Raw genomic sequence first — 45,322 nt, 5'->3', positions numbered from 1 at the left:
TTCAGATTCCGGGGAGGAAGATCACAACAGATTCGCTGAAGCGGACCGGCTGGAAGCCGGTGGCTTCGATCCATTAGGTGGAAAGTGAATGCTTGCTGGACGCCCGGATGTCCAAACTTCGGCGTCGCAGCGCCATCGCAGGTCAACCAAGGTCGACCGAAAAAAGACGACACCTCACGCTGGGATGGTTGCCGAGCGAATGGGGATGATGGAAACACGGCCGACCAAAAGGTCTTCTGCAAGGCCTGCCGGAAATCCGCAAGCAAGCCACCACGCCGAACCAGAGCTGTCTTGGTATTCCCGGTAGCGTCAATTTTGACACTTAAAGTCGCTGTTTTATTAACAAAGTATCTATTTTGATACTTAGTGTTGAGTTCTTTGCAGATTTGCAATATCTTCTTGGACAAGATTTGCAGTGCGCTGAGGATGCTAATGGAGACATTGCCGGGGTTTCTGACCCCCGAAGACATCAAGGAGAAGATGCGCGATGCGGTGCGCAAGCGGCGCATCGGCATGGGCTTCACGCAAGAGGAGCTGGCCGCGCGCGCCGGGATCTCGCTCGCCACCATGAGACGATTCGAAAAGAGAGGTGACGGCACCCTTTCGACCGTGTTGGCGCTGGCCGAGACGCTTGACGCGCTGGATGGCTTCAGGAACCTCTTCCCACCGGTCGAGGCGCGCACGCTCGATGAGCTCGAGCGGCAGAAGTCCGAGAAAACCCCACAACGCGTGCGCAAAAGGAAGATCTCATGATCGACCGCCTCCATGTCACCATTGATTTCGGCGCCGGCACCAACGAGCGCCCGGTCGGACAGATGGGCTGGGACGGCCGCGCGCGCCACGCCGTGCTGGAATGGGATCGCACCTTTGCGGCCGCGCCACTGCCAATTTCCCCGATCCACATCAACTCCCAGGCCGGACTCCTGCGCCCCAAGAGCCGCGCCTTCGGCGATTTGCCTGCGGTGTTTGGCGACAGCTTGCCCGACGGCTGGGGTAAGCTGTTGGTCGACCGCGAACTGCAGGCGCGCGGCGTGCGGCTGGACGAAATCACCGACATGGACCGGCTCGCCATGGTTGGCACCGCCGGCATGGGCGCGCTGGCCTACCAACCGGCTCAGGATCCCGACCCGGAGGGTGATTTCGATCTTGACTGGTTCGAACGGCTAGTGCCCGAGGTTGATGGCGGCGCCACGGCCGGGGAACTGGAGCGGCTGCGCGCGGTGGCGGGCGGCTCCCAGGGCGCGCGGCCGAAGTTCGTGGCCCAGCTGGCGGCGGACGGTGCGCGGCTGCGCGATCACCGCGCGGCGCTGGAGAAGGGCTGGCGCCATGTCCTGGTGAAGCGGCGCGCGCTGCAAGACCCGGTGGGCACTGTCGAGGTCGAGGCGGCCTATGCGATGATGGCGCGGGCGGCCGGGATCGAGATGAGCTGGACGGGCGTGCTGCACGCGACCTCCGGCGAGCCCTTCTTTACCACGGAGAGGTTCGACCGACCCGACGGCGGGCGGCTCCACATGCAGACAGTCGCCGCACTGTTCGCGGTCGACTTCCGCGAAGCCTATCTGGACTACAAAGAGCTGCTGCGCCTCACCCGCTTCATGACCCGCGACGCGCGCGCCACCGAGCAGGTCTATCGCCGGATGGTCTTCAACGCGCGAACCTACAACCGCGACGATCACCTAAAGAACCACGCCTTCCTGATGGACGCTGCCGGCAGTTGGCGGCTGGCTCCGGCCTATGACGTGACCTACAGCTCCGGACCCGGCGGCGAACACACGCTCACCATCGCCGACGAGGGTCGGAAGCCGGGCCGCGAGTCCTTCGCCGCAGTGGCGCGGGAGAGCGGGATCTCCGCGCGGCGAGCGGCCGAGGTCGTCGACGAGGTGGATGGCGCCGCTGCGAACTGGTTGGAGTATGCCGACGCCACCGGCGTGCCCCCGCAGCTTCGTCGGGAAATTAGTGAACAGATGGAGCGCGCGGCGGGCTGGTGACCGCTCGACCCAGAGGCTCAAGGTCGGCACGGCGAAGATCTGCTCGCCGAAATGGACGAACCTTGTCGCCGTCATAATGCTGAGGATGGCCGTCGAGATCTTTGTGTTCTCCGCAGGATGTAATCGGACCCAGTGGCAGGAGAAAATCCCAGAAAAAGAATCCGGAAATCGCCAACTTCCCCGAAATCGCCGCAGATTAAATGAGTGCCACGCACAAACCCTTGAGGACGGCATCAATCTCTTTTCGAGATGTGGGCGTTATGTTCTCATAACGCCCACTCTAAAGTTAACGGCTGGGCGAAATACCCTGGGTGCTGCATTTGCAGTAGCTACATAATCTCCAACATATCATATTTGGAATTTTGGCAGTCCCAGATGCTTATGCTCAGCTGGGAATGCACGCCAAGACGAAACTGTCCGACTATTTCGTAACGCCTGCACAGACGGTCATTGGCCCACGCCCATTCATTATGCATGATAGCGCTTTTCCACAGGCATGATCTCTTTGGTTGTTCTACGCCTTCGGGGTTTGAGGCTTGAGCGCCGCCGGATGTGGCCCGCGATCAGGGCTGCGGACCGGAGCAATACCGGAAATCCGGGCAACCTGTTCTGCACGGCTTCCGGTCAAGCCTCGGGACGTATTGGTGCTTCCATAATGCGTTTGTGTTCGCGTGCTTTGATGACCCAATGCCGCAGCCACATCATCCTTGCCCCATATTCCGCCCATAGCTCTCAAATCAGACGACAACGCATGGCGAAACACATACGGTGTCAAACGCTGTTGCAGCCTCGGAAACGCCACCTTCCCGAGCCGTCCGATCAGCTTGCCAAGACTTCCGGTCACGCGCCGCCGGCGTTCGGTTGGCATAAGAGGCATACCGTTTTGACTGTGGGTTGGAGCCGGCATGCCCAAAAAGCACTGGCCGCCGTCTTGTTCCATGACATATGCAAATAGCCACTCAGACTCTGGCGTTTGACAGCGCACCTCAATATCCCGTCGCTCTTGCCCTTTTCCATGAACCTCGCCAGTCTCCTCGGCAAGCTTTGCACCGGCAATCTTGAACGCCAGATGAGCCAGACCTGCCCACTCAAGCGCCGAGACGCCAACGCCGAGATCGGCCGAAAGCTCAGAGGGCCTGCAGCCGGTCAGCATCAATGCTGCGATGCAAGCCCGTCTATCGTTGTCGAGATGTGAATCGGGCATGACCGCAACCCTCCAGAACTGGTCGCGCCAGTTATAGCCAGAATGTGATTTCGACTTGCGCCGCTGATGTTGATTGAGCGCGTAGAGCGCCTCTTTTTTCGAGGTGGCGGAACGGGGCTTTGAGGCCTGTCGGTCGGGTCCGGTCGCACCACTTCGAACCGCGGTATGATCAGGGTCCGGCGGCACCTGAATCAGGAACTCGACAGCGCGCTTCAGTTTTTTGATGTCGGACGGAGATGGCGCTTGGACAACCTTCCTAATCCGGGCGCGTGTTTCATCATCGACATGAGGTTCGAGTTGACGGATGAATTGACGGCGGGCCGCATCATCATCGGCCTCGGCAATCACCAATCTCCAATATCCCGGAGCCAGTTCAAGGACATCTCGAGCCGCCAATCGAACAAGCGCAGACCTGTAGCTCTGTCGGCTATTTGCTCCTGTCCAGCTTTGATGCTGATCGTTTGCGAGATATGCAATAAACGGATCGCGTGAGGGATGGTTGCGCGCTAGGGCTGCCGCCCGATATCCGTATTTTTGCCAGGTTCCGCTCTTGTAAAGATCAGCAAACGAGAAGTTTTTGTTGGAAAGGACCGCGAAATCATGCGCCTTTAGGCTCTCATGAAAAAGATCGGGCATGGGTCCATCAATGCCGCTACAGGCATTTACATGTGCGCTTGGGTCGTTGCCAGCAGGCTTGAAAAGGTTGCGATCATATTGCGTCATTTGAGACATCTTCTTGGCGTGGAAAAGTAGTGTTCGAAAAGCCAATGGGATTCGGACCTAGAATATTCAGGTTCAGCCGCAGGCCGTAGTGATCCCCCTCTGTATAAGGGGGAGGACGGTTATCGGGCTTTCGAGAAAGAGCGTGAAGACAGACCGTAACCGCGACGCAACGCAGCCAGAAACAGTAGCGTTTTATTTGAGACCGGTTACCAACATCCTTGGTAAGGTAACGGATTTGTTGAAAGCGCAGCATCATTCGTGGCACGCGGATTCTGCCGTCTCGCGCAGGACTTCCATGTGACAGAGATTGATGCGGCAGCCGTTTACGGCGGTGGTTGGCAGGACATTGATAATCAGGCATGCACCATGAAAATCTATGGTCCCGCTGTACTTATCCGCTATGCCGATGTCACGGGTCAGTTTGAAACGTTTTGTCTCAGAGGAAAGCGATAATCCCGATAGCAATCCTTCGAGATACCGCTGCCCGTCTTTATCGCGTTGGACGGTGGCTCTGATTTGCAGACTGCGCTCGAAACCATCAAGCTCGATCTCGGCCATAAAGGTCGCGGATACCGCCCCTTCCGTCTTTCTGAACACACCCGCATAGTGAGACCGCCGCAAACCAGCGAGGGCATAATCGGTGAGGTTCTTTCTGGCTTGTTCTGTGGCTGTCCGCCGTTTCATGGCTGCCGCCACATGAGATGTGTTCATATCAGTATCCTCCGTTTGGGAGAGATATGAGTCTTTCGCCTTGCGCAAACTTTAATGGCTCTAAGAGAACAATCCGCGGCCTTCCAACTTGGGGAAAAGGCGCTGCAGCTTCAGCTCTTGGACGGGGTTCAGGCCCTTTACGCTCATTTCGAGTTGGAGAACACGACAGCCGATCCGTTCGAGGTCGGGCACCGAGTCGTCGGGTAGTGCCAGCACCGTGACGCGATGCCCGTCCGCCAGGAGCGCTTCAACGACGGGTCGCCGGAAATTACAGATGTTCCAGGCAGCGTTCACTTTCATCATAATGTGCATCCAGATATCCACCTCACTCGTGCAAAATCAATTGCGGTCTATTTTGAACTCGAAGGAAATTCGCCATGTCCGACATCACATCCCCAAGAAACCTGACACCGGGTCTGTGCAAGAAAATCGAGGCCGAGATGTTGGAGGCCTGTGCAGAGGTGGCCGCTAGGCATGGGCTGGTCTCAGAAGGTTTGGGCACGCAAGCCATGGACCTGCGCTGGAACTTCGAGTTCGGCGTCCGCGTGTCCATCCCGCTGCCCGACGGGTCAGCGCTGGATCCGGAACGGATTCTGTTCGAGGCGCTCGCCGAGGAATACGGGCTGTCGCCAGACGATTTCGGGCGCGAGTTTTCGACAGGGCGGGAGCGGTTCCGCGTCACGGGCATTCATCCCCGGCGGCCCAAGTATCCGATCTCGGCCACGCGTGTGCCCGACGGCAAGGGCTACAAGTTCACCGCCGAGAACGTGGCGCTGCTGCTGCAGGCGGCGATGAGGGATGTGTCGCCGAGGGGCGGAGTCTGAAATCGGCGCCTCCGCATTCCTTGGAAAATATTGATATAACGGTAGAATTGGCGCTGGCTCTGGAGCTGGGCGTGTACTGACCTATCCGAAACTCAATGGTTGTCGCTTGACAACTGCCTTATGAGAGAATAAATGATGGATCGCAAGAAACACCCGTCCAAGGACATCGAAAGCGCTTTGCAGGAGCTGGAGGCCTTGGGTTGGAGTGTAGATGAAGCCAAGGGGCGCAGTGCGCATTCATGGGGATATGTGCTTTGCCCTGCAAATGAGGGAAACGCTTGCCGATCTGGCACGTTTTGTCGGATGTCAGTCTGGAGCACGCCCAGAAGTCCACGAAACCATGCGCGCGAACTCCTGAGAAAAGCTGCTGGATGTGTATTCAAGGAGAATGACGATGGCTGACAAAGTGGAATTCGAATTCGACATCGTAGTCTCGCTACCGAAGGGATCTGATGACGAGGATGTCATCCTGGACGCTCTTTTTGACGTCGGATGTGATGATGCGGTGGTTGGTCTCGGGGCATCTGGTCTCGTGGGCCTTGGCTTCACGCGTGTGGGGGTAGATGCAGAGCTTGTCATTTCAGAGGCTGTGAAACAAGTTTTGGCGGCGCTGCCGACGGGATCGCAACTCCGAGAAGTAAAGCCGGACCTCGTGAGTTTGGCGGACGTCGCCGCACGCCTTCAAGTGACTCGTCAGGCCTTGCAAAAGCGCGATATGCCGCCTCCATCACTGGGTGGTCTGTACCGCGCTTCGGAAATGCTGCCTGCTCTGGAGGATCAGCCCGGCAAAGTGCGTGATGCGCTGGACGCGGCACGTGGCTGGTTCGCGTCGGCGTCTGCTGCTCAAAAGATCAATGCACGTGCAAGCTTGGAGCAGAGTTGAGATTAAAGTCGACGCATGCCGACCCGATCCCTGCCACGCGCGTGCCCGACGGCAAGGGCTACAAGTTCATTGCCGAGAACGTTGCGCTGCTGCTGCAGGCGGAGACGAGGGATGTGTCGCCGGGCACTTGAATTGGACCACTGATTGGTCCATAATTTATGTGGGAATAAGGAGACACCCATGCAGCTTGCTATAACCGACGCAAAAGCGCGCTTGACCGATCTTGTCCGTAGGGCGGAGGCAGGTGAAGAAGTGGTATTGACCAGGCATGGACACGCGGTCGTGCGCTTGGTGGCAATACATGCCAAGGCTTCTGCAGAAAACCGTGCCAAACTGATTGACGCTGTTCGAGCCAAAGCTGCAGCTAAAGCTACTGCTGGACCGGCTGCGGCACAGAGCCAAGATTTCCTTTATGATCATCAAGGTCTGCCGAAGTGATTGTTCTCGATACGTCGGCACTGATGGCTCTTCTTTTGGGAGAGCCCGAGGCAGAGCAGATAGCGGAATTGTTGAAAAGTGAAGAGGATTTCAAGATCTCTGCAGGGACACTGGCTGAAGCGCTGATCGTGGCTGGGCGCCGGGGACTATCGGAAGAGATGTCGCAACTGCTTGAAGGGATTGTAGTCGAAATCGACACCCTGAGTGCAGCTGGCGCAATCGCAGTCGCAGAGGTTTACTCGGAATGGGGCAAAGGCGTTCATCCGGCTGGATTGAACTTTGGGGATTGCTTCTCCTATGTCACAGCTAAGGGCAGCGGTTCGCCGTTGCTCTACGTCGGTGACGATTTCTCCAAAACCGATCTTCATTCTGCGTTGTGATATTCCCTCCCGATTGATGCGCTGCCAGTTCCGCTAGAACCGGGTGGCTGTGCGGGTGTTGGTCTGCACGTCGGCGAGTTCGAAGAACTTGTGCCGTGCGTGCGACCAGGACAGCGCTGATGCCACCGGCCCGGGCTGTCGGGCGGCATCGTAGAGCTGGTTCTACCCGGCATAGGCATCCGCCTGCAGGATGCCCTGCCAGCCTGCCTGATGTTTCGTTTGATGCGCGCCAGCGCGATCAGGGGAGAAGCGGAACACGACAGCGGGCGGCGCGGTACCGTTAAAAGGGCGATCATCGCGCACATAGGTCCAGAGCCGCGCCGTCTTTGTAATCGCCGGACGTAATCTCCTCAAAACTGCCGTTTGAATTTTCCCAGTCGTGAGCGTCAGGGGTCATTCCGAACTTCAATTATTCGGATTTGTCGCTGGCGCGGAACACAAGGCCCGATGCCCTAAAATGAAGAGCGGACAGGGGTAAGCAGTTGAAGGGACTGAGCGAGATTGCTTTGATCCATGATTTGAAGAAGCAGGGCCTGAGCGTCTTTGCATTTGCGCAGAAGGTTGGCTGCGACCGCAAGACGGTTCGAAGAGCGTTATCAGCGCCGCTCTACCATCATCACTGAGCAGTTACCCGTCTCAGGTTGGCACGACATGATCGGCGAACCCACAATCGCCGATGCCATACTCGACCGGATCGTCCACAACGCCCACCGCATCAACCTCAAGAGAAACAGCAAGCCACGGCCGGACCAAAACGCAAACTCGACCCCCGGCAAAAATACCGAAACACTCCAACACGAAACATAATCGCAGTCAGATAATCAGCCGCGCCCGAACTGTACGGGCATTACTGAAACGGCGGTCCAAGATTTAGCGAAAGCGCTGTCCGGTAATTTTGAAATCCCCACATGTGAAACTTCAGCCCGCATTCACGCAACACGCGCATGCCGATGCTGGACATCGCAGCGTTGCCCGTCACCACGAAGTCTTCGTTCCTGACAAGCGGTGACGGGCAGTTTCAATATTAAAGACCGTATTGCTCGCGTGCGTAATCGCCCAGTCCAACCGCATCGAGTTTGACGAGCGGCGCGAGGAATGTAACTTGTATCACCCCTGGCGCGCGGCCAATTTCGATCGCGCCATTGACAGTGGCCCGATTGCGAATTTCTGCAACAGTTACGTCTAGCAATTTGGCCGCGCGGGCCAAGCCATTTTCGATCGCGTCGTTCAGGTTAGCTGCGGTACCGATAACCGAAATCGGTGCGAGCGGTTCGATCTGCGACACGCCCCACCGTTTTGCAAGGCGCTCTCCCTTGGCGGTTTCGACCTCGGTGAATGGTTTTGCAAGCGGCGGGAGATCCTCTTCCAGCGGAAACAGGACTGGCCCGTCCAACGGATAGTTCTTCACGACCTCGACCTGCAAGGTCACACTGCCCGAAACATCCATTGTATGCCCAGCGATTTCGCCGTCACCTTGCCCGGCATGCATATCACCCATGTAAACGCCCGCACCTGGAACCTTTACCGGTGCCACGAGGATTGATCCGGCACGCACGGCGTCGATGTCCATGTGGCCATCGGTCTTGTGCTCGATCAACTGCTCCGGCGTGATGCCATAGTCATGCGGCGCGCCCACCAAGAAAGCACCAAAGTCGCCAGCATTGTGACTGTCCGGCATGGGCATCGAAGGGCAAGTGCCCAACTGTCCCATAAAGGGGCGCATTCGGATCAAGGTTCCGGGCATGTCCGATGGAGCATAGTGCAAGATAGAATGCTGGCGGCTTTCATCCGGCAAAGCCGAATAATGGTCTGCGTCTCCAGCGATGGTTTCTGCCGCTTCTTTAGGCAAGGTCAGCCCAACCGTGCGGGTATCGTCAAAGGTCACTGTGTAGCCATGCACCACTTCGAAGGGCTTAACGGCGTTTCCGCAGGTGTCGCACTTTACCGAGTCCTGTCCGATGCCCTCGATATGTGTTTCAGGCCAGACTGTGTCACAGACAGGACAGCGTGCTGCGACGTAAGGATCACCAAGGCAAAAACCCTCGGGAGAGCTGTCGTGCCCGGACGCTGTGGCGATGGAGGTCACGGTGATATCGCGGATGCGGATCGCGACGCCATCCCCAATCTCTGCACCCTCCACGAAGATCGGCTTCGTGACCTCATGGCCGCCCCGCAGACGCGGAGTGATCATGGGGCCCCAGCATCCCGGCGCTGTATTTGCGATAATGGTGCCACCATCTTCAACCGGCCCTAGCATCGCTTCGTTGGGGTCGAGAACGCTATTGGTGAACTCTTGAACGACCACACTGCGTCTTGCAGCGGTTCCTGCATTTATTCCGTCCGGCATGATGAACTCCTTGAATTTCAGATTATTAATGCCAAAAATTAACCGGAAGCTTGCCAACATCAAGTCGCCACATGCGCATATCTGGCCCGCGTCATATGGCGGAATAATCCTTTCGCATTTTATAGACGTTACAACATAAAAGAATGTAGCGGCGGTTTTCTGCGCTTTCTAAGCAGTTTTGATGCGGCCAATCCCCTGAACCGCTCGGTACCCCGCTTCGTATCATCAAAGCGCATCGTGACACAGTAACGATGAAAGAGGACTAAGGACTAAGCCGACTCGCGGCGGTGTAGCCCTCAGTGATGGGTTGTCAGCGCCCCTTTGAAGTTGCCCCTATGACCAGAGACAGCCAAACCACGACATATGTATCAGGCGCATTGACTGCTCCGCTGCAAATGCGAAGCATTTGGACCATTTTTCCCGAAAGCCGCCAATCCGCAGGCGGTGGCGGCCCTGGCTGATGCTGCGGTAAGCATCAGAGACGGCGAAGCGCAGATAGCGATCTTTTCAAACTCGGCCTTTCTCTTTCTGAACAAGCGCCTTTGCGAACACAACAGCTTGAACAAGCAAAGATCAAAGAACGATCCGGCGACCTTTTTGAGAGTGCCACAAAAAATCTGGGACATACCAAGCGCTGAAAGCTAGGCGCATTTGTCGCCCTGCTTTGCTGGTGTGTCAGGAACCCCTTGCCCTATGACAGTTCCTCCAGGATGGGCACTGTCTTCATGTGAGCCTCAACGGCTGATCTGACTTCATCGCTCATCGGTAGATTTGTCGCTTCCGCCTCCCACTGCTCCCGAAAGCGCTGAACCGTCTCTTTGGCTGCGTCAATCGTCATTTTCTTCGGAATCGCAGCTTTCACGGCAAGGTGGGTCAGCTCATCCATTGAGAACGCCGAGAAGGCCTTGGCGCGGCTGATCTTCATGTTCGTCGCATCGCCCGGAAGATAGGGTACGGTCGCCACAAAATCATAGGTGGGCGCCAGCGAGACATTCCGCCTGTCCGGATAGATCAACGACCAGTTCTTCATATGCATGTCGGCATTACCGATCAGCATGTTGAAGGTCAGGCGCCGGACATATTCGATGATGTCGGCATCATTACCTTCGGCGGCGATTACCTGGGCGATATTCCGGAATGTGCCATTGCCGTACTTTTCCTCAGGATAGAGCCCGTAGACCTGCGCAAAATCTTCAATATGCACGCGCGATCCATCGGACAGACGATCAAAGCGTTCGATCACAAAGGCATGTTTGCCGATCTTATCGAGTCCTTCGGGCAGGTTCTTGATCGCATCAATCCCCACGAGATCAATGGCAGGCACGTTCATCCCGACCAGACCCGCCAGCTTCATCATCGAGAATTCATTTTCAGGGACGCCCGCGAATTCTCGTGAGGGCAGCTTGACGATCCAAGAGCCGCCGACACCTGAGGCAGGAATGGTCAGCCCGCCACTTGCCTCCGTCACGGCAGAAAACTTAAGCTGAACGCCTGCCAGCGAAAAGCGCAACGCGTTCTCACGATGATCGTCATCATGATCATCGCGTCCATCGGCGACATACGGCGGCCAGGCTTCGCCATCGGCAGGGGTGATCGTGATCGCGCCGGGTAGGTCATGGCCGAGTGCCCAGAGCAGATGGAACTCACGTTCGGAATTCACGCCCGCCTGTTCGGCCAGATATTTACGCAGACGACCTTCGGGTAGAAGGTTCGAAAAAAAGGGCATGACGCGCTTCTGGTAGGGGCGAAAATCCGTATTGAGCTCCCCGAATTCATCCTTGAAGGCAAGACCAAGCGTCGGCCTGTCAGGATCAGCAATATACTCATCAGTGAAGGCAAAGATGGTGCGATCACCGCCAAGATTGGTCAGCGTGCCAATGGGCTCTCCATACAGATTCACGTTGAGGACGGAGACACTATTCATCGTTATCTCCATCCAAGCGGTAAGCCGGACGCGGCGGGCGCGCCCGATCCTCATCGGCCATACCGTGGGCGAGGGCATTACGTAGACTGTTCATCTGCTTTGACGCGTCTTGGAGCGTTGGGATACCACCTGCATCCTCTACTGTTTTGAGCGCTTCACGGATACTGCGCAACGTGTCGGTGTTCCGGATCAGGTTCTCGAACTGACGGATCTCCCGAAACTGCCGCTGCAGGTTTTCGAAGGCAGAACTATCGATCTTGAGCGACTGGATGCGCTCAAGCTGTTTGGCGAGCCACGCAATCTCTTTGCGCGTTTCCGGCGTGGCCTTCGGCACGTCGTTTACGCTACGGGCTAGCGTTCTGACCGCTGGCGCCGCCTTGCGCGGCACAAGCGCCAACTCCAGATCAAGGGCGTTGGCAATGGCGGTCAGACTTGAAACAGTGAGATTAACCACGCCGCTCTCGATCTTGGAGATATGCGACTGCGGCACACCTGCACGGGCGCTTAGCGTTCGCTGGCTAAGCCCCTTCTTCTCACGCGCAGCTTTCAGTGTCGCTGCCAGTTTCTCGCTCTCATAGTTCAATTTGATATAATCCTGTATATCGAGCCAAGCGCCTGATGTACTTCAGTATATCATATAGAACTTCTATTTTCAATTTATGATCTATATTAACATATCATTCATGTGAAATGATCAACTTCAATAGATCGTAAATTAGTGCGCCTTTAGCCTAGCCAGAACGAGCTGGAGATACGGCTCATGATACGATCATAAATGTCTTCCTCGGTCTCTTCGGACGGCTCGAAGCGTGACGGCACATCACCACTGTCATCCCCTGTCACGGCGATACTGCCCCCTGCAAGCATCAGTTTGCGCCAACGATACAGCAGATTGGGGGCCACGCCATTACGACGGGCAACGGCAGAAATGCTCTCGCCGTCATAAAGCGTCTCTTCCAAGATCCGCAGTTTATTCGCCGCAGATCAGCGCCGACGACGACCTCCATTGGTGATGGTTTCTATCTCAGACATAAGCCCGTGCTTCAGCTTATCCTTAAGCCTCCTTGGTCAGGCCAAGGTGTCCGGTCGAAATGGGGGCCAGTTCAATATGCAGCGGAGCGGTCCGCGCATGGCGCCGGGCCCCGCATCGGAGGCCCGGCCGGTGTCACGGCGCGCGCTTGCGGCCGTCAATCATGGAACGCAGGAGGTTTTCGCGGTGGGCGAGGCTGGCCACCACGACGCCGGCGATGTGCAGAACGATTAGCACAAACGTGGCGTTCGTGGCGAACTCGTGAATCTCTTCGAAGGCCTCACCTGCACCATGCTCGCCGTAGTCATCATCGTCCTCTTTCTCTTCCATCGCCCATGCGGGCAGGCTTTGTGCGGTGACGACACCCGCCAGCAGACCCTCTCCCTCTTCTACGGCCAGGGTGGCCATTCCCGACAGTGCCGTCAGCGCCAGCGCGACTAGCAGCGCCACGGTCATAGCGCCGCCCGCTGGGCTATGGCCGAGGTGACGCTCGGCCCTGCCCGTGACGAGCCCGCGCAGATAATCCAGCACCCGCCGCGGCCCGGTGACAAAATCGGCAAACCGGGCATGCCGGGTGCCAATGACGCCCCAGACAAGGCGCAGGACCACCACCGCCATGACACCATAGCCCGCATAACTGTGGAGCCATTGCGGCTCACCCTCGGTGAGGTAGGCGGTGGCGAACCCCGCCACCAGCACCCAGTGGCCGATGCGGACCAATGGGTCCCAGACCCGCACCGTTCCGGTTTCAGCAGTCGCCGCCATCAGTCGTCATACCGCTCGTCGTCGTCATCGTCGTCATAGCGGTCATCGTCATCATAGCGGTCATCATCGCGATATGGCAGAAACTCGCCCGTAACCGCATCGAGATAGGCCTCGACGCGCAGGCCCTTGGCATCGATCATCTCAACCTCGTAGCGGCCGCGTTCCAGCTCGATCTCGCGGACGGTATAGCCTTGGCCTTCGAGCATCGTGGCGATTTCAGCGATGCCCATGCGCATCTGGGCCAGCTGGTTTGCCGGTGCGGTGCCGTTTTGTTGCTGCGCGGTTGCGCTAATTGCGAACAGGCCGACGGCCGTCGCCAGCGATGCGGTCAAGAAAATGGTGCGTTTCATGTCATATCTCCGTTTTTGCCGGCAGCCCCCGTGGCCGCCAATGACCCTTTTTGCACTTTGCCGCCTGACGCTGGCCTGATCCTCACTGTCAGCTTGTCGTCAGGTCGGGGGTGGTAGATACTGCCGCTATGAGATGCCTTACCCTTTTCCTTACCCTTCTGGCTGCCCCCGCCCTGGCCGATGATGACGATCAGGACCGCGCCCGCCGCGCCTTGCAGGCGGGCGAGATTTTGCCGCTTTCACAGATCCTTGCCGCAGCCGAGGCCGTGCGCCCCGGCCGCGTCATCGAGCTGGAATTGGAGCATGACGACGGCCGCTGGATCTACGAGTTGGAACTGGTGACGCCGGAGGGTCGGCTTTACGAAATGGAGATCAATGCCGCGACCGCAACCGTGCTGAAGTTGGAGCGCGAGGAGGACGACTGAAATGCGCGCGCTCGCTGTTGAGGATGACCCCCGGATCGCGGCTGACCTGTCCGACGCACTGACGGCAGCCGGTTTCCGGGTCGAGGGGACAGGCGACGGCGAGGATGCTTGGTTCCTTGGCGATACTGAGGATTATGATCTCGTGGTGCTGGATCTCGGCCTGCCGGGGATGGATGGGCTGGCGGTTCTTAAACGTTGGCGCGCGAACGGGCGGGCCATGCCGGTTCTCGTGTTGACGGCGCGCGGCACCTGGCAAGAGCGGGTCGAGGGGATCGAGGCGGGCGCGGACGACTACCTGCCCAAGCCATTCCGGATGGAAGAACTGGTGGCCCGCGCCCGCGCCTTGGTGCGCCGGTCTGGCGGGCATGCGGGCGCGCTGCAAGAGGCTGGCGCGCTCAGCCTTGACACCAACCGAATGAGTGTCGCAGTGCGCGGTGTGCCGGTACAGGTCACAGCGCTGGAATACCGCTTACTGGCCTACCTGATGCAGAACCTCGACCGGCCCGTGCCGCCCACCGAACTTCTGGAACACCTCTACGGGGATGACGATGCACGCGAAGCCAACGCGCTTGAGGCCGTGATCGCGCGGCTCCGGCGCAAGCTCGGCCAAGGGGTGATCGGCACTCGGCGTGGCTTTGGATATTTCGTGGAGACCGCATGAGCCTGCGGCTGCGCCTCGCGCTTGCTGGCGCCATTGCGATCCTCGCCGCGCTTGGGCTGGCGGCCTTCGGCCTGTCGCACCTCTTCGGGGCACATGTTGAACGCCGTGCAGTGGCCGAGATGAGTGTGCAGCTTGACCAGGTCTTGGCGGGGCTTGAGCGCGGGCCAGAGGGCCTGACGCTGGCCCGCACCCCCGCAGACCCACGGTTCCAGCGCCCCTACGGTGGGCTTTACTGGCAGATCGAGGGGCCTGATGGCCTGCAGCGGTCCCGTTCGCTTTGGGATAGCGCGCTGGACCTGCCCGCCGACACTCTGGGCGATGGCGGGCTTCACGTGCACCGCCTGCCCGGTCCAGAAGGGGACGCGCTTCTGGTGCTGGAGCGCTCGGTCACGCTGCCCGCAGGGTTGGGCGGTGGGTCCGCCCGCGCCGCTGTGGCCATGACAGTGACCGACCTTGACGCCGCCAGACGTGATTTCATGGCCGATCTTGCACCCTATCTGGGGCTGCTGGCACTGGTGCTGACGGGGGCGGGGTGGGCCCAGCTTTGGGTTGGGCTGCGGCCGCTCAGCGGGCTGGGCGCGCGGATCGCCGCATTGCGCGCCGGTCGGGCCGAACGCATGGGCGAAGACTGGCCGCAGGAGTTGCGCCCCGTGGCCGCTGAGATCGACGAACTGCTGGCCGCGCGGGAGGCCGAAAGCGCCCGCGCGCGGGCCCGGGCCGCTGATCTGGCCCATGGCCTCAAGACCCCGCTGCAGGCCCTGATGGGCGAAGCCGCCCGCCTGCGCGAGGCTGGTGCCCACGGTCGGGCCGAAGGGATCGAGGACACGGCCCGCGCCATGCGCCGCACGGTGGACCGCGAGCTGGCCCGCACCCGAACCGCTGCCCGCGCCAGCGACGCCAGCGCCGACGCGCGCGAGGTCGCCGAGAGGCTGGTTGCGGTGCTGCAGCGCACGCCTGATGGGGGGCGGTTGGACTGGCGGATCGACATCCCCACTGGCACGCGCGTCGCACTGGACCCGGCCGACCTGTCCGAAGCGCTCGGAGCGCTGGCTGAAAACGCCGCGCGCCACGCCCGGTTCAGCGTGACACTGTCGGCGCGGACACAAGAAGGGTGGGTCTTGCTGACCATCACAGACGACGGCCCCGGCATCCCGCCCGACCGCCGCGATGCCCTGATCGCCCGCCATGGTCGCGCCGATGAAACCGGCACGGGTCTCGGCCTCGCCATCGCCGCCGAGATCGCCGAAGCCGCAGGCGGGCGGCTGACCCTATCCGACGCCACCTCCGGCCTAACTGCGACACTGGCGCTGCCATGAAGGATGCTGCGCAATCGTATGATTGCGCGGAACCCATTGCGGAAGGTGGGGTGGCGTTCCCCAGCGCGGAATTTAACCAAAGGCACCGCCTCCAGATGTGCGTCTGAAGCGAAGGTCCGAAATCACAGGCTGCACTCCAGTACTGGATCACGGTACCCAAGTTCGGCTCAGGGCCGTCAGTGAAGACGGCCCGGTTCCTTAAATTTGAATGACCCAGCCCAGTGCTGCCGTTCTGCCCTTCGAAGCGGCCATTCAAACCCCGCGCAGCATTTGCAATCAGCTAATGACGGCAGAGCGGACGGAGCTTCGATTTCACCGCATCTGCTAGATGACGGCTGTCAGCCCTTTGCGTCCGTTTCACGCAAAGAGGCCAGACGGCACGCGCCTTTGAACTCGATGACGTTGTAGGTCGTTCTGGCTGCCGGCATGCACAGTAGGACGCTGTAAATGTGCAACGTTAGACTTCGAAGCGACCTTGTTGACACTGACGGTCAAATCAGGCTTCAACGAAGGATATGCAACAGCGACAGCGTTTGAGGGCTCTTCTGCGATTTGCAGCGGATCACAACGCCGACAAGACCTCGAAAAAGGAAAGCCACACGATGCCGCAAACACCCGAATTCAACCGCCGCTTTGTTCTTGCTGAACGGCCCAACGGCGCCCCCGACGAGAACACGCTGCGCCTTGAGAAAACGAAGGTGCCGCAGCCGGACGAGGCACAGATGTTGTTGCGCACCGAGTATCTCTCGCTTGATCCCTATATGCGGGGCCGGATGAACGACGCAAAGTCCTACGCGACACCTGTCGGGATCGGCGAGGTGATGACGGGACAAGTGGTTGCCGAGGTTGTGGAGTCCAACCTGGACGGGTTCGCGCCGGGCGATCATGTGCTGGCGGGGAGCGGCTGGCAGGACTACGCGTTGTCCGATGGCACGGACGTGACGAGCCTCGGAACGGCCCCGGAAAACCCCTCGTGGGCGCTTGGTATTCTGGGCATGCCCGGCTATACGGCCTATGCTGGGCTTTTGAAAATTGGCGCGCCGAAACCCGGCGAGACAGTGGTGGTCGCGGCGGCCTCCGGACCGGTTGGCGCGACGGTGGGGCAGATTGCGCGTCTCAAGGGGTGCCGGGTTGTTGGTATCGCGGGCGGGCCCGAAAAATGCGCCCATGTGACCGAGACGCTGGGCTTTCATGCATGCATTGACCATCAGGCTGATGATTTCGCAGCCCAACTGGCCGAGGCCTGCCCGGACGGGATCGATGTCTATTTCGAGAATGTGGGCGGTAAGGTTCTTTATGCCGTGCTGCCGTTGTTGAACCCGTTTTCACGGATGCCGGTCTGCGGAATGGTGTCATGGTATAACCTCGCAGGCCTGCCGGACGGACCTGATCACGGCCCCGCCATCATGAGTACGATCCTTCGAATGAAGGTGAAGGTCGAGGGCTTCATCATATTCGACAGCTTTCCTCGGAGCGTCTATGAAGAATTTCACAAGGACATGACCGAGTGGATTGCCGACGGTCGCGTTCACTACAAGGAACACATAGTCGAGGGGCTTGAGGCAGCACCCGCGGCGTTCAACGATCTTCTAGCGGGGCGAAACTTCGGCAAGATGGTCGTTAGGGTCGCATGAGGCCCGCTTGGCGATTGTGTCAAATCTGGCCGACCAAGCGTTGAATATTGAGACTGGGCGGTGACATGATCAGACGCGCTTCGCGGCTGGTAGGCACCGCGAAGCCTGGCTTGAAGAGATTTTCGCCCATTAATCACTCATCAATGGCAGAAGTCGCGTAACAGGCGCAACCGTCAGGATTTGGTGCCGGTCAAAGCAGTTGCGGATCGTTCGGCCAGACAGGCCGACTCGACAAGATCCTGCACAGTAGAAATATACGTATCGATTGTCACACTCCGGCGTTTATACTTGGCACGTTTGACATACCAGTCCTGCAAAAGAGGCTTAATCAGCGCGGGCAGCAAAGGCGAGGTATCGGTCCGGAACGCACCCATGCCGATGCCATCTTCCAGCACTTGCTTGAAAAAGCCTTCGGTCAGTTCCTCACTGTCGATAGCTTTGCGACGCTCTTCCGGTGGGAAGTTCTTGGCTTCCATGAATGCGAAGGTGAACCAGGGGTGCATCTCTTCTGTCATCCGCACATGGGTCGATATCAGCCATCTGAGATGTGCCACTGGATTTCCCCGCACCGTATCGGGAGGGTTAGATAACACTCTCTGTGTGGCCGCCGTCACCTCGGACAGAATCATGTTCACAAGCGTGGTCTTGCTGTCGAAATAGGCATAAAGGCCGCCCATCGACACGCCCGAAGCGTGCGACAAATCCCGTAGAGACATTGCCTGAAAGCCTTTGCGATTGGATAACTCAAGGGCAGCGGAGATAATGACTGTCAGTTTTCGCAGGGCAAAATCGGGTTTTTGTACGCTAATCGTGCCGCTATGCCGATTCAGCATGTAGCGGCACAGTTCCTCGGTCGTCAGATCTTCAATATCCAGCATGCATGTCCCTAAATCTTGTCCGTAGGCTATCAGAAGGCCAACCCGTCACCAAGAGGGGGCTTGCGCGAATGGAAGTTTCGCTTTAAGTTACAAAATCGAACACTTGCTCGAAAATATATTCTGGCAGGTCTTCAAGGGAGGGGAGGCCTTTGACGACCATGGCGACAGACAACGCGAATCCGACGATCTGGCCGGGGCTGAGCGGCAAGCGCGCCCTTGTGACCGGAGCCTCATCCGGCCTTGGCGCACATTTTGCGCGTGTTTTAGCGCGCGAAGGCGTGCAGGTGACAGCGGCCGCACGCCGTATCAGCAAGACGACCGCTCTATGCGACGATATCTGCGCGGGCGGCGGTCGAGCGGACCCTCTGGAGATGGACGTTGCCGATCCAGCCTCTGTAACCGCCGCGATGAGTGGCCAAGCATTTGACATCGTTATTAACAACGCCGGCACTACTGCCTCTGCATCGGCGTTCGATCATCAGCCCGAAGATTTTGATCGCATTATCGACACTAACCTCAAGGGCGCGTTTCATGTCGCGCGTGAAGCGGGTGCCGCAATGGTTGCACGTGGCGCCGGTGGCGTTATCGTCAATGTTGGCTCAATCCTTGGCCTTCGGGTCGCGGGCCACGTGGCGGCCTATGCGGCGTCAAAGGCCGGGCTGATGCAGCTTTCGCGGGCGCTGGCGCTGGAATGGGCAAGGCATAACATCCGCGTCAATGCTTTGTGCCCGGGCTATATCGAGACCGAGTTAAACCGGGATTTCTTCGCCTCGGACCCGGGCCGGGCGTTAATCCGCCGCGTGCCGCAACGCCGTTTGGGGCAACCGTCTGATCTGGACGGGCCCCTGTTGCTTCTGGTTTCCGATCTGGGCCGTTTCATGACTGGCACCGAAATCGTCGCCGATGGCGGCCATCTTGTTTCATCGCTTTGAAGGACGGACACATGGACTTCACGATTTCTCCCCGGATCGAGGATTTCCGCGCTCGGATCGCGCGTCTCGTGGAAGATGAGATTATCCCGATCGAGGATCGGCCCGAGGCTTGGGATGATCACGGCAATATCGCTCATGACTGGATGGAACCCCTGCGCGACAAGGCGCGGGACGAAGGGCTGTGGTGCTTGCAACTCCAGCCCGAGACTGGCGGTCAGGGTCTGGGCAAGATCGGGATGGCGGTATGTTACGAAGAAATGAACCGCTCGATTTTCGGCCCGGTCATTTTCAACTCGGCCGCACCCGACGACGGCAACATGATGGTGTTGGAACAGGCGGGTACGCGCGAACAGAAGGAACGCTGGCTGGCGCCCATCGTGCAGGGCGACGTGCGGTCCTCGTTCGTTATGACCGAGCCGCATCCGGGTGGCGGGTCTGATCCGGGCATGATGCTCACCACGGCCAAGAAAAAGGGCGAAATGTATGTCATTCGCGGGCGCAAGTGGTTCATCACCGGCGCGGCGGATGCCAGCCATTTCATCCTTCTTGCGCGGACATCGGACGATCCACGCCGGGGACTGACCGCGTTCTTGCATCACAAGGATGAACCCGGCTGGCGCATCGACCGTCGCATCCCGATCATGGGCCCCGAAGAGCACGGTGGGCATTGCGAATTGGTTTACGAGGATATGGAACTGCCTGCCGATCGCATCATAATGGGAGAGGGGATGGGTTTGAAGATCACCCAGATGCGGCTGGGGCCAGCACGTCTGACCCATTGCATGCGTTGGCTGGGTCTGGCCAAACGCTGCACCGAGATTGCACGCGAGTATGCCGATAACCGTCACGGGTTCGGTGTGCGCTTGTCGGATCGGGAAAGTATCCAGATCAAGATGGGTGATCTGGCGATGGGAATCGAGATTGGGCGTTTGCTGGTCATGAAGGCGGCCTGGGCGCTGGATCAGGGCAGTTTCGCCAAAAAGGAAGTCTCGATGGCGAAGATCCATTGCGCGAACCTTTTGCATAAGGCCGCCGATGTGGCGATCCAGATCAATGGCGCACGCGGTTATTCCAAGGATACCGTTCTTGAATGGATCTACCGGTATGCCCGTCAGGCGCGTCTGGTCGATGGGGCTGACGAGGTTCATCAGATGGTGCTCAACCGCCACCTGTCCGACGAAGGGCGCGCCTTCTGGACATGGCAGCCCGACACGATCTGAGCTGCGACTTTGGGAGGAGGCGCAATGTTCACTGATCCACATCTGGCCCCGCGGGCCGCCAACACAAGGCCGCTGACACCGCTGGACCATCTGGCACGCACCCTTGAAGTGCATGGCGCCCGGGCCGGCGTGGCGTGGGGCGACACTGTCTGGACGTATGCCGAATTCGGCGATGTCGTCGCGCGCATGGCGGGCTGGCTGCGCGCTCGGGGCGTGGGCAAGGGCGATGTTGTGTCGGTCATGCTGATCAACCGGCCCGAAATGTTGGCTGCGCATTTCGCCGTGCCGGCGCTTGGTGCGGTGCTGAATGCGATCAACACGCGCCTGAATACAGATGAAATCCGCTATATTCTAGAGGATTCAGGCGCCAAGCTGATGTTGACAGACCCCGCGTGCCGCCCCAATCTTCCGGATTGCCCGGTGCCGATTTACACGCTTTGCGACACCCCGTCCGACACATCGGCGCTGAATTTTTTTCAAGGCCCTGCACCGGTTCTGGACCTTACCGGCGAAATCACCGACGAGCATCAGCCCATCACGCTCAATTATACATCCGGCACCACCGGTCGGCCCAAGGGGGTCGTCTATACCCATCGGGGGGTATGTCTTAACGCGCTTGGTAATGTTCTGGCGCTCGGAGTGACATCAGAAAGCCGCTATCTCTGGACGCTGCCGATGTTCCATTGCAACGGCTGGTGCCATACTTGGGCGGTGACGGCGGCCGGGGGGCTGCATGTCTGTCTGGACCGCGTCGATCCAAAGTTGATCCTTGAAACGATCACGGCGCGCGCCGTCACCCATATGAGTTGCGCGCCGGTCGTTCTTTATATGCTGCTGGAGCACGCCACCGAGGCCCCGGCCACGCGCGTGCGTGTCACCACCGGCGGCGCGGCCCCTACGACCGCGCTTTTAGCGGGGCTCTCGAAGCTAGGGTTCGATCTGAATCATATGTATGGGCTGACTGAAAGCTACGGCCCCGCTACCATCAACGACCCCGGCGACCTGGAGGCCGATTTGGAGACCCGCGCGGCGCTTATGGCGCGTCAGGGGCGACGCCATCTGACGGCCGGACGTGCGCGCGTGGTCGACGAGGCGGACAGGGATGTGCCTGCCGATGGCCAGACCGTGGGTGAGATCGTGCTGGCGGGCAACACCGTCATGGCGGGGTATTTCCGCAAACCGGAGGCCACCGAAGAGGCGTTCCGCGGCGGCGTTTTTCGTACCGGCGATCTTGCGGTGATGCATTCCGACGGGCAGATCGAAATCCGTGACCGCGCCAAGGACATCATTATCTCGGGGGGAGAAAACCTCTCCAGCCTAGAGGTCGAAACGGTGCTGCACCGTCACCCGGATATCTTGCTGGCCTCGGTCGTCGCGGCGCCTGACCCGAAATGGGGCGAGGTGCCTTGCGCATTCATAGAACTGAAGGATGGCCGATCCCTGGAACCCACTGCGCTGGAGCAATTTTGTCGACAGCACCTTGCCGGCTTCAAACGGCCCAAACGCTTTGTATTCGGAGAATTGCCTCGCACCGCGACGGGCAAGATCCAGAAGTTTATCCTGCGTGACCGCGCGAGAGATTTGGTTGGCGACACATGAGCGATCTCGATTCGACAGCTCTGAAGGCATGGCTCTCGGGCAAATGGCCAGATGGCCGCGATCTGGAGATCGAGCGCATCAGTGGCGGACAATCGAACCCCACATGGTTCGTTAACTGGGGCGATAGGCGACTGGTCCTGCGCAAGAAACCGTCAGGGCCCATTCTGCCCGGCGCGCATGCAGTCGAACGCGAATTCCGGGTGATGCGCGCGCTGGCGGGAACCGATGTGCCGGTGCCCTCCGTGCATCAAATGGAAGAGGATCACGCTATACTCGGCGCGCCCTTCTACGTAATGGAGAGGTTAGACGGGCGGGTCTTCACCGACTGTACACTGCCCGGACTGTCCCAAGAAGAGCGGCACGAGATTTATCTCGACATGGCGCGCACTTTGGCGCGCTTGCATGCGGTGCGCCCCGATGAGGTTGGGCTGGCTGATTTTGGCAAGCCCGGCAACTACTTTGCCCGGCAGATCGCGCGCTGGAGCCGACAATATTCCGAGTCCAACGGCCCGCGCATTCCGGATCTGGATTGGCTGATGGAGTGGCTTACCACCAACATGCCCGAGGATGACGGCGCGGTGTCCATCGCGCATGGCGATTTCCGACTGGGCAACCTGATGTATCACCCGACCGAGCCACGCGTAATCGCTGTACTGGACTGGGAGTTGTCTACGTTGGGTCATCCACTGGCGGATCTGGGCTTTTGCGTGATGCCGTGGAACTCGTCACCCGAGGAATATGGCGGCATCCTTGGCACCGACTGGGCGCGGGCGGGCATTCCCACGCAGGACGCGTTCGTGGCCGAATATCAGGCCCATGCCATGCCGACGCCCCCCTTGCGACCGTTCCACATCGCATTTGCCATGTTCCGCTTTGCCGTGATCTTTGTCGGCATCGCGGATCGCGCCCGCGCGGGCAGCGCCGCATCAACAGAGGCCGCCAGCCTTGGATCACTCGCGCCGCGGTTCGCCGCTCGCGCACGCGACGTGATCAGGCAGGCCTCCTCCAAAACCGGAAACATGACATGATTCTTCTCAGACTGATCGATCAGATCAACATCTTTATCGGCAAAACAGTTAGCTTCCTGATCTGGGCTGGTATCGTTGTCCTGTGCTACGAGGTGGTTGCGCGTTACGGTTTTGGTGAACCCACAATCTGGGCGCACGGGTATACGCAGCGTATCTTTGGGTCGTATTTCGTTCTGGTCGGGGCCTACACTCTGATCAACCGCGACCACGTGCGGGTTGACATATTTCTCAACACTCGCTCGCCGCGGGCCAATGCTGGACTGGATTTGTTCAACTACGCTTTCCTGATCCTGTGGGGAGTCATTCTGACCCGAGAGGGCTGGCTGTTCTTCCTGGATTCCTGGGCCTTCAACGAGAGCGATGACAGCGCTTTGGGACATCCAATGTGGCCCATCAAGCTGTCTCTGTTTCTAGGTGCGGCTCTGATTACCGCGCAGGGGATCGCAGAGGCGATCCGGTCCGTTGTTCTCATTTTTAATCCCCACGCTGACGTCAAGCGGAGTAAACCGGCATGAGTCCTGAATTACTGACCATCGGCATGTTCGGCCTTTTGCTGTTTGCCATCATATCGGGCGTGTCGTTGACCTTCGCCATGGGCGGGACCGCCGTCATATTCGGCACGATCATGTTCGGATCAAACGGGATGTACTCCATAATCACTACCATGTTTGGCAGCATGTGGTCGATCCTGCTATCAGCGATCCCGCTCTTCGTGTTCATCGGTGTTGCCCTTGCCAAGTCGAAGATCGCCAACGACCTTTATCACGCGTTTTACCTTTGGTCGGGGCGCACGCCGGGGGGGCTGCTTCTGGGCACGGCTGGGTTCGCGGCGACCCTTTCGGCTATGACAGGCAGCTGTGCTGCCTCGACAGTGACCACGGGCCTGGTCGGCATACCCGCCATGGACAAGCGCAAATATGACCGCAGCTTTGTGCTGGGAACCATCGGGGCCGCTGGCACGCTAGGGATCATGATCCCGCCATCAATCACGCTTATCCTGATCGGGCTGCAGACCGGGCAATCCGTGGGGCGCCTTTTTATGGGCGGGTTGGTGGCCGGTCTGCTGCTTTTAACCATCTTCCTCATCTATATCGCGATCCTTGCCCGGATACGGCCACAGCTCGCCCCCGGGGCCGAAATTCGCGCGCCACTGGCCGAACGTGTCAATGCACTACGATCAGTCATCCTGCCGCTGCTCATAATCCTGTCGGTGCTAATCTCTATCTTCGCGGGCATCGCGACGCCCACCGAGGCCGCTGCTGTGGGGGCCGCTGCCGTGGTGATATCGGTGGCCATTCGCGGCGAGCTCACCCTGCGCTATATCGCCGAGGTCAGCCATGCCACCGCCAGCATGACAGGTATGGTAATCTGGATTGTCTTTGGCGCATCGGCATTCATCGCCGTTTATGGCGGTGCGGGCGGCACGTCCTTCATGACAGGGTATCTCGGCGGTCTGAATGTGCATCCACTGGTGATGATCCTGATCCTGCAGGCGATCACGGTCGTGCTGGGCATGTTTCTGGATCCGGTCGGGATCATCCTTCTGGTACTGCCCATCTTTTATCCGATCGTCGTGCAGCTCGGCTTTGATCCGATCTGGTTCTGTATCCTGTTTCAATTGAACCTGTGCATCGGCTACATATCGCCGCCCTTCGGATACAATTTGTTCTACCTGAAGAACCTCAGCCCATCGACGCCGATCACTGCGATATACCGGGCGGTGGCGCCGTTTCTGGTGCTGATGCTGCTGACCGGGGCGGTGATTTTCCTATTCCCGCAAGTCATTACCAGCTTTACCGGCCTCACGGCGCGGTGAGCCACCAAAAAAACCAAACCCAGAGGAGGAGACGACCATGACGACCAAGACCAACAAAAGCCTGTCAAGACGTGGCTTTTTTGCTGCATCCACCGGAGCCGCCGCCGCAACGGTGCTGGCGGCGCCGCCTGCAATTGCGCAAGGCAACCTGAACTGGCGCATGCAGACCCATTGGCCCACGGGCAACTGGTATTACGAAGATGTCTTCGTCAAATTCTGCAACCGTGTCACAGACGCCACGGGTGGCGAACTTACTATCACCCCGGTGCAGAACGACGGGATTGTCCCCACCGGCGAAGTGCTGACGGCGGTACGTCGTGGTTTGCTTGAAAGCGCGTTCATCTATCCGGCCTACTGGATCGGGCGAATGCCGGTCGCGGGGCACCTGAACGGCCATATCGGTGCGTGGGACCGTCACGAGGAAATGCACGCCTTTTTCTACGAAATGGGCGCGCTGGACGTGATCCGAGAAGCCTACGCCGAGCAGGGTGTCTATCAGGCCGGTCCGGTTTCATATTCTGGCCTGACGCTGTATTCCAACACTCCGCTGCGCACCACCGCCGACTTTGATGGTTGGCGAGTCCGTTCCACCGGGGCCGCCGCGCTCGTCTTTGAAAAGATGGGAGCATCACCCGTATCGATCCCCGGCGGCGAACTGTATCAGGCCTTGCAAAACGGCGTCGTCGAAGGGGCGCATTGGGGCTCAACCTCGACTGGCTGGGGGATGAATTTCCAGGAGGTGAACGACTATATCATCGAGCCCGACCTTCTCGGGCATCTGAACGGCGAAGTCATGGTCGGGCTCGAGCAGTGGAACAGTCTCGGCGACGAGCTGAAGGCCACCTTCAACGAAATCGTGCGGGCCACGTCAGCCGATGCTTCGGCGCATTTCCTGCATCAAGACCTTTTGCGCAAGCAGGACTTCGTGAAAATGGGCGGCGAGCTGGTCCAGCTGGATCAGGAGGCCCAGGATAATCTGCGCCGCTACTCGCTTGAAGTGGTAGATGACTTCTCCGCGCAGGACCCAAAATATTGTGGCCGCGTGGGCGAGATGCTGCACGAGTTCCTCAGGATTACCGGACGCGCCTGACGCCGGTGCCAGCATCCATGACAGCGCCGCCCCCCGGGTGGCGCTGTCTTCTGTAAAACAAAAATCCGGAAGTTTCCTGATGCAGATCCCCTCCAGCATGACCGTTGTCGAAATATCAACCTATGGCGGGCCAGAGGTGCTCAAGCCCACGACCGCACCTGTGCCCGATCCGGGACCGGGGCAGATATTGATCCGGATCGCATATGCCGGGGTGAACCGCCCGGATGCGCTGCAACGTGCGGGCAATTACGCGCCACCCGCCGATGCCTCGCCCCTTCCGGGGCTCGAGGCGTCGGGTCATGTCGCTGCTGTCGGAGACGGGGTCACCCGATGGTCGGTCGGCGATGCCGTGACCGCCCTGCTGCCTGGTGGCGGCTATGCCGAATATGCCGTAACTGATGCTACGCACGCCCTGCCCGTGCCCGACGGCATGTCGATGGACCGTGCGGCGGCCCTGTGCGAGACCTTCTTCACTGTGTGGACGAATGTCTTCATGCGCGGCGGATTGCAGGCCGGGGAAAAGTTCCTCGTGCATGGCGGCTCTTCCGGGATCGGAACTACCGCGATCCAGTTGGCCAAACTGCACGAAGCGCGTGTCTTCGCAACTGCTGGCTCTGCCGAAAAATGTGCGGCCTGCGACAGGCTGGGGGCCGAAGCGACCTTCAACTACCACGAGACCGATTTCGTCGAGGCGATGAAAGCCGAAGGTGGCGCCGACTTGATCCTCGACATGGTCGGCGGGTCGTATATTCCACGCAATCTGGATGCGCTGGCCAATGACGGACGTCTGGTACAGATCGCCTTTCTGGAAGGGCCGGTGGTCGAGCTGAACATGACGCAGATCATGACCCGCCGCCTTACAATCACCGGATCGACCCTGCGCCCGCAATCGCAGGCCGCCAAGGCCGCCATCGCCCGCGCGCTGGAATCAGAGGTCTGGCCGCATCTGGCCAGCGGCGCGATTGGCCCGGTGATGGACAGCGCGTTCGAACTGGCCGATGCCGCAAAGGCACATACCCGGATGGAAGGATCGACCCATATCGGCAAGATCATGTTGAAAGTTACCTGATCATGGCCGACTGGCGCGCCTTCGACATCTCCGAGAGTCACTTCATCGCCTCGACCCTCACGCCGGGGCTGAAGCTGCACCTGCGGGCCCGCGATGGCGCTGCGAAGGCTATGCCGGTGCTTTTCGTGCATGGCGCAACTTTTTCCAGCCGCCTTTATGATATCCCGCATTCGGGTGTAAATTGGCTACAAGCCGCCGTAGAGGCAGGTTTGTCGCCATATGCATTGGATATAAGGGGCTATGGGCGCTCGAAGCCGGAAAGTTTCCCACTGGAAGCCGAGCCCTACGCGCAGGGTGACGAGGCTATCGCCGATATCGGCGACGCGGTCGACTGGATCACGGCGCGCCATGCGGGCGCGCCGGTAGCCATCGTTGGCTGGTCTTGGGGCAGCATTACCACCGCACGCTATGCGATCGGGGCGTGCGCGGGCAAAGTAGCGCGGCTGGTGCTTTACGCGCCGATTTTTGCCGAACGCAATCCGAGTTGGCTTGAGATGCTGGCGGATCCAGCCGATTCATCACGTCTTGCCGCATTCAAGGCGTGGCGGCGTTTGGACCTAGCCTCGACGCGGCATCGTTGGGACGCACAGATTCCCACAGGGTGTGAGAGTTGGCGGCATGAGACGGTGCTTCAGGCCCTTGTCGCCGCCTCACTGGCGGATGACAAAGACTCGGATCAGACCGAGCCACCGTCCTTTCGCGTGCCCAATGGCACATTCATCGATCTGTGGGAGTCGTTCAATGCCCGTGAACCCTATGATCCAGCATTGCTGACCTGTCCGGTGATGCTTGTACGCGGTACGCAAGACTCGACATCGACCCGAACGGACGCGTTAGCGTTGTTTGACCGACTGCAGGCCGAAAAGCGCCGGTATGTGGAGATCGCGAATGGCACACATTTCATAAATGCGGAAGCACAGGCCAAAGACCTGTTTGGCAGTTCACATCAATTTATAGCTGAACTGTAGTTTCACTTATGGAAGCAAGATCATGAATGATGAAATACCGCCTATTCGAACCAAAGTCACAACCAGTCATTGGGGTGCTTTCAAAGTACATGCCTGTTGTGACCGCATCATCGGCACGTCACCCTTTGAACATGATCCAGAGCCGAACCGAATTCCGGACATAATTCCGCAGGCGGTTCACCATCGCAGCCGTATTGCGCGTCCATCTATACGAAAGGGTTGGCTCGCCACGCGCGATAGGCAGGCGCGTGGTGATGATACGCATGTCGAGGTGCCATGGGACGAAGCGCTTGATCTCGCTGCATCGGAAATCGACCGTATTCGCAAGAGCCACGGCAACGAGGCCATATTCGGGGGATCCTATGGCTGGGCCTCGGCCGGTCGTTTTCATCATGCGCCCGGTCAGTTGCACCGTTTCTTGAATACCGTCGGTGGCTACGTGGCGGCGTTCGGCAGCTATTCAACCGGCTGCGCACAAGCGATCATGCCGCATGTTTTCGGTGTGCCGTTTCTGAAATATACTTACGCGTCGCAAGACAGCTGGGAGACCATCGCCGCGCATACCGAGACGCTGGTCATGTTCGGCGGTGTGAACCCCAAAAATTCCCAGGTTAGCATGGGTGGAGTCACCCAACACGAAACAGCGACATGGTTCAGACGTTTTAATGAAAAGAAAATTCGCTGCATCAATATCGGGCCGCAACGTACTGATGCACCGCAGGGATGCGACTGGCTGCCCGTGCATCCAGCGTCTGACACGGCGCTGATGCTGGCGCTCGCCTACGTGCTTGAGAACGAGGCGCTGACGGACAAAGCTTTTCTCGCAAGATACACCGTCGGCTTTGAACGGTTTCGGCCCTACCTGATAGGTGACACGGACGGCAGGCCCAAGACGCCGGAATGGGCCACAGCGCTGTGCGGGGTCAAGCCGGACGATATCCGCGCTCTTGCGCGGCGCATGGCCGGTACCAGAACGCTGATCACCGTGGCGTGGTCGCTTCAGCGCGGCGAGCATGGCGAACAGCCCTATTGGATGTCGGCAGTGCTAGCCGCGATGTTGGGTCAGATCGGGCTGCCCGGTGGCGGGGTTGGCTACGGATACGGGGCCATTGGCGGCATCGGCAAATCGATGAAGCGTTTGGAGGGCATGACCCTTGATCAGGGCAGTAACCCGGTCGACAAGGTCATTCCGGTGGCCCGTATCGCGGATATGCTGCTTAATCCCGGTGCCGATTTCGACTTTAACGGACACCGTGGTCCCTATCCAGATATCCGTCTGATCTATTGGGCGGGGGGCAATCCTTTCCATCACCATCAGGATCTCAACCGACTCCACGAGGCCTGGAAAACACCTGAAACGATCATCGTGAATGAACCGTGGTGGACCCCGACCGCCAAGCGTGCCGATATCGTTTTTCCGGCCACGACCTCTTATGAACGGGAGGATGTCGGCCGGACCAATTTGGATGATTTCCTGTTTCACATGCCTCAGATCATCCCTCCTGTCGGGGAGGCCCGCAATGATTTCGATATCTTCTCGGGAATTGCAGAGCGGATGGGCGCCAGACAGGCGTTCACTGAAGGGCGCAATGTCGAGGCGTGGCTTAGACATCTCTATGCCTCTTACGCCGAAACAGCCGCCCAGTCAGACATCCAGGTGCCCGCTTTCGACGAGTTGCGCGAAAAAAATTGGGTCAAGCTGCCGCTCAAGACTGAGACGCCTACGCCGTCGTTCTTGAGCCGGTTTCGCGAGGATCCGCAACGTCATGCCCTCGATACTCCTTCCGGGAGGATCGAGATCTTCTCGGCAACAGTTGAAGGGTTCGGCTACGAGGACTGCCCAGGACATCCGGTTTGGCTACCGCCGCGCGAGTGGCTTGGCACCGCAACACTCAAGGCGCCATTGCACATGGTGTCGCCGCAACCCGGTGACAAGCTTCACAGCCAACTCGAATCGGCCCTCGCCGACGTGCAGGGCGCGCGTCCCGAGACCATTATCATCAATCCCGTCGATGCAAAGCCGCGCGGTATTGCAGACGGCGATCTGGTGAAAGTGCATAATGATCGAGGTGCATGTCACGCGCGTTCAAAAGTTTCCGAGGATATCGCTCCCGGCGTCGTCGCGTTGCCAACCGGTGCATGGTTCGCCGGATCGATGAATTTCGCGGATCCAAATGGTAATCCGAACGTCTTGACACTTGATCTGGGGACTTCCCGGCTCGGCCAGGGGTGCAGTGCACATACTGCTCTGGTCGAACTCAGCAGGCTTTGACCCTAATACTTCGGATACGGGTCAGGTGTATGAAAAGGTTTTTTTATCCTGAAGGGTAAATTTCACACATATAGACGTAGGAACAGCGTTTTTATCCTGCGCGATAAAATATTCTTGATATCGCCCAAATGATTTATTATTTATCCTGCATGATAAGGAGGGCGACATGAAGCAGTCGGCTGAAACCCTGGCATGGGCAGAAAAAATCGGGTCACGTATCAGGTCGCGGCGAAGAAGCCTCGGCCTGAGCTTGGAAGATTTGTCGCGCCTCTCAGGCTCCACCGTGCCGACGCTCTCGCATATCGAGCGCGGCACACGAGACCTCAAATTATCTACTCTGGTGTCTCTTTCGCTTGCGCTCAGGACCGAGCTTCCAACTCTCTTCCAGGCTGACACGCTTTCGTCTGCCAAGACAACCTCGCCTGATCTGGGCCAGAACGGCTATGACTTGGAGGATGACTGATGGCGGGGAGCGAAACCATCATCGTCTTCTACGAGAAATTTACCATCGGGAGCATTAATCTCTCTTCAAGCGGAGAGCTCTCCTTCGAATATGATTCTCGATGGCTCGGGACTCGCGGAAACTTTCCGCTCTCGATAACGCTTCCACTTCAAACCGGCCTGTTTGCCAACGAGGTCATCGCGCCCTGGTTGGCGAACTTGCTGCCCGAAGAGGAGCAGCTGATCGCATTGTCGCATGCCTTGGGTCTTGCGACCTCCGATGCGCTCGCCATTCTGCGCGAGATCGGCGGAGATACCGCAGGCGCAATCTCGATTGGAGAGCCGAGTATCCGGAAGGACTGGAGCTACGCGAGCTTGCAGGATCACTACGGCAAGACCACGGAAAGCGAAGCTCTGGCACGCCATTTCGAGGATCTCGGAAAGCGACCATTTCTGGCTGGTGAAGACGGGGTACGCCTGTCACTCGCTGGGGGTCAGAAGAAAACCGCACTGGCCGCACTTGACGAGGTAGGCAAGCCAAGGCTCGGCCTGCCACGACCGACAGATCGTCTCGCGATACCAAAAAATGGAGCGCCCTCAACTATCATCATAAAGCCCGACAATCCCCGCCTGCCCGGCATCGTGGAAAACGAGGCGTATTGCTTGGCTCTGGCTGGCCTGATCGGACTGCCCGCTGCTGAGTGCACCATACTTGAAGCTGATGGCCGGACCGCGCTGGCCGTGGTCCGCTATGATCGCACCCTGCGCTCTGATGATACCCTTCGCCGCCTGCACCAAGAAGATTTCGCCCAGGCTAACGGCATCTATCCGGGGCAAAAATATGAGCGGGGCACCGTTCCGGGCCTCGACATGGCAGGTCTCCTGCTGACAGGTGACCACCTGCCGCCGACCGATGCTCTCGCTCTCCATGATCAAGTGATTTTCAACATACTTGTCGCCAATACCGATGCGCACGCCAAGAACTACTCCATTCTCCTTGGCAATGAGACTTCCATGGCTCCACTTTATGACGTCTCCTCAGTACTCCACTGGGATCACGTTCATCAGTATCACGCCCAGAAGATTGCTGGTAAACGGCGCAAGCCAGCCGATGTCGCTCCGCACCACTGGGAACAGATTGCCCGAAGCGCCGGACTGAACGCCTCCGCCTTTCGCCGTAGGGTAAGCGAGCTCATCGATGCTATGGTGGCAAATCGCGTCGAAGCAACCAAACGCATCTCTTCTCTGCCCGGAGCGATGCCCGAGATGGTCGAGCATGTGGCGAAACTCGTGGAAGGCAACGCGTTGCGTGTCGGCGGACGCCTCAGGGCCGAAGCTTAATTGTATGCGCTGGCCACATCCCATTGATTTGAGGTCTTCCGCGATTCTTTGATTGTCTGGATATGGTCTCCATTGTTTTTGTTGGAGGCTGGGTAATCCCCCCGATCCTAAGCGGATGCGGTCGTAGAATTTTCTCAGCAGAATGAACGACGCGATTCCGATGAAGAAGACACAATTCACCGAAGCCCAGCTCATGGGCAGCCTGCGCGAAGCAAGATTTACAGACAGGACTGTTGCGTTGATTTCATAGCAAGCGATTGTATAAAACCAGCGCCCAGCTTCCCGTGAAATTGAAATCCCCACATGTGAAACTTCAGCCCGCATTCACGCAACACGCGCATGCCGATGCTGGACATCGCAGCGTTGCCCGTCACCACGAAGTCTTCGTTCCTGACAAGCGGTGACGGGCAGTTTCAATATTAAAGACCGTATTGCTCGCGTGCGTAATCGCCCAGTCCAACCGCATCGAGTTTGACGAGCGGCGCGAGGAATGTAACTTGTATCACCCCTGGCGCGCGGCCAATTTCGATCGCGCCATTGACAGTGGCCCGATTGCGAATTTCTGCAACAGTTACGTCTAGCAATTTGGCCGCGCGGGCCAAGCCATTTTCGATCGCGTCGTTCAGGTTAGCTGCGGTACCGATAACCGAAATCGGTGCGAGCGGTTCGATCTGCGACACGCCCCACCGTTTTGCAAGGCGCTCTCCCTTGGCGGTTTCGACCTCGGTGAATGGTTTTGCAAGCGGCGGGAGATCCTCTTCCAGCGGAAACAGGACTGGCCCGTCCAACGGATAGTTCTTCACGACCTCGACCTGCAAGGTCACACTGCCCGAAACATCCATTGTATGCCCAGCGATTTCGCCGTCACCTTGCCCGGCATGCATATCACCCATGTAAACGCCCGCACCTGGAACCTTTACCGGTGCCACGAGGATTGATCCGGCACGCACGGCGTCGATGTCCATGTGGCCATCGGTCTTGTGCTCGATCAACTGCTCCGGCGTGATGCCATAGTCATGCGGCGCGCCCACCAAGAAAGCACCAAAGTCGCCAGCATTGTGACTGTCCGGCATGGGCATCGAAGGGCAAGTGCCCAACTGTCCCATAAAGGGGCGCATTCGGATCAAGGTTCCGGGCATGTCCGATGGAGCATAGTGCAAGATAGAATGCTGGCGGCTTTCATCCGGCAAAGCCGAATAATGGTCTGCGTCTCCAGCGATGGTTTCTGCCGCTTCTTTAGGCAAGGTCAGCCCAACCGTGCGGGTATCGTCAAAGGTCACTGTGTAGCCATGCACCACTTCGAAGGGCTTAACGGCGTTTCCGCAGGTGTCGCACTTTACCGAGTCCTGTCCGATGCCCTCGATATGTGTTTCAGGCCAGACTGTGTCACAGACAGGACAGCGTGCTGCGACGTAAGGATCACCAAGGCAAAAACCCTCGGGAGAGCTGTCGTGCCCGGACGCTGTGGCGATGGAGGTCACGGTGATATCGCGGATGCGGATCGCGACGCCATCCCCAATCTCTGCACCCTCCACGAAGATCGGCTTCGTGACCTCATGGCCGCCCCGCAGACGCGGAGTGATCATGGGGCCCCAGCATCCCGGCGCTGTATTTGCGATAATGGTGCCACCATCTTCAACCGGCCCTAGCATCGCTTCGTTGGGGTCGAGAACGCTATTGGTGAACTCTTGAACGACCACACTGCGTCTTGCAGCGGTTCCTGCATTTATTCCGTCCGGCATGATGAACTCCTTGAATTTCGGATTATTAATGCCAAAAATTAACCGGAAGCTTGCCAACATCAAGTCGCAACATGCGCATATCTGGCCCGCGTCATATGGCGGAATAATCCTTTCGCATTTTATAGACGTTACAACATAAAAGAATGTAGCGGCGGTTTTCTGCGCTTTCTAAGCAGTTTTAATGCGGCCAATCCCCTGAACCGCTCGGTACCCCGCTTCGTATCATCAAAGCGCATCGTGACACAGTAACGATGAAAGCGGCCCAAGGACTAAACCGCTCCGCGGCATTGGCGCCTGTGGCGGGTGTTGTGGCACGACCAAAGAGGCGCGCATTTTGTCATCTCGGTGACCTGACTGAAGATTGGGGTCTTCTCAATCATCAGACAGGAGCCCCCTGTGTCAGGGAAGTTGTCCGCTGCTCTATTTTTCCTCTATTTCACAGGTGGGCGGGATAGGATGATGATTTGGGCTATTCACTGGAACGAAAATCAGCGGTGCTGATGCGGATGCTTCCGCCAAACAATGTGCCCATACGGCAGTTGTCCCAGGAAGAGGGCATAGGCGAGTCCACGCTTTTCTCCTGGCGGGCCGAGGCGCGCGGCAAGGGGCAGCTTATGCCTGACGCGGACGCTGGCCCTGAGGGCTGGTCCTCGTGCGATAAGTTCGCGGCGGTGTTGGAAACAGCCGCTCTCAATGAAGCTGATCTGGCCGAATACTGCCGCAAGCGCGGGCTTTATCCAGCGCCGATCGCGGCATGGCGGGCTGCGTGTGAATAGGCTAATGACTGGGATCGTGCCAGTAACGCGCGTCTTGGGCGGGCGACCAAGGACGAAAAAAAGCGGGTCAAGGATCTGGAACGCGAGCTTGCCCGCAAAGACCGCGCATTGGCCGAGACCGCAGCACTTCTGGTTCTCAGAAAAAAGGCGGCAGCGATCTGGGGGGACGGAGAGGACGCATGATCAGCACCCCACATCGCCAAACTGCCGTTGCGCTGATCAATGAGGCCGTCACCGCTGGCGCGCGCCGGGCCAAAGCCTGTGCCGTGCTGGACATCAGCGACCGCACCCTGCGTCGTTGGACGAAAGGCGGCGAGGTTCAGCCCGATCAGCGCCCCCTCGTGCCGCGCCCGGAGCCGCGCAACAAGCTGAGCGCCGAAGAACGCGCGGCCGTGCTTGAAGTCTGCAATTCAGCGGAGTTTGCCAGCCTTCCGCCAAGCCAGATCGTCCCTAAACTAGCCGATCAGGGGCGGTATCTGGCCTCGGAATCCAGCTTCTATCGCATCCTGCGCGCGGATGGGCAGCAGCATCACCGAGGCCGGGCCAAGCCGCCGGTCCAGCGCAAACCGCCCGCTAGCTACAAGGCCAGCGCGCCCTGTGAGGTTTGGACCTGGGATATAACCTGGATGCCTGGACCGGTCGCAGGCATGTTCTTCTACCTCTATCTGATTGTCGATATCTTCAGATGGGATGGTTGCCGCCCTCCCCGGACGGCATCGCAATGTGCCAAGATGGTGGTGTTGAAAGCCACGAAGCGAGGAGGACGACGAGATGAAGGATACGATGATCGGGGTGGACCTAGCAAAGCGTGTTTTCCAGCTCCATGGGGCGGCGATGACGGGGGAGGTGAAGTTCCGCAAGAAGCTGTCACGGGAGCAATTCCGGGCCTTCATGGCCACGCAGCCAGCTGCTTTGGTTGTGTTTGAGGCCTGCGGAAGCGCGAGCTACTGGGCCCGGGAGATGGAAGCGCTTGGTCACGAGGTGAAGCTGATCGCACCGCAATACGTGCGCCCCTTCGTCAAGCGCCAGAAAAACGATGCGGCGGACGCCGAGGCTATCGTGATCGCCGCGCGCCAGCCCGAGATGCGGTTCGTGGCGCCGAAGACGGTGGACCAGCAGGCGAAGGCGGTGCTGTTCCGCGGCCGCGAGCGGCTCGTCCACCAGCGAACGGAACTCGCCAACGCGCTACGGGCGGTGCTCTACGAATACGGCCATGTCTTTCCCACCGGGCTCTGCCACCTGAAGCGCATGGAGGCGGTGCTGGAGGATCCACACTGCGACCTTCCCGCCCTTGTCATCGTGGAGTGCCAGGATCTGCTGGCGCAGATTGCTGAGAAAACAGATAGGATCGAGGCCAAGACCAAGGCCCTGAAGGCGCTGGCGGCCGAGACCGACACAGCGCGGCGCCTACAGACGATGCCGGGCGTCGGCCCGCTGACGGCTTTGACGGTCGAGGCGTTTGCGCCCGACATGGCGCAGTTCAAGTCCGGCCGCGACTTCGCGGCCTGGCTGGGGCTGGTGCCGCGCCAGCACTCAACCGGTGGAAAGGCGCGCCTTGGATGGATATCCAAGGCCGGTCAGAGCGACATCCGGCGGCTTCTGATCGTCGGTGCAATGTCCCGACTGAACTGGCTGGGGCGCCGCACGATCGTGCCGGGCTCATGGCTTGCAAGGATGCTGGCCCGCAAGCCGAGGATGCTGGTCGCAATCGCGCTGGCGAACAAGATGGCCCGACAGATCTGGGCGATGTTGACGAAGAACGAGGACTACAGGGATCCGGCGCTGGCGGCTGCGGCATGAACTTCATGGAGTAGTCGCCTGGCGACGGCGCCAAGGGGCGTGTGAGAAGACGACGACTTGAATGGGCAAATGATCGACCAGATCCGGATCGGGAAAACCAGCTTGCGGCTACGTGCGAACAGCACGCTCTTCAGATTTGGACCCGACCCGCTGATCTCCATACCGGCCCGCGGCTTCTGGACGTGCCGCACATCGAGGCCTGAAAGAAGACCGCACTCGATCACACGCCGACAAGAGTCAGAATCTTCTTGCATGACGGGCGGCAACCAAAGAAGCCGCAAGATCGTTGGATGGGAAGTTCATGAACGCGAAGGTGTGGAACTGGCCGCCGTCCTGATCCGGCAGGCGGTGCTGGCCGAGGGCTGCACCCTGCGTCCGCTGGTCCTGCATGCCGACAACGGCAGCCCCATGAAAGGCGCTACGATGAAAACCACAATGGAGAAATTGGGCATCACCGCGTCCTACAGCCGCCCACGGGTCATCAATGACAATCCGTTCTCGGAGGCTCTGTTCCGCACCTGCAAATACCGCCAGGACTGGCCGCGCAAGGGTTTTGCCACCAAGGCCGATGCTCAATCTTGGGTGAAATCCTTCGTCGGTTGGTATAACTGCGACCACCTGCATAGCGCGATCCGCTTCGTCACACCGGACGCGCGCCACACTGGCCATGATCGGGCAACCTTGGCCAATCGCGCCAGTCTCTATGCAAATGCACGGACCCAAAACCCACAACGCTGGTCAGGCAAAACCCGAAACTGGCAACCCGCCGGCCCCGTCTGGCTCAACCCCAAAACCGAAAACAGCGCCCCTGAAATCAGAGACGCTGCATGAAACCGGCGGACAACTTGTTTGACAAACACCGGGAGGTTCCTATGACAGAGGAGAGAGTAAGCCCGCTGCGCCAGCGGATGATCGAAGACATGCGCATCAGTGGCATGGGCGACAAAGCCCAGAAGGCCCACATCCGGGCGATCAAGGATTTCGCGGCCTTCCTTGGGCGGTCACCCGACACGGCCACACCGGAAGATCTGCGCGCGTATAAGCTGCACATGACGGAAAACGGGATCACACCATCGACTTTCAACGTGCGGATCGTGGCGCTGCGGTTCTGCTTCGGAAACTTGGCGGAAGGTCGATAGCAGTTCCCTGATTTCGGCGCCTCTGCGTGTGTGCAGCAGGTTTCTGAACCCCAGCACGTCGAAGACCATAACAAGGCACTCCTCATAATCGGGGTCCGCGTAGAAATCTGTCATGTCTTCTCATTCAAGCCGCTGCTCGCATGCGTTCGATCAGCCGACGATCTGTGCACGCGCATCCTGGAACCGCGCAGTCAGCGTGGCGTGTTCTTCGCTGAGGCCTTCAATGCAGTACGGGTTCAGGAACTGACGGCCTGCAAAGAGTTTTTGATCGACAGGGGTCAGCGCGGATTCGTCGCAGACAGCCTGCCAGCTTTCGGCGATCGTGGCGATCTGGGTTTCGATCAGTGATGCGGCGTCTTCTTCCGCTAGATGGAAATCCGCTGCCACTGCCAGGCACACGGCAATTGTGCTGGCGCGGGCTTCGCCCTTGATCAGCATTGCTTGTGAGGCCTCACCGCCCGCACGGCCTTGCGGGCAGATGTCATAGGCGGGCGTCAGCGTCAGCGCCTTGCCGTCCCAGAAGGCGGCATGATTGCGCGCGTGATCATCCGTGTTGCCGCACAAGATGTTAAAACAAATCCGCGCGTAAAGCTCTCTCAGCGTATCTTTCGGGTCTGTAAAACGATGTCGGATCAGTTCTGCGAGGTCTTCGTATGACGCGTAGCGCGCCATCATTTCATCAAGGCCGAGCATGGTCAGCGCCGAGACCATCGCGCGGCGCGTCCAGCCTGCCGCGATCTTTTCGCGGTCAAAGCGCTCGATAAGCAGGACATCTTTGCCAGCGGCATGGGTGAGCGATACCGGCGCAGTGTTCAGGCCGCAGGCTGCCGCCAGCTTCATGGCAATGAATTCAGCCTTCACAACGCTATGCGTGTCAGCGCTCGATGAGAACTTGGCAATGAATTTCTTATCATCGCCATCGATCAGCGCCTTGGGGCGCGCCCCACCAATCGACGTGCCATGGTTAAGCGCCTGATCGAGTGCAGGGGTGAGCGGCAAGCCTTTTTCGATGCGCTCGGCTGCCGCTAGCAACTCCTCGAATGAGGCTTCTGCCGCAAGGCGCGGTTCGTAGTCTTTCGACGAGGCCTGAAAATCGAGGGCACCGATCCGGTCGGAGCCGGATTGCAGCAGATAGGTGAGTTCGCTGATGTCCGGTACGCCCGCCGCATCGGGTTTGGCGCCGGTCAGGCGGTTGATGATAACGCGCCGCCCCCAGGCATCCGGCGAGCCGTCCCGAATGCAGCTTGGCATCGAAAGCCCTGGCTTCGGGGCAATTGTGCCGCGCTGAAGCGGGAGCTCTGGTTCATAAATAGGGATCGCGTCGTTGCGCTCCCGATAGCTGGCGCCATAGGTGAAGAGTAGGCGGTCACCATCCTGCGTGAGCCGTCCGGCCACAACCGGTTCGGTCTCTTCCGGCAACCAAATCCAGACATAGGCTTCGCTCGCATCCGTCTTAGAAGTCATCATCGACCTCCTTCACGGACGGACGGACGGATTTCGGGAGCAGCGTGAGCTTCTCGTCAAGGCGGGCATTGTGCATCTGCAGCGTGCGCTCGTCATACTCGAACAGGCGCACACCGACGATCGCGGCAACCTCAAAAACCGTGCCAATCTCCGGGCCGGACTCGCCTTTTTCGATGTTGTAGAGTGTCGTGCGGCTGATGCCTGCACGATCGGCCAGTTCCTGTGCCGTCATCTCCCGTTCTGTGCGCCCGACACGGATCAGCTTGCCAAGGAGCGAAAGCGCCTGGCGGGTCACGCGGGAGTAACTTCTCTTGCGCTTCATGGCGCACCTGCCTTTTGTCTGGTTAAATGAACGCGAAGCATCTTCGTGTTCAGATGATTAGACATCATACACGAACAGACATCATCTTGTCAAAGTGATGTTCATTTTAATGGACGTTAGGCCATTAAATGTTCACTTAAATGAACATGTCTATGGGTTGGCTCTACGAAAAATCCTGCTCTTTGTCGTCGGCCAAGCCCTGCGTGCGCTCGCCTATCCGGCGGAATACTGGAAGCCTACCATCATCGACATGGATCAGCATCCGGTCGCTGTCGTGTCGGAGACGCGCCTTTGGCACGATGTCATTGACCTTGAGATTGCGCACCTCGGAGGCGCGCAGCCCAGCACCGTAGCTTGTGCCGAGGGCGGCGCGATACTTGAGCCCGGGGCCGGGAACGGCGGCCAACAAGCCGGCCACCTCTGCGATGCTGAGCACAATAGGCAGCTTGCGGTGGAATTGCATGAAGCGTTTCATCTCTTCACGCACGTTGAAGGTGCTGGCCGAAACCCAGTCCCCGGTCATTTTCAACTGATACGATCCCAGGTCCTCGGGTGTCGCCGTATCCGTCCGGCACAGCTGACATGTTTTAGATGAACCGCGCTACTGGAATCGCGTGCTTGACGATCCACGCGGGGCGCTGATTTTGGGTAGGTTTGATGCGCAAGCGCTGGCGGCAGGGCACAGCATTTCAGTTTGACGGGTTCAAGCGCATGGGAGGAGGCCATCGGTCTGGCTTTTGGTGCCCTTCAACGATAGCCCCAAACGTGGCCTTGAGCTGGAATTGCTCAAGCAGATCCGCTGCTGGCTGATTGTGTCGACAAACAAAGCCCGTCACCCTAAAAAATATGAATGGCGCAAGAAGGGTTGAAACATGGCGAACATCTGGGAATGGACGGCAACGCAAATTGCGGCAGAGGTCAGGGCACGGCGTATTTCGGCAGTTGAGGTGGCACAGGCCCATCTCGACCGGCTTGATGCTGTCAACCCGGCGATTAATGCCGTGGTGCAGGAATTCCCGGAGGAGGCGCTTGAGGCTGCTAGGCAAGTCGATGCCGCGCTTGATCGCGGCGAGCATCTGGGGCCGCTTTGCGGCGTGCCAGTCACGATCAAGGTCAATGTCGACCAGAAAGGTCAGGCCACGACAAACGGTCTTAGGCTTCTGGCCAATCATATCGCAACCCTGGACAGTCCAGTCGTATCAAATATCCGCAAGGCAGGCGGCATCATTATTGGGCGTACAAACACGCCTGCCTTTTCCCTGCGCTGGTTCACCAAAAATGCACTGCACGGTCAGACGCTCAACCCGCGAAACCGGCTGATCACGCCCGGCGGTTCATCGGGCGGAGCTGCTGCGGCAGTTGCGTCCGGAATTTGCGCCATCGGACACGGCACTGATATCGCTGGGTCCATCCGCTATCCCGCCTATGCCTGTGGCTTGCATGGGCTTCGACCTACCACCGGCCGGGTGCCGGCGTATAATTCCAGTGCGCCTGAACGCTTTATTGGCGCGCAATTCATGGCTGTCTCGGGTCCGATCACGCGAAGCATCGATGATCTTGAAATTGCCTTTAAAGCCATGTCGATGCCTGATCCGCGAGACCCGTGGTATGTCCCAGAGCCTGAAGACACGGCAAGCTTTCCAAAGAAAGCCGCGCTGACGCTTGCTCCGGATGGCATGATGGTCAGTGACGACGTGGCCATGGCTCTGCATGATGCGGCCGACCGGCTTCGGCAGGCGGGCTGGGACGTTGAGGAGGTAAGCTGCCCGCCAATGCGCCGCGCTGCAGACATCAACGCATGTCTCTGGATGGCTGAAATGCAGTTCGGCGCTGCCGACATGGTGGCCCAAGAGGATGAAGCGGACGCGAAATTCGTATTCGCACAAATGTCCGAGGATGCCGGCGAGGTTGGGTTCGAGTCTCTGATGCAGGCCTTGCAGGCGCGTGCGAGCCTTGTTCGGGAGTGGCAGGTCTTTTTATCCGATTATCCTGTCCTGCTATGCCCCATCTCGGGAGAATTGCCGTTCGACCAGCAACTCGATGTTCAATCCGAAGAGAGCTTTAAACGCGTATTTGAGGCGCAGTTGACGCAACGAGCCCTTGCAGCAATCGGCATGCCGGGGCTGGCGGTCCCAACAGGAGAAGCCAAAGGCCGCCCCGTGGGCGTGCAACTGATCGGCCCCCGCTTCCGCGAGGACATCCTTCTAGCCGCCGGGAAGGATATAGCCGCAGCAAGCAATCCGGTCGGCGTTTCCAATCCAATCTGATGCGAGACGATACGCATAATTGGCGCGTACAGGGGATTTGAGATACCCAGTCTCGCTTGGAATATCGCTTCAATGACAGCGGCAAAATAAAGGTTGGCGGCATTATGTATCTACTGCAAATCTACTTCCCTTTCAGGGTTATAAGCCAATCTGGCAAGTATGCCCGTATCAAAACCCCGTTTCACATTTTCCGATATATCTCGACGGACAGCCACAGAGGCTGACGCGATCGCATTTGCCGAACGGCTCCGCTGGCGCGAAGGGATCCGGGTCATCGCCAGCCATGGGCAGACGGATATCGGCCTGGCCGCCAGGGCCTTGGTCAAGACAGTGGGCACCTTCATGACGGAAGCGCTTCCCGCTTATTCGGTACTGGGTACGCATAGGAGATCAGTGACGCACTCCACCAAAGAGTTTGCGCGCACCGATGCCGACGGCACTTCGGTCCACGTGAATACCGCCGAGAGTTGTCACGCGGATCTGCGCAGAATGGTCCTTGGCGTGCATCACTGGATTAGCCGCAAGCACCTGGACCGGTATCTTGGCGATCTCGCATTCCGGCGCTCCCTGCGTGAGAGCGATCTGCTGGCGCGCCTTGGCGCTGCACTGACGTCTCCGGGGCGGCGTATCATCCCCTGACCGAAATCCTCTCACTGGACTTCGGTGTGCTTACGCTCTTTGCCAGCAATCACGGCGATCTGCTGGGCCGGAACTTTCGCGACAAGATCGAGCCGGTCGCCAAATGCGCGGCGGCCGAGGCGGCACGGATGCAGAGGGCCGGCAGAAAGCCCCGCGACAGCGCGCTCTGCGCCGCGCTGGTGGTGCGCCTGCGGTCGATCATCGACACAGAGGTCAACCGGGTTCTGAACCACGCAGTGGCTGCACTGGCCCCGTGTGCTGGCCGTCGAGAAGCTCGACTTCCGCGGCTCCGGCTTCTCGCGCCGGATGAACCGGCTGATGACCAATTGCGGTCGCGGGACGGTCGCGAAGAAGCTGGCCGACCTCAACGCGCGTTATGGCATCGAGATCCATGAAGTGGAAAGTGGAGCCCACCTATACGACAAAGACCTGTTCCGAATGCGGTTATGTCGATGCGAAAAACCGTAAACCCGGCTCGGAGAAATTCCACTGTCGCCATTGCGGCAGAAAGTTGCATGCGGATGTGAACGGTGCCCGGAATATAGCGGTCAGTATATCTGGCGCGGACCCCGGGCAGCCGGTGGACCCCGAGACGGCCAAGGGGGACGGACGTTCCGCTCCCGCTGGTGCGACCTCGCCCGCCGGACGGAGACGTCCCCGTAAGGCCTCGTCGTCACCCCGGACACGGAGCTTCATGCTCCGCGACATCGTCCGGCGTTTCGATGAGCGCAGAGGTGCCTTTGGAGCGGTCTCGAAGTCGAGACGCGCGTCGAAGAAGGTGCCGCCAGGCGCGAGGGAGAGCGCCTCGGCCCCAAGGCCGACCAATCCTTATTGGAAGCGCCACTCGGCACTTCTGAAAGGGAGGTCAGATGGACCCCGAAATACCCTGGATGCTGCATTTGCAGTAGCTACATAATTTCCAAAGTTGGTACAGCCCGGCCGCGTCCAAGCCTGCAATGGAAAAAATAGGCCGTATACAGGTGAAATAGGCGAATGGCTCGACACCGTTGATCTTTGCGGCCTCGATCCCGGGGGCATGTATGAACTGCCTTCCCCTGCAAGTGATTTGTCGATGCGCCGCTGAGGGCCAAAGTTTCGGCTTCGGTGTGGGTGTTGAAGCCGACATCCTTTGCTACCCCCATAACTTCAACGGCTCCGGCGTGACCCGGATCGAGAACTTGCGCCAGATTTAGGAGCAAGCCGGCGGGATGTTTCCGATGGGGCCAAGCAGGCGTCTGTGGTTGAACCAATCGACCCATCCAAGGGTGGCCATTTCCAGATCTTGCATGTTGCGCCATGGACCCTGGCGGTGGACCAGCTCGGTTTTGTAGAGACCGTTAATCGTCTCAGCGAGGGCGTTGAAGCTCCTATGTTTGTCAAGCGTGGCCGGCCTTGGTTGGCGGCAGGCACAGAGCGCGGTAGATTTCGCGCACGATGTACCGCTTGATGCAGCGCACGATTTCCCGCCGTGTTTTGCCTTCCGAAGTTCGTCGAGCAGCATAGGCTTTGGTTCTCTCATCGTCGCGTAAGCGCACAATGGCCACACGGTAGATGGCGGCATTGGCTTGTACGAGTCCCCAACGCTGCCGACTGACGGCTCGATCCCGGCTTCGGCCAAACGCTCGGTGTAACGAATGGACAAATATTGCCCGCCGCGATCCGAATGATGAACCAATCCGCTCTTTTGGACCGGCCGTCGATCATGCAGGGCCTGTTCAAGGGCATCGAGAACAAAGTCAGTTTTGGCAGACCGAGAGACCCGCCATCCGACGATGCGATCAGCGAATGTGTCGATGACAAAAGCCACATAGACAAAACCCTGCCATGTCGACACGTAAGTAAAATCACTGACCCAGAGAAGGTTTGGGGCCGGTGCCCGGAAAACGCGGTTCACCTTGTCGCGCGGACAAGGTGCTGATGTGTCAGGGACGGTTGTTTTGACCACCTTGCCGCGCACGGCACCACGGATGCCGATCTGTTTCATCAGTCCCCAAGAGACTGAGGGCGGCTTACCTACCCTCTTCTTGCGCACCGTCTTCCGGTCACAGTCAACCTTACGCGCAATCGCAGACAAACTCAGGCACTGCTTCTTCAAAACATAGATCAAAACGATCTCCCTCAGTCCTTTCACCTATCTGCCCCTGTCAGTTCCTCGTTCCAGGGCATCAGGCCTCATGTCCCGCGCCAGCGACAATTCCAAATAATTGGAGTTCAGAATTGCCCCTGACGCTCACGACTGGGGAAAATTTAAACGGCAGTTTTGGGGGGATTACGTCCGGCGATTACAGCTGCCTGATGGCCGCGGTAACAATGGGCCGGTTACAAACCACCAAAGCCAACCGAAACAGTGAAAACTCTGAAAGTTTTGAAGAAGCCTGAATTGAGATTTTTTCATAGGTTTTCTGCCTTAAATTTTTTTGAGGTATTTTGTAGAGTTGGTGTTTTTTTTAATTTTCCTTAAATATTAAAGCTTTAAGTTTGTAATTGGACATTTTGAAAAAGAGGTAAAAATGAAAATCATTTCAAATAGAAAAATCTACGATACGGAAAAATCTCAAGAAATCACCAATGTTCGTCATAGTAATCGAAACAATATTTCTTGGTACGAAGAAATTCTTTATCAATCAAAGAATGGCGCTTGGTTCTTAAAAGGCGAAGGTGGCCCAATATCCCATTACGCGGTAGATTTAGGAGATGGAAACAAGGAAGGGTCATGCAAACTCACGCCAATGTCTGTCAACGCGACTATCAAATGGCTCGAAAAGCATGCAAAATATTCAATTATTGAAGAATTATTCCTTGATTATCTGGAAGACGCCTGAATTCCAGAATTGGATTATTAGAGCGTGTCGCGTTTAATCGGTTTTGTATCCTGCTGCCTTGAAGAAGTTGTAGCATTCCTCGTCGGTGAAGAGG

At 58.6% G+C, this 45,322-nt stretch carries 44 protein-coding genes and 7 pseudogenes; 33 read left to right on the top strand and 18 right to left on the bottom strand.

Translation table 11 applies throughout. The features are described from left to right. Nucleotides 1-432 precede the first annotated feature (432 nt). Nucleotides 433-753 carry a helix-turn-helix transcriptional regulator gene (locus HAT86_RS11600; protein ID WP_167197634.1) on the top strand — a complete coding sequence of 107 codons (321 nt, stop codon included), beginning with the start codon at nucleotides 433-435 and terminating at the stop codon, nucleotides 751-753. Next, nucleotides 750-1,988: a type II toxin-antitoxin system HipA family toxin gene (locus HAT86_RS11595; protein WP_167197630.1), complete on the top strand. Its 1,239-nt coding sequence runs from the start codon at nucleotides 750-752 to the stop codon at nucleotides 1,986-1,988. Before HAT86_RS11600 ends, HAT86_RS11595 begins: the two co-directional genes overlap by 4 nt. Nucleotides 1,989-2,502: 514 nt before the next feature. Here the strand turns inward: HAT86_RS11595 and HAT86_RS11590 are convergent. From HAT86_RS11590 to HAT86_RS11580, 3 genes are all read right to left on the bottom strand, one after another. Then, complete coding sequence (locus HAT86_RS11590; RefSeq protein WP_167197627.1) at nucleotides 2,503-3,915, bottom strand: site-specific integrase; 1,413 nt, start codon at nucleotides 3,913-3,915, stop codon at nucleotides 2,503-2,505. 252 nt (nucleotides 3,916-4,167) lie between these two features. Continuing rightward, nucleotides 4,168-4,626: a hypothetical protein gene (locus HAT86_RS11585; RefSeq protein ID WP_167197624.1), complete on the bottom strand. Its 459-nt coding sequence runs from the start codon at nucleotides 4,624-4,626 to the stop codon at nucleotides 4,168-4,170. A 60-nt stretch (nucleotides 4,627-4,686) separates the two neighbouring features. Then, nucleotides 4,687-4,929, bottom strand: a complete 243-nt coding sequence (locus HAT86_RS11580) for a glycosyltransferase family 4 protein (protein WP_167197621.1) — start codon at nucleotides 4,927-4,929, stop codon at nucleotides 4,687-4,689. A gap of 74 nt (nucleotides 4,930-5,003) precedes the next feature. On the opposite strand from HAT86_RS11580, the gene HAT86_RS11575 reads away from it, so the two are divergent. From HAT86_RS11575 to HAT86_RS11560, 5 genes are all read left to right on the top strand, one after another. Next, entirely contained in the window at nucleotides 5,004-5,450 is a 447-nt protein-coding gene (locus tag HAT86_RS11575) for a hypothetical protein (protein ID WP_167197618.1), read from the top strand. Between the two features lie 394 nt (nucleotides 5,451-5,844). Continuing rightward, entirely contained in the window at nucleotides 5,845-6,333 is a 489-nt protein-coding gene (locus HAT86_RS11570; protein WP_167197615.1) for a hypothetical protein, read from the top strand. After that, nucleotides 6,330-6,464 carry a hypothetical protein gene (locus tag HAT86_RS17025; protein WP_269204320.1) on the top strand — a complete coding sequence of 45 codons (135 nt, stop codon included), beginning with the start codon at nucleotides 6,330-6,332 and terminating at the stop codon, nucleotides 6,462-6,464. The genes HAT86_RS11570 and HAT86_RS17025 overlap by 4 nt, the downstream gene beginning before the upstream one ends. A gap of 49 nt (nucleotides 6,465-6,513) precedes the next feature. Next, on the top strand, nucleotides 6,514-6,771 hold the full coding sequence (locus HAT86_RS11565) for a type II toxin-antitoxin system Phd/YefM family antitoxin (protein ID WP_167197612.1): 258 nt from the start codon (nucleotides 6,514-6,516) through the stop codon (nucleotides 6,769-6,771). Continuing rightward, nucleotides 6,768-7,151 carry a type II toxin-antitoxin system VapC family toxin gene (locus HAT86_RS11560; RefSeq protein ID WP_167197609.1) on the top strand — a complete coding sequence of 128 codons (384 nt, stop codon included), beginning with the start codon at nucleotides 6,768-6,770 and terminating at the stop codon, nucleotides 7,149-7,151. Before HAT86_RS11565 ends, HAT86_RS11560 begins: the two co-directional genes overlap by 4 nt. Nucleotides 7,152-7,202: 51 nt before the next feature. Here the strand turns inward: HAT86_RS11560 and HAT86_RS11555 are convergent. Beyond that, nucleotides 7,203-7,481: pseudogene (locus HAT86_RS11555) on the bottom strand (IS66 family transposase); the annotation flags it as partial. A gap of 255 nt (nucleotides 7,482-7,736) precedes the next feature. Here HAT86_RS11555 and HAT86_RS16885 point away from each other — a divergent pair. After that, nucleotides 7,737-7,958 (top strand): annotated as a pseudogene (locus HAT86_RS16885) (ATP-binding protein); the annotation flags it as partial. 217 nt (nucleotides 7,959-8,175) lie between these two features. On the opposite strand, the gene HAT86_RS11545 reads toward HAT86_RS16885, so the two are convergent. The 6 genes and pseudogenes from HAT86_RS11545 to HAT86_RS11520 form a co-directional block, all read right to left on the bottom strand. After that, nucleotides 8,176-9,498 carry an acetamidase/formamidase family protein gene (locus tag HAT86_RS11545; protein ID WP_167197549.1) on the bottom strand — a complete coding sequence of 441 codons (1,323 nt, stop codon included), beginning with the start codon at nucleotides 9,496-9,498 and terminating at the stop codon, nucleotides 8,176-8,178. A gap of 691 nt (nucleotides 9,499-10,189) precedes the next feature. Beyond that, nucleotides 10,190-11,422: a type II toxin-antitoxin system HipA family toxin gene (locus tag HAT86_RS11540; protein WP_167197606.1), complete on the bottom strand. Its 1,233-nt coding sequence runs from the start codon at nucleotides 11,420-11,422 to the stop codon at nucleotides 10,190-10,192. Beyond that, on the bottom strand, nucleotides 11,415-12,005 hold the full coding sequence (locus HAT86_RS11535) for a helix-turn-helix domain-containing protein (RefSeq protein WP_167197603.1): 591 nt from the start codon (nucleotides 12,003-12,005) through the stop codon (nucleotides 11,415-11,417). Before HAT86_RS11535 ends, HAT86_RS11540 begins: the two co-directional genes overlap by 8 nt. Before the next feature lie 245 nt (nucleotides 12,006-12,250). Continuing rightward, nucleotides 12,251-12,454, bottom strand: a pseudogene (locus tag HAT86_RS11530) (transposase); the annotation flags it as partial. Nucleotides 12,455-12,587: 133 nt separating this feature from the next. Then, nucleotides 12,588-13,217, bottom strand: coding sequence for a cytochrome b/b6 domain-containing protein (locus tag HAT86_RS11525; RefSeq protein ID WP_167197600.1), 630 nt, complete (start codon nucleotides 13,215-13,217; stop codon nucleotides 12,588-12,590). Further along, nucleotides 13,217-13,567 carry a PepSY domain-containing protein gene (locus tag HAT86_RS11520; RefSeq protein WP_167197597.1) on the bottom strand — a complete coding sequence of 117 codons (351 nt, stop codon included), beginning with the start codon at nucleotides 13,565-13,567 and terminating at the stop codon, nucleotides 13,217-13,219. Before HAT86_RS11520 ends, HAT86_RS11525 begins: the two co-directional genes overlap by 1 nt. A 128-nt stretch (nucleotides 13,568-13,695) precedes the next feature. Between HAT86_RS11520 and HAT86_RS11515 the strand changes: the two genes are divergently transcribed. From HAT86_RS11515 to HAT86_RS11500, 4 genes are all read left to right on the top strand, one after another. Then, on the top strand, nucleotides 13,696-13,992 hold the full coding sequence (locus HAT86_RS11515; protein WP_167197594.1) for a PepSY domain-containing protein: 297 nt from the start codon (nucleotides 13,696-13,698) through the stop codon (nucleotides 13,990-13,992). A 1-nt stretch (nucleotide 13,993) separates the two neighbouring features. Continuing rightward, the gene (locus HAT86_RS11510) at nucleotides 13,994-14,653 is read left to right on the top strand and encodes a response regulator transcription factor (RefSeq protein WP_167197591.1); all 660 of its coding nucleotides are present in this window, start codon (nucleotides 13,994-13,996) and stop codon (nucleotides 14,651-14,653) included. Next, nucleotides 14,650-15,969, top strand: coding sequence for a sensor histidine kinase (locus tag HAT86_RS11505; protein ID WP_167197588.1), 1,320 nt, complete (start codon nucleotides 14,650-14,652; stop codon nucleotides 15,967-15,969). Before HAT86_RS11510 ends, HAT86_RS11505 begins: the two co-directional genes overlap by 4 nt. A gap of 602 nt (nucleotides 15,970-16,571) precedes the next feature. Beyond that, the gene (locus tag HAT86_RS11500; protein WP_167197585.1) at nucleotides 16,572-17,603 is read left to right on the top strand and encodes an NADP-dependent oxidoreductase; all 1,032 of its coding nucleotides are present in this window, start codon (nucleotides 16,572-16,574) and stop codon (nucleotides 17,601-17,603) included. Between the two features lie 173 nt (nucleotides 17,604-17,776). On the opposite strand, the gene HAT86_RS11495 is transcribed toward HAT86_RS11500, so the two are convergent. Further along, complete coding sequence (locus HAT86_RS11495; RefSeq protein WP_231125895.1) at nucleotides 17,777-18,481, bottom strand: TetR/AcrR family transcriptional regulator; 705 nt, start codon at nucleotides 18,479-18,481, stop codon at nucleotides 17,777-17,779. A 158-nt stretch (nucleotides 18,482-18,639) separates the two neighbouring features. On the opposite strand from HAT86_RS11495, the gene HAT86_RS11490 reads away from it, so the two are divergent. The 12 genes from HAT86_RS11490 to HAT86_RS11435 all read left to right on the top strand — a co-directional run bounded on the left by HAT86_RS11490 (nucleotide 18,640) and on the right by HAT86_RS11435 (nucleotide 32,257). Further along, entirely contained in the window at nucleotides 18,640-19,413 is a 774-nt protein-coding gene (locus HAT86_RS11490) for an SDR family NAD(P)-dependent oxidoreductase (protein WP_167197582.1), read from the top strand. A gap of 11 nt (nucleotides 19,414-19,424) precedes the next feature. Next, nucleotides 19,425-20,633: an acyl-CoA dehydrogenase family protein gene (locus HAT86_RS11485; RefSeq protein ID WP_167197579.1), complete on the top strand. Its 1,209-nt coding sequence runs from the start codon at nucleotides 19,425-19,427 to the stop codon at nucleotides 20,631-20,633. Between the two features lie 24 nt (nucleotides 20,634-20,657). Then, complete coding sequence (locus HAT86_RS11480; protein ID WP_167197576.1) at nucleotides 20,658-22,232, top strand: AMP-binding protein; 1,575 nt, start codon at nucleotides 20,658-20,660, stop codon at nucleotides 22,230-22,232. Continuing rightward, nucleotides 22,229-23,260, top strand: a complete 1,032-nt coding sequence (locus HAT86_RS11475; RefSeq protein WP_167197573.1) for a phosphotransferase family protein — start codon at nucleotides 22,229-22,231, stop codon at nucleotides 23,258-23,260. Before HAT86_RS11480 ends, HAT86_RS11475 begins: the two co-directional genes overlap by 4 nt. Further along, nucleotides 23,257-23,775, top strand: a complete 519-nt coding sequence (locus HAT86_RS11470) for a TRAP transporter small permease subunit (RefSeq protein ID WP_231125894.1) — start codon at nucleotides 23,257-23,259, stop codon at nucleotides 23,773-23,775. The genes HAT86_RS11475 and HAT86_RS11470 overlap by 4 nt, the downstream gene beginning before the upstream one ends. Further along, nucleotides 23,772-25,076, top strand: a complete 1,305-nt coding sequence (locus HAT86_RS11465) for a TRAP transporter large permease (RefSeq protein WP_167197570.1) — start codon at nucleotides 23,772-23,774, stop codon at nucleotides 25,074-25,076. The genes HAT86_RS11470 and HAT86_RS11465 overlap by 4 nt, the downstream gene beginning before the upstream one ends. A 37-nt stretch (nucleotides 25,077-25,113) precedes the next feature. Continuing rightward, a complete protein-coding gene (locus tag HAT86_RS11460; protein ID WP_167197567.1) occupies nucleotides 25,114-26,166 on the top strand; it encodes a TRAP transporter substrate-binding protein in 1,053 nt (350 codons plus the stop codon). A gap of 79 nt (nucleotides 26,167-26,245) precedes the next feature. Then, a complete protein-coding gene (locus tag HAT86_RS11455; RefSeq protein ID WP_167197564.1) occupies nucleotides 26,246-27,235 on the top strand; it encodes an NAD(P)H-quinone oxidoreductase in 990 nt (329 codons plus the stop codon). Between the two features lie 2 nt (nucleotides 27,236-27,237). Then, nucleotides 27,238-28,203: an alpha/beta hydrolase gene (locus tag HAT86_RS11450; protein ID WP_167197561.1), complete on the top strand. Its 966-nt coding sequence runs from the start codon at nucleotides 27,238-27,240 to the stop codon at nucleotides 28,201-28,203. A 22-nt stretch (nucleotides 28,204-28,225) separates the two neighbouring features. Further along, nucleotides 28,226-30,475 (top strand): molybdopterin-dependent oxidoreductase, encoded by a 2,250-nt coding sequence (locus HAT86_RS11445; protein WP_167197558.1) that lies wholly within the window; start codon nucleotides 28,226-28,228, stop codon nucleotides 30,473-30,475. A 166-nt stretch (nucleotides 30,476-30,641) separates the two neighbouring features. Then, nucleotides 30,642-30,938: a helix-turn-helix domain-containing protein gene (locus HAT86_RS11440; protein ID WP_167197555.1), complete on the top strand. Its 297-nt coding sequence runs from the start codon at nucleotides 30,642-30,644 to the stop codon at nucleotides 30,936-30,938. Beyond that, nucleotides 30,938-32,257 (top strand): type II toxin-antitoxin system HipA family toxin, encoded by a 1,320-nt coding sequence (locus tag HAT86_RS11435; protein ID WP_167197552.1) that lies wholly within the window; start codon nucleotides 30,938-30,940, stop codon nucleotides 32,255-32,257. The genes HAT86_RS11440 and HAT86_RS11435 overlap by 1 nt, the downstream gene beginning before the upstream one ends. Nucleotides 32,258-32,676: 419 nt before the next feature. On the opposite strand, the gene HAT86_RS11430 is transcribed toward HAT86_RS11435, so the two are convergent. Continuing rightward, nucleotides 32,677-33,999, bottom strand: coding sequence for an acetamidase/formamidase family protein (locus HAT86_RS11430; protein ID WP_167197549.1), 1,323 nt, complete (start codon nucleotides 33,997-33,999; stop codon nucleotides 32,677-32,679). Nucleotides 34,000-34,463: 464 nt separating this feature from the next. Here HAT86_RS11430 and HAT86_RS11425 point away from each other — a divergent pair, with 464 nt between their 5' ends. The 5 genes and pseudogenes from HAT86_RS11425 to HAT86_RS11410 form a co-directional block, all read left to right on the top strand. Further along, the gene (locus HAT86_RS11425; protein WP_167197546.1) at nucleotides 34,464-34,775 is read left to right on the top strand and encodes a hypothetical protein; all 312 of its coding nucleotides are present in this window, start codon (nucleotides 34,464-34,466) and stop codon (nucleotides 34,773-34,775) included. Nucleotides 34,776-34,954: 179 nt separating this feature from the next. After that, nucleotides 34,955-35,701, top strand: a complete 747-nt coding sequence (locus HAT86_RS16880) for a helix-turn-helix domain-containing protein (protein WP_231125893.1) — start codon at nucleotides 34,955-34,957, stop codon at nucleotides 35,699-35,701. After that, the gene (locus HAT86_RS11420; protein ID WP_231125892.1) at nucleotides 35,610-36,575 is read left to right on the top strand and encodes an IS110 family RNA-guided transposase; all 966 of its coding nucleotides are present in this window, start codon (nucleotides 35,610-35,612) and stop codon (nucleotides 36,573-36,575) included. The genes HAT86_RS16880 and HAT86_RS11420 overlap by 92 nt, the downstream gene beginning before the upstream one ends. A 69-nt stretch (nucleotides 36,576-36,644) precedes the next feature. Further along, the gene (locus HAT86_RS11415) at nucleotides 36,645-37,406 is read left to right on the top strand and encodes an integrase core domain-containing protein (protein WP_167197540.1); all 762 of its coding nucleotides are present in this window, start codon (nucleotides 36,645-36,647) and stop codon (nucleotides 37,404-37,406) included. A 41-nt stretch (nucleotides 37,407-37,447) separates the two neighbouring features. Next, nucleotides 37,448-37,693: pseudogene (locus tag HAT86_RS11410) on the top strand (site-specific integrase); the annotation flags it as partial. Nucleotides 37,694-37,864: 171 nt separating this feature from the next. On the opposite strand, the gene HAT86_RS11405 reads toward HAT86_RS11410, so the two are convergent. From HAT86_RS11405 to HAT86_RS11395, 3 genes and pseudogenes are all read right to left on the bottom strand, one after another. Continuing rightward, complete coding sequence (locus HAT86_RS11405; RefSeq protein WP_167197534.1) at nucleotides 37,865-39,178, bottom strand: type II toxin-antitoxin system HipA family toxin; 1,314 nt, start codon at nucleotides 39,176-39,178, stop codon at nucleotides 37,865-37,867. Beyond that, nucleotides 39,168-39,500: a helix-turn-helix transcriptional regulator gene (locus tag HAT86_RS11400; protein ID WP_167197531.1), complete on the bottom strand. Its 333-nt coding sequence runs from the start codon at nucleotides 39,498-39,500 to the stop codon at nucleotides 39,168-39,170. The genes HAT86_RS11405 and HAT86_RS11400 overlap by 11 nt, the downstream gene beginning before the upstream one ends. A gap of 235 nt (nucleotides 39,501-39,735) precedes the next feature. Then, nucleotides 39,736-40,023 (bottom strand): annotated as a pseudogene (locus HAT86_RS11395) (tyrosine-type recombinase/integrase); the annotation flags it as partial. A 349-nt stretch (nucleotides 40,024-40,372) separates the two neighbouring features. Here HAT86_RS11395 and HAT86_RS11390 point away from each other — a divergent pair. Then, nucleotides 40,373-41,767 carry an amidase family protein gene (locus HAT86_RS11390; protein WP_167197528.1) on the top strand — a complete coding sequence of 465 codons (1,395 nt, stop codon included), beginning with the start codon at nucleotides 40,373-40,375 and terminating at the stop codon, nucleotides 41,765-41,767. A 159-nt stretch (nucleotides 41,768-41,926) separates the two neighbouring features. Then, nucleotides 41,927-42,406, top strand: a complete 480-nt coding sequence (locus tag HAT86_RS11385) for a transposase (protein WP_167197525.1) — start codon at nucleotides 41,927-41,929, stop codon at nucleotides 42,404-42,406. 11 nt (nucleotides 42,407-42,417) lie between these two features. On the opposite strand, the gene HAT86_RS17115 is transcribed toward HAT86_RS11385, so the two are convergent. Continuing rightward, a complete protein-coding gene (locus HAT86_RS17115; RefSeq protein ID WP_167197522.1) occupies nucleotides 42,418-42,774 on the bottom strand; it encodes a hypothetical protein in 357 nt (118 codons plus the stop codon). A gap of 8 nt (nucleotides 42,775-42,782) precedes the next feature. Between HAT86_RS17115 and HAT86_RS17110 the strand changes: the two genes are divergently transcribed. Continuing rightward, nucleotides 42,783-43,322 (top strand): zinc ribbon domain-containing protein, encoded by a 540-nt coding sequence (locus HAT86_RS17110; RefSeq protein WP_408015024.1) that lies wholly within the window; start codon nucleotides 42,783-42,785, stop codon nucleotides 43,320-43,322. A 273-nt stretch (nucleotides 43,323-43,595) separates the two neighbouring features. On the opposite strand, the pseudogene HAT86_RS11370 reads toward HAT86_RS17110, so the two are convergent. Together HAT86_RS11370 and HAT86_RS11365 are read right to left on the bottom strand one after the other, a co-directional pair. Continuing rightward, nucleotides 43,596-43,766, bottom strand: a pseudogene (locus tag HAT86_RS11370) (integrase core domain-containing protein); the annotation flags it as partial. Nucleotides 43,767-43,973: 207 nt separating this feature from the next. Continuing rightward, nucleotides 43,974-44,393 (bottom strand): annotated as a pseudogene (locus HAT86_RS11365) (DDE-type integrase/transposase/recombinase); the annotation flags it as partial. 523 nt (nucleotides 44,394-44,916) lie between these two features. Here HAT86_RS11365 and HAT86_RS11360 point away from each other — a divergent pair. Continuing rightward, nucleotides 44,917-45,228 carry a hypothetical protein gene (locus HAT86_RS11360; protein ID WP_167197516.1) on the top strand — a complete coding sequence of 104 codons (312 nt, stop codon included), beginning with the start codon at nucleotides 44,917-44,919 and terminating at the stop codon, nucleotides 45,226-45,228. Nucleotides 45,229-45,322 lie beyond the last annotated feature (94 nt).

The sequence above is a fragment of the Roseovarius gahaiensis genome (assembly GCF_011601345.1).
In the GTDB taxonomy this organism is placed as follows: Bacteria; Pseudomonadota; Alphaproteobacteria; order Rhodobacterales; family Rhodobacteraceae; genus Roseovarius; species Roseovarius gahaiensis.
This window is presented reverse-complemented; position numbering and strand designations above follow the sequence as displayed.

Bases quoted from the DNA above. Each gene is read 5' to 3' on its own strand.
- HAT86_RS11500 (WP_167197585.1), top strand. From the start codon at position 16,572: ATGCCGCAAACACCCGAATTCAACCGCCGCTTTGTTCTTGCTGAACGG.
- HAT86_RS11460 (WP_167197567.1), top strand. From the start codon at position 25,114: ATGACGACCAAGACCAACAAAAGCCTGTCAAGACGTGGCTTTTTTGCT.
- HAT86_RS11510 (WP_167197591.1), top strand. From the start codon at position 13,994: ATGCGCGCGCTCGCTGTTGAGGATGACCCCCGGATCGCGGCTGACCTG.
- HAT86_RS11435 (WP_167197552.1), top strand. From the start codon at position 30,938: ATGGCGGGGAGCGAAACCATCATCGTCTTCTACGAGAAATTTACCATC.
- HAT86_RS11570 (WP_167197615.1), top strand. From the start codon at position 5,845: ATGGCTGACAAAGTGGAATTCGAATTCGACATCGTAGTCTCGCTACCG.
- HAT86_RS11385 (WP_167197525.1), top strand. From the start codon at position 41,927: ATGCCCGTATCAAAACCCCGTTTCACATTTTCCGATATATCTCGACGG.
- HAT86_RS11485 (WP_167197579.1), top strand. From the start codon at position 19,425: ATGGACTTCACGATTTCTCCCCGGATCGAGGATTTCCGCGCTCGGATC.
- HAT86_RS11445 (WP_167197558.1), top strand. From the start codon at position 28,226: ATGAATGATGAAATACCGCCTATTCGAACCAAAGTCACAACCAGTCAT.
- HAT86_RS11465 (WP_167197570.1), top strand. From the start codon at position 23,772: ATGAGTCCTGAATTACTGACCATCGGCATGTTCGGCCTTTTGCTGTTT.
- HAT86_RS11490 (WP_167197582.1), top strand. From the start codon at position 18,640: ATGGCGACAGACAACGCGAATCCGACGATCTGGCCGGGGCTGAGCGGC.
- HAT86_RS11430 (WP_167197549.1), bottom strand. From the start codon at position 33,999: ATGCCGGACGGAATAAATGCAGGAACCGCTGCAAGACGCAGTGTGGTC.
- HAT86_RS11420 (WP_231125892.1), top strand. From the start codon at position 35,610: ATGACGGGGGAGGTGAAGTTCCGCAAGAAGCTGTCACGGGAGCAATTC.
- HAT86_RS11585 (WP_167197624.1), bottom strand. From the start codon at position 4,626: ATGAACACATCTCATGTGGCGGCAGCCATGAAACGGCGGACAGCCACA.
- HAT86_RS11360 (WP_167197516.1), top strand. From the start codon at position 44,917: ATGAAAATCATTTCAAATAGAAAAATCTACGATACGGAAAAATCTCAA.
- HAT86_RS11520 (WP_167197597.1), bottom strand. From the start codon at position 13,567: ATGAAACGCACCATTTTCTTGACCGCATCGCTGGCGACGGCCGTCGGC.
- HAT86_RS11505 (WP_167197588.1), top strand. From the start codon at position 14,650: ATGAGCCTGCGGCTGCGCCTCGCGCTTGCTGGCGCCATTGCGATCCTC.
- HAT86_RS11455 (WP_167197564.1), top strand. From the start codon at position 26,246: ATGCAGATCCCCTCCAGCATGACCGTTGTCGAAATATCAACCTATGGC.
- HAT86_RS11400 (WP_167197531.1), bottom strand. From the start codon at position 39,500: ATGAAGCGCAAGAGAAGTTACTCCCGCGTGACCCGCCAGGCGCTTTCG.
- HAT86_RS11545 (WP_167197549.1), bottom strand. From the start codon at position 9,498: ATGCCGGACGGAATAAATGCAGGAACCGCTGCAAGACGCAGTGTGGTC.
- HAT86_RS11440 (WP_167197555.1), top strand. From the start codon at position 30,642: ATGAAGCAGTCGGCTGAAACCCTGGCATGGGCAGAAAAAATCGGGTCA.
- HAT86_RS11475 (WP_167197573.1), top strand. From the start codon at position 22,229: ATGAGCGATCTCGATTCGACAGCTCTGAAGGCATGGCTCTCGGGCAAA.
- HAT86_RS11480 (WP_167197576.1), top strand. From the start codon at position 20,658: ATGTTCACTGATCCACATCTGGCCCCGCGGGCCGCCAACACAAGGCCG.
- HAT86_RS11600 (WP_167197634.1), top strand. From the start codon at position 433: ATGGAGACATTGCCGGGGTTTCTGACCCCCGAAGACATCAAGGAGAAG.
- HAT86_RS11495 (WP_231125895.1), bottom strand. From the start codon at position 18,481: ATGCTGGATATTGAAGATCTGACGACCGAGGAACTGTGCCGCTACATG.
- HAT86_RS11450 (WP_167197561.1), top strand. From the start codon at position 27,238: ATGGCCGACTGGCGCGCCTTCGACATCTCCGAGAGTCACTTCATCGCC.
- HAT86_RS11415 (WP_167197540.1), top strand. From the start codon at position 36,645: ATGATCGACCAGATCCGGATCGGGAAAACCAGCTTGCGGCTACGTGCG.
- HAT86_RS11590 (WP_167197627.1), bottom strand. From the start codon at position 3,915: ATGACGCAATATGATCGCAACCTTTTCAAGCCTGCTGGCAACGACCCA.
- HAT86_RS11595 (WP_167197630.1), top strand. From the start codon at position 750: ATGATCGACCGCCTCCATGTCACCATTGATTTCGGCGCCGGCACCAAC.
- HAT86_RS11470 (WP_231125894.1), top strand. From the start codon at position 23,257: ATGATTCTTCTCAGACTGATCGATCAGATCAACATCTTTATCGGCAAA.
- HAT86_RS11525 (WP_167197600.1), bottom strand. From the start codon at position 13,217: ATGGCGGCGACTGCTGAAACCGGAACGGTGCGGGTCTGGGACCCATTG.
- HAT86_RS11515 (WP_167197594.1), top strand. From the start codon at position 13,696: ATGAGATGCCTTACCCTTTTCCTTACCCTTCTGGCTGCCCCCGCCCTG.
- HAT86_RS11565 (WP_167197612.1), top strand. From the start codon at position 6,514: ATGCAGCTTGCTATAACCGACGCAAAAGCGCGCTTGACCGATCTTGTC.
- HAT86_RS16880 (WP_231125893.1), top strand. From the start codon at position 34,955: ATGATCAGCACCCCACATCGCCAAACTGCCGTTGCGCTGATCAATGAG.
- HAT86_RS11540 (WP_167197606.1), bottom strand. From the start codon at position 11,422: ATGAATAGTGTCTCCGTCCTCAACGTGAATCTGTATGGAGAGCCCATT.
- HAT86_RS11405 (WP_167197534.1), bottom strand. From the start codon at position 39,178: ATGACTTCTAAGACGGATGCGAGCGAAGCCTATGTCTGGATTTGGTTG.
- HAT86_RS11390 (WP_167197528.1), top strand. From the start codon at position 40,373: ATGGCGAACATCTGGGAATGGACGGCAACGCAAATTGCGGCAGAGGTC.
- HAT86_RS11580 (WP_167197621.1), bottom strand. From the start codon at position 4,929: ATGATGAAAGTGAACGCTGCCTGGAACATCTGTAATTTCCGGCGACCC.
- HAT86_RS11575 (WP_167197618.1), top strand. From the start codon at position 5,004: ATGTCCGACATCACATCCCCAAGAAACCTGACACCGGGTCTGTGCAAG.
- HAT86_RS17110 (WP_408015024.1), top strand. From the start codon at position 42,783: ATGGCATCGAGATCCATGAAGTGGAAAGTGGAGCCCACCTATACGACA.